This window comes from Paeniglutamicibacter sulfureus (assembly GCF_030512175.1).
Lineage (GTDB): Bacteria > Actinomycetota > Actinomycetes > Actinomycetales > Micrococcaceae > Paeniglutamicibacter > Paeniglutamicibacter sulfureus.
On the sequence record NZ_JAULBL010000002.1, the window covers coordinates 1,721,270 to 1,777,937 of the forward strand.

The window sequence follows — 56,668 nt, forward strand, 5'->3', positions numbered from 1 at the left end:
GCAACGCGGTGGTTCCCACGAAGACGTCCTTCAGTGCATCGGGAAACACGGTGAAGATCCCGTCCAAGACGGGCGTCCTCTACTACGTGAACGGTGTGCGGAAGACTGCAGGTACCCACCGGTATACCGGTACGGGCACCGTCACCACCAAGGCGTCCTCCAGCCACTACAAGCTGGCTGGAACGACGTCGTGGAAGTTCGACAACCGCAACGCCGTGGTGCCAACCAAGCCGGTGTTCAGTGCATCGAAGAACACGGTGAAGATCCCGGCGAAGGTAGGGGTTGTCTACTACGTCAACGGCGTGAAGAAGTCGGCCGGTACCCACCGGTACACCGGATCGGTCTCCGTCACCACCAAGGTGTCCTCCAGCTACTACAAGCTGACCGGAACGCAGAAGTGGAACGCCCGCCTCTAGTGAACATCCGCTAGCAGCGACAAGGCAAAAGAGAGGCAGTCAACTTTCAGTTGACTGCCTCTCTTTTCGACGTCCGCGGCAATTTACCCTCCGCCGGCCGGGCAGAAACCCGCGTTAACGGTGCGCGGTGGGGGATTCGCAGGGCGAACCTGGCACGGATGAGTGAGGAGTCCGGAAAAAACTTGCCCACCGCATTGCGAATGCCGCTTGGCCACCTCAGCAGTAGCCGGAGATGGGGCAGCGCCCCGGGGAAATGACGGGGGAGGGGTGCCGCAGGCGCCTATTGATCCGCGGGATCAGCGGTGTACTCAACGTCCAGGCCGTCGCCGGATCCAGCTGTCGGGTTGGCTTCGCTGTCCCTCCGCTCCTCCAGCAGCACGGGTCGCTCACTATCCAGGCCGGGCTCGGTGTCGGGTTCATCCACGGGCCTGGCCTCGTCGGGAGCGATCATCCCGGCGGCGACGGCCTCGGCGTCCCCGGCGTCCAGTGGTTCAATGACTTCACCCATGACGTACCTCCTGCTCGGTGGGATTCCACCGTAGAACACGAAGGGTATCGGCTCAAGGGGCGGACGCGGATCCGCTGGGCCGGATGGCACGAACGGTCTGTGGCCGCCGCAAGTGCTTGCCCCACTCAAGAGAAAGAACCCTGCCCGAAGGTTGATCCTTCGGGCAGGGTTCCCCGGGTGTTCGATGGCACCAGGCTCCTCGTACACTCGACCTAGACTTGACGGCCGGTTGCAAACGCAACGCCCCGTCGCTTCGGAGGCACTGACCCCGCTAACGCACGTGGCAAAGGAGGAATGTTCTTGATCCGGGATTACAAGGGCTGGATGTTCTCCGCCTGCGGACCCTTGTCTCCACGGACAATATCAAACTGGACCTTCTGGTTCTCTTCCAGGGAGCGGTAGCCGCTGCTGGCGATCGCCGAATAATGGGCGAACACATCATCGGATCCATCATCGGGAGCGATGAAACCAAAGCCCTTTTCGGAATTGAACCACTTGACTACGCCTGTTGCCATTGTTGCATCCTCTTGTTGTGTCGCATCTCCACCGGCCAGAAGCCGACGTTGACAGGGATCTTCCCTGTCGCAATGCTACGGCCGCGCTTCGGCCAAGACAATGTATTGGACCTGCAACCAATGCCGGATGACGGGATCTCGTGTTTGTACCGGCTTCCAGGTGTCCGAGCGTCGGCCTCCGGGACCCTCGAGACGTGCACCCGCGGACGGACATGGCGTGACAACCCGGCGGCGGCGCCCCCAGGGTTCAGCGCAATCGCGGCATTCGCGGCAGTCTTTCCGGCCCCCGACCACCCCGCGGGGCCGGGTGGGGATCCGGTGGTTTCATCCCTTCCCTCATGCGGGGAGGGGTTCATAGACTGGAGATGGACGGCAAGCAGGGTCCGGCCTTAACCTCGGGGCGGCGATGTCCCCGATGGGTACCTCGGAGATCCAGCATGGCCTGTTCACCCACCGTCCCGGGCACCAGGACCCGGCCTTGCCGCACAACATCCGAGATCCCTGTTCATCGGACGGCTCCACCCGCCATCCGTGCCCCCGGAAACCACGGCCGCGTCATGGACCGACGGTTTTCCCCCACAAGGCAGCGGTCAGGGGTGGGACCATGCTCATCCTGGCATTGATGTGCGGCCCGGAGTCGATCCGCTACCAACTGCGCCACTGTGAACACGCGGATGCCCAGGACTCATCGGTTCTGCTCGCCTCGGGCGAGGTCCCCAAGAGTGGCGGGCGACCGGACTTCTCCGGGAGCGGGGATGGAATCCAGGCCCTGGCGCACATCAAGAACCAAGTGCACGAGGTCCTGGGCGAAAGGACGATCGATGCCATCGGACACCGCGTGGTCCACGGCGGAGAGAAATTCACCGAGCCCGTGGCACTGACCGAGGAAACGATCGCCGCGCTGGAGGACCTGACGCGGTTGGCCCCGCGGCACAACCCCGATGGACTTCAGGGGATCCGGGTCGCCGGCGCCTTGTGGCCCGGAATCCCTCAGGTGGCTGTCTTTGACACCGCCTTCCACCAGACGATGCCCGAGACCGCCTGGCGCTATGCCATCCCCGGGGGATACTACAGCCGGCACGGGATCCGGCGCTACGGATTCCACGGGATCTCGGTCGGCCAGGTCACTCGCGCCGCATCGCATTTCCTGGGGCTGGGCGTCGGACAGTTCGACGGCATCATTGCGCACCTGGGCGATGGCTCATCCGTGACAGCCATCAAGGGGGGCCGCAGCATCGACACGTCCATGGGGTACTCGCCGGCGGACGGTTTGATCGGGGGCACCAGGTGCGGGGACATCGATCCCTCGGTCCTGCTGTACCTCCAACGAAAAGGGCTCGATCCCGAGGGTGCGGAGGAAATGCTGGATCGGCACTGCGGGTTCCAGGCCCTCTGCGGCCTTGACGACCTGGCTTTCATGGAGAAAGTGGCAGCGAACGGGGGGAAAGAGGCCGCCCTCGCCCTGGAAATGGCCGCTTACCGGCTGGCAAAATACGCGGGCGGCTACCATGTGGCCGTCGGCGGTGCCAAGGCCCTGGTCTTCACCGGAAGCATCGGGGAAAGCGCGGCCGGTTTCCGGTCACTGGTTGTCGGTAAGCTGGCGGCCCTGGGCTTGGCACTTGACGAGGCGGCGAACCGGGCCCCGGCGCGGGAGCCGCGGTGCATCAGCACCGCCGGCTCCGTGTTCCCGGTGCTGGTGGTGCCCACCGACGAGGAACGGGCCATCGCCGAGGCCACGGCCGCACTCCTGAGCCGGACCGCGTCCGGGCGGATGGCGCAGCGCCCGGCTTACGTGCCGGCCGGCCCTGGCGTCCTCGCGACCCCGCTTCGGCGCCACGGCCGGTAACCAGTGCCGTACCCGCTGTTCCCGGCGAGGTTGGCACGCTCAGGTGAGCGGCACCGCCGCGTGCCGGTCTGCGGACAGGTACTCCCGAACGGCCCGGGCGGGAATCCGGTAGGACTTGCCGAAACTCACCGCAGGCAGCTTGCCCTCCTGCACCAGGTCGTACACGGTCATCCTCGGCACGTCCATCGCTGCGGCGGCCTCGGCCACCCTCAGGTAGTCGGTGTCCCAGGGGTCTTGTGGCTCAACCATTTCATCCCTCAATCAATGTGCCGTCATCCCCCGGTTGAACGACTGGTTCGCAGGATCCCCGTTCCGGGGACCTCATGGGTTCCCATGGTAGGCGCGGGTACGGCGGCCCTTCAAGGATTATGCACACCCGCCCGGCGAAGAGGACTCCCTGGCACCTCCGGCCCGGATTCGACAGCCCAGTCGATGCGCGGCAGTGCGCCGGCCGCAGTGGCGAGGTGGTTCAGGTGAAGCCACACGGCGGTGGAACCCGGGGCGATGGCTTGTGGCTCTGCGTCCACGTCTCCGTGCGGATACACCGTCACCGGAATTGATCCGTGGTTGGTGACGGCGGCCGAGTAGGTGAGCGTGTCCCCGGGGTGGATGCCCGGGACGGGCGGGCCGTAGTTGGCCAGCAGGTCGGCGCGGGAAGCCACCAGCTGCGCGGCGGCCTGGCCGACCTCCTTGCCCGCAGCCCCGTAGCCGGCATCCGCCTGTCCAAGGACCAGATGGGGTTCGGTGAACCTGAAGTGCTGCGGGGCAGCGGGGGTGATCGAGCGGGGCACGACTTCGACCAGGAGTTCCGGGTGGCCGGGCAGCGGGCGGGGCCCGTGCACGGGATCTACGTGCATCGGGCTGGTGGCGATCGGGTTGAGGGCGGCAGGTGCGGTGAGCGCTGCGAGCGGGATGCGGGCGAAGACGATGTCCTCGTAGGCGCCGCGTTCGTACAGCACGCCGATGGAGCCGTCGGGCAGTTGCGCGGCGGTGGAGTAGGCCGAGGCGCCGGGGCAGAGCACCACGGTTCCGGCCCAGCTGGTTCCGGCATCGGGACTGTGCCGCAGCACGGTGTTGCGGCGCAGGTGCCGGTGCGCGTTGTGGGTCGCCACCAGCCCGCCGCCGGCCAGGGCCAGCAGCGAGCCGTTGTCGGATGGATCCGGCAGTTCCGGGACCGGGACGGGGCGGGTGAAGGTGGTGCCGCCGTCCACCGAGCGGGCCGACAGCCGGTGCGGCGTGGCGCGCGAATGCAGCAGCACGGTTCCGTCGGGCAGGGCGGCGAGCGAGGATTCGTTGGTGTGGGTGCCGTCCGCTGCCGGTTCCAGCGCATCTCCCAGGCTCCAACTGTGCCCGTGGTCATCGCTGTGGGCGACCGCGGCGGCGATCCGCCCGCCGTCAGTCAGCAGCACCACGCAGGGCTGGAGCAGCCGGCCGGCGAAGGGTCCGTGCCCGATCCGGGTGCCGGCGCCCGAGGCGGCGAAGATGCCGCGGATCCCGGGCCGTTTCAACTGGCCGGTGATCCGGCGGTGCGTCCAGCTGTGGCCGTCGTCGGTGGAGACGGAGAGGTCAACGTGCTGGGTCTGCGTGGTGCCTTCCAGGGATTCGAAGAAGCCCCATTGGGTGGTCGAGGCATGGAAGCAGAAGATGGTGCCGGTGTCGGGGTCCACCAGCAGGGAGGCGTCCCCGAAGCCGTTGAGCCCGGTGCCGGTGCGCAGGATGCGCTGGGGTTCCCAGGTTTCACCGCCATCGGTGCTGCGGCGCAGCACCAGGTCCGCCGGGGAGGGCAGGTCATCGAGCGTGGGCCGCCCGTCGTAGACCGCCAGCAGGGTCCCTGCCGTGGTGAGGGCCAGGGCGGGGATGCGGTATTGCCGGTAGCCGCCGGCGCCGCGGGTCGCCAGGACGGTTTGGCCGGTGGCCAGGGGGCCGGCGCTCGCAGGGAAGATGTTCGGGGGTTCGGGGCTGGGCGATTCGGTGCTCATGATTCCAGGGCGTCGAGGAACCAGCCGGTCAGGGTCGCCGGGTGGGTGATGGCGGTGCCGACCACCACCGCGTGCGCGCCGGCATCCAGCGCCGCGCGGGCCTGGGCCGGGGTGCGGATCCTGCCCTCGGCGATGACCGACACACCCAGGTCCGCCGCAACGATGGCCTCCAGCAATTCCAGGTCCGGGCCCTGGGTCTTGGGACGCTCCCCGGTGTAGCCCGCCAGCGTGGTGCCGATCAAGTCCGCCCCGGCGGCTGCCGCCGCGATCGCGTCTTCCAGCGAGCCGCAGTCGGCCATCACCGTTGCACCGGATCCCGCGCGGATCCCGGCAATGGTTTCGGTCAGGGTGAGCCCGTCGGGCCGCGGCCGCCGCGTGCCGTCCAGGGCCACCACGTGGGCGCCGGCTGCGGCAACTGCCAGTGCGTGGTGCAGCGTGGGGGTGATGAACACGCCTTCGTGCCCGTCCTTGAACAGGCCGATGACAGGGACCTGTACCGCCGAGCGGGTGGCGGAAATATCCGCCAGACCCTGCACTCGCACCGCCTTGGCCCCGCCGATCACCGCGGAGGCGGCAACCTGGGCCATGGTGCGCGGATCGCGCATGGGTTCGCCTGGGTAGGCCTGGGCGGAAACGATCAGCGCGCACTTCAGCGCGGCAAGATCGGAAGCTGTCAACAGCACGGGGTTGGCTCCTTGGAAGCGGGAAGGTGGGTGGAAGCGGCGGGGGCCAGCAGCAGGGAGGCGGCCCCGGCCAGCGCGGCGTCTGCACCCAGGGCGGCGGGTTGCGGGATGAGGGAGGCCAGCGGTCCGATGAGTTCGGCGGCGAAGGCGGCGCGCAGCGGCGCCCACCAGGAATCCCCCGCGTCGGCCAGGCCGCCGGAGACGATGACCGCTGCGGGGTCCAGCGCGTTGGCCAGCCCGCCCAGGGCGCGCCCGGCGGCGGTGGCCGCGGTGTCGATGGCGGCCAAGGCAAGCAGATGCCCGGCCGCGGCGCGGTCGAACACCGCACGCGCGTCGGGCACTTCCGGGTCTCCGCCGCTGCGCAGGTAGAGCGCGTGCAGCGAAGGGCCGGAGGCGATGGCCTCCAGGTGTCCGGTACCCCCGCAGGGGCAGCGCAGCCCGGTGGCCTCGACGCTGGGCACATGCCCCAGGTGCCCGCCGACCTGCCGGGCGCCAAAGAGCGGAACCCCATCCAGCAGCAGCGAGCCTCCGATGCCGGTGCCGAAGGCGGCCAGCAACACCGAGGAGGCCCCCGCGGCCGCCCCCAGCCAGCCTTCGCCGAGGGCGTGGGCATGCACGTCGTTGACCGCGTGCACTGCAGAGGGGTGGATCTCCAGCCGGGCAGAAAGCCCGGCGCGCAGGTCGGTCCCCGCCCAGCCGGGGAGGTGGTCGGTGGCCGAGAGCACCCGGGCGGTGGCAGGGTCGATGACCCCCGCCGCCCCGATGCCGACCCCGAGGGCCGGGGCACCGGCGGCGGCCGCCGCAGCCAGGAGCGGAGCGGCAAGCTCCGCGATGGCATCCAGCACGGCCTCGGGCCCTGCCGCCGCGGGGGTGGGCAGCGAGGCCCGGGAGGAGTTGATGCCGTCGGCGCCCACCAGGGCGGCGGCGATCTTGGTGCCGCCCAGGTCGATGCCGACGGCGGTGGGAGGGACCGGCGGGGGAAGCGCTGCCATGGACCTAGAGCAGCCCGGCGGTGGACAGGATCTCACCGATGCGCGCTGCCTCGGCGGCGTTCAGCGATTCCATGGGCTGGCTCATGGTGTTGGCGCCGATGACGCCGAGCTGCACCAGGGCGGTCTTGAAGGCGCCCAGGCCGCCGGCGCCGGGGGAGACGCGGGAGGCATCGGGGACCTCGACGATGCGGAAGAGCTCGGCCAGGCGGTCCTGTTCCTTGACGGCGGTTTCCCAGTTCCCGGACACCGCGGCGTCGTAGAGCCTGCGGTAGCCGGCGGGGTCCACGTTGGCCAGGCCCGGGACCAGGCCGTCGGCGCCCGAGAGCATCGCGGCATCGCAGATGACCTCGTGCCCGGAGAACATGGCGAAACCGGGCAGCTCGCGGGTGAGCAGGCGCAGCTGGCGGAAGGCGATGTCGTTGCCGGAGGAGTCCTTGACCCCCGCCAGGGTGCCCTCGTGGGCGAGTTCGGCCAGCAGTTCGGGCGCCAGCTTGAAGTGGGTGCGCACCGGGATGTCGTAGGCGAAGACCGGGAGGTCCACCGCCGCGGCCACGGCGCGGAAGTGCCGCTTGACCTCCGCTGCGTCAAAGATCGCGTAGTACGGGGTGGTGATGACCACGGCGTCGGCGCCGCCGGCGGCAACCTTCCTGGCCTCCTCGATCACCCGGGCGGTGGTCTGTTCGTTGGCGCCCACCAGCAGCGGCACGCGCCCGGCGGTGGCCGAACGAACCGTCGCCAGCACCTGGGTGCGCTCGGCGTTGGTGAGGTACGGGGTTTCCCCGGAGGAACCCAGCGGGAACAGGCCGTGCATGCCGCCGCCCACCAGGTGCTCGACCACAGCCTCCAGTCCCGGCAAATCCAGTGCGCCCTCGGTGGTGCGCGGTGTGACGACGGGCGGGATGACGCCGGTGAATGCGGGGGTGGTGCTCATAGTTCCTCCAGGGGAGTTTGGGTGGTTGCCGGGGCCGCGAGCAGGCTCGGGGCGGCTCCCAGCAGGGTTCGGGTGTAGTCGTTGGTGGGGTTGTCGAAGACCTGGGCGGCGGAGCCCTGCTCCACGATTCTTCCGGCGTTCATCACGCAGATGCGGTCAGCGACGTAGCGGACGGTGGAGATGTCGTGGGAGATGAAGACCAGTCCCAGGTTGAGCTTGGCCTTCAGGTCGGTGAGCAGGTTCAGCACCTGCGCGCGGACCGAGACATCCAGCGCGGAAGTCGGCTCGTCCGCGATCACCAGTTCCGGGTCCAGGGCCAGAGCCCGGGCGATGGCCACGCGCTGGCGCTGCCCGCCGGAGATCTGCGCGGGGGAGACCTCTGCGGCGGAGGCCGGAAGGCCCACCAGTTCCAGCAGCTCATAGACCTTGGCCGAGCGGGAGGCCCGGGTGCCGATGCCGTGCACCAGCAGCGGGTCGGTGAGGATGTCGTGCACCGTCATCCGCGGGTTCAGCGCGGTGGCCGGATCCTGGAAGATGATCGAGACCGCCTTGCCGAATTCCTTGCGGGCGCCCCCGCGGCGGGAGAAGGGTGCGTCGTGGAAGAGCACCGAGCCGCTGGTCGGTTCGCGCAGGCCCACCAGCACCGAGGCGAGGGTGGATTTCCCGCACCCCGATTCCCCGACGATGCCCACGGTTTCCCCGCGGGCGATGCTGAAGTCGACGCCGTTGACCGCTCGCACGATGGTGGGATGGAAGAGCTTGCCGCCGCGGGCGCGGTGGTGGACGTGCACGTCCCGCAGTTCCAAAACCGGGGCGGCTGACACGCCGGCGCCGCGGGCGCCGGCCGGGGCGGTGGTGCTCATGCGTTGGCTCCTTCGGAGGAAGTGGCGGACGCGGTGGCCGCAGGATCGGCGGCGGTGGTGGCCCAGTAGTGGTCGGCGGAACCGACCTGCACCAGCTCCAACGCGCGGTGCGGATCGGCCGCGGGGTCCAGCGAGCGGGCGGCGAACCTGTCCCCGGCAGCGAAGTCGCGGGGACTGGGCACCGATCCGGGGATCTGGTGCAGGCGCTCGGCCCCGGATTCGATGGAGAGCACCGCGCCGAGCAGCCCGCGCGTGTATTCGTGCCTCGGGTCCGCCAGCAGCTGCCCGGTGGCACCGGATTCGACGACCTGCCCGGCGTACATGACGGTGGTGCGGTGCGCCAGGGAGGCCACCAGCGCCAGGTCGTGGCTGACGAACACCATGGCGAAGCCAAGTTGTTCGCGCAGCTCGTTGAGCAGGTCAACGACCTGTGCCTGCACCGTGACATCCAGTGCGGTGGTCGGCTCGTCCGCGACCACCAGCTTGGGGGAGCGGGAGAGCGCCATGGCAATGAGCACGCGCTGGCGCTGCCCGCCAGAGAGCTCGTGCGGGTAGGAGCGCAGGGTCCTGCGCGGATCCAGCTTGACCAGCTTGAGCAATTCCTCCGGGCTCATCCGCCCGTTGCGCCGGGTCAGCTGTTCCATTTGCTCGCGGATCAGCATCGAGGGGTTCAGCGAGGACAGGGCGTCTTGGTAGACCATCGCGATCTGTTCCCCGCGCAGGCCCTTGAAGAGCTTTTCGCGGGTGGTCTCGCGGTTGTCCGGGCCCACAAGTTCGCGGCCCTCGAACTTGATCGATCCGGTGACCGAGGCGTTGGGTGCCAGCAGTCCCATGATTGCCAGGGAGGTGATCGACTTGCCGCAGCCGGACTCGCCGACCAATCCCATGGTCTCGCCCTCGTTGACGGTGAAGGAGACCCGGTCAACGATGGCTGTGTCGCCGTAGCGGTCGGGGAAGCGGATGGAAAGGTCGCGCACCTCGAGGATCGGGCGGGCGGCGGTGTCCGGGTGCAGCCTGTCGGAGCGACCCAGTTCTGTGGAGCGCAGGGCCTCGAGCTGGGCTGCGAGCAGCGGCGGGGTCGCCGCATCAGGGGAGGAGGACAGGTGAGCAGCGTCAACCTCGTGGCCGGACTCGGCGCGCAGCACCGCGGCGGCGGTGTTGTCCTTCTCGGTGATCTTCGCCGGCTTGCGCAGCCGCGGGTTCACCATGGCGTCGGTGAGGCCCTCGGCCAGCACATTCAGGCACAGCACGGTGAGCAGGATCAGCAGGCCGGCGTAGGTGGTGGCCCACCAGGCGCCGTTGAGCACCAGGGTGCGGCCATAGGAGATGACGTTGCCCCAGCTGGGGGCGGGGTCCTGGACGCCGGCGCCCAGGAAGGAGAGGGAAGCCTCGAAGATGATGGCATCCGCCACCATCACGGTGGCGAAGACCAGCACCGGGGCCGCGGTGTTGCGCACCACGTGCCGCACCAGGATGTGCAGGCGGGAGGCACCGAGCACCTGTTCGGCGCGGACGTAGTCCTCGCCCCACTGGGCCATGACGTTGGCGCGGACCACGCGGGCCAGCTGCGGGATGTAGATGACGGCAATGGCCACGATGATCACCGGGACGGAGTTGCCCAGGGTGGCCAGCAGCACGGCGGCCAGCGCGATGCCGGGGAAGGCCATGATGACATCCATGATGCGCATGACCGATTCGCTGACCCACTTGGAGGCGGTCGCTGCGATCGCGCCGAGCACCGCACCGATGGCGATGGCCAGCGCCACGGCGCCCAGGCCGATGAGCAGCGAGGAGCGGGCGCCGTAGAGCAGGCGCGAGTAGATGTCGCGGCCCAGCCGGTCGGTGCCAAAGGGGTTGGTGGTACTGGGTGCCTGGGCGGGGATGCCGGTGGCCAGCGGGTCGTGCGGGGCAAGCCAGGGGGCGAAGAGCGCGGCGAGGGCAACGATTGCCAGGAAGAGCAGGGCGGCCTTGGATCCGAGGGGAAGGGCCTTGAAGGCCAGGCCGGGGCGGCTGAGGCGGTCAGCGAGTCCGTACCGCATGGTCATACCGTCCTAATCCGGGGGTTGATGAGCAGGTAAAGCAGGTCCACGGCGATGTTGACCAGGACGAAGGTGATGGCGATGGTCAGGGTGACGCCCTGGACCAGGGAGACATCGTTGTTGGTGATGCCGTTGAGGATGAGCTGGCCCATGCCGGGAAGCGAGAAGATCATTTCGATGACCACCGCACCTCCCAGCAGGTAGCCGATGCGCAGGCCCAGCACGGTGACCGGGGTGATCAATGCGTTGCGCAGAACGTTGCGGCGGATGACCTCGGGGCGCGGGACGCCGTTGCCGATGGCGGTGCGGACGTAGTCCTTGTCCATTTCTTCCACCATGGAGGTGCGCACCACGCGGATCAGCGAGGCGCAGACCGGGATGGCCAGGGCCAGGGCGGGCAGGGCCAGGGAGCGGAAGTAGCCGGCGGGGTCCTGGCTGAAGGGGACGAAGCCGCCGGAGGGGAAGGTCCCGGTGCCCAGGGCCAGCCACTGGATCAGCAGGATGCCGAGCCAGAAGGAGGGAGTCGCCACCGCGGCGATGGAGAGCACGCGGATGCCCTGGTCCGGCCAGCGGTCGCGGTAGAGCGCGGCGGTGACGCCCAGGAGCAGGGAGAGCACCACGGCGATGGCGACGCCGAAGAAGGTCAGCTGCAGGGTCAGCGGGAAGGCGCCGGCAATGATGTCGGAGATCGGCTGGGCCGGCGGGGTGGTCTTGCCGAAGTCGAGCACCAGCAGGCGGCCCAGGAAGGCGATGTATTGGGCGATGACTGGCTGGTCCAGACCGCGTTCGGCGCGGTAGGCGGCCTTGGCTTCTTCGCTGGCGCCCTCGCCGAGCGCGGTGGTGGCCTGGTCGCCGGGGGAGAACTGCAGGACCAGGAAGACCAGCAGCGTGACGCCCAGGATCATCAGTGGCAGTGCCGCCAGGCGTCGGCCCAGCAGGCGGAGGATATTGCCCACGTCTATGGTGCTCCTCGGTATGGGGGGTGGAAAAAAGAAAGCTTGGGAAAGAAATGGCGCGCCGCCCGCCCGCCATGGGGGAGGGGGAGGGCGGCGCGCCAAGTATTTTTAGGCGTGCGCGACGTCCACGAAGGAAAGTCCGGTGGTCGGCAGCGGGCGGAAGCCGGTGAGCGTGTCCGGGTTCCAGGCGGTCGGGAGCATGCGGTGCAGGATCGGGTAGAGCGGTGCCTGCTCGGCGATCAGGTCAATGACCTGGTTCCAGACCTTCTGGGCTGCGACCGGGTCGGCGGCACGGACCGCGTCATCCAGCTGCTTCTGCACCGTGGCGTATTCCTTGGATTCGTGCCAGCGGAAGCGGTCCTGCGGCCACACGGTGCCGCGGAACCACCAGGAAAGCAGCAGGTCCAGGTCGTTGCCGAAGACCGAGGGATCGCCCGGAGCGGCGACGACGCGGAAGGTGCCCGAGTCGACGTGGTCCGGATACAAGGCACCGGACTGCATGGACTTGAGCGTGACCTTGACCCCGGGAAGCTTGTTCCAGGATTCGATGATCACCGGGGCGGCGTCCTTGACCCAGGAGGTGTCGGTGGTCAGCAGCTCGAAGGAAAGCTCGGTGACCCCTGCCTCCTTGAGCAGGGAAGCTGCCTTGTCCGGGTCGTAGGTGTAGACGGTGGCGGCGCGGTGATAGCCCGGGTGGTTCTCCTGCACGAAGGAGCTGGCGGCGGTCGCGTTGCCCAGCAGGGCGCGGTCGATCACGGTCTGGGTGTCCAGTCCGTAGTGCAGGGCCTGGCGGACCAGCTTGTTGTCGAAGGGCTTTTCTGCGCAGTTGAACATCAAGAAGAGCAGGCCGAAGGACTGCACGGACTCGACGGTTGCATTGGCCTTGAGCCGCTCGATGTCCAGGTAGGGGACGTCCTCGATGGCCTGGACGCGGCCGGACTCCACGGCGGTGACGCGGGCGGCTGCATCCGAGAGCAGGAACCAGGTCATGCCCGGGGCCTTGGCGGCCATGGGGCCGTTGTAGGCCTCGAACTTCTCGAAGACGATCTTGTCGTCCTTGACCGCGGAGATGAGCTTGTAGGGTCCGGTGCCCACCGGGGCGGCGTCGAAGCCGGCCTGGTCGGCGGAGGCCAGCTTCTTGGGGACGATCTTCACGATGGAAATGCGCTCGGCGAAGAGCGGGAAGGGGTACTTCAGGGTGAAGGAGACGGTGTCCTCGCCCTTGGCGGAGACCTTGTCAATGAAGGGAATGAACTGGGCGAAGAGCGAGGCGTTCTTGGCATCCAGCACGCGGTCGAAGGAGTAGACGACGTCCTCGACGGTGACCGGGTCACCGTTGTGGAAGGTGGCGCCGGAGCGGAGCTTGATCTCGTAGCCCAGTTCGCCGACCTTGACGGGTTCGGCGGCGGCCAGGGCCAGGTAGCGTTCGCGGGTGGAGGGGTGCAGCTCGGTCAGGCCCTCGAAGATGTGCAGGTTTGCTGCCATCGGGGTGGCGCCCGAAGAGGTCATCGGATCGAACCCGGTGGACAGGGCGTAGGACATGCCTGCCTCGATCGGCTTGGTCCCTGCGGCACCTGCCGCCCCGGTGGTCGCGGTGCCGGTGGCACCGCTGGGTCCGCAGGCCGAGAGAGTCGCGGCAAAGGCGCCGGCAACGCCCATGGCCCCGGCGATCTTGAGGAAATTGCGGCGGGAGCTGGCCATGTTCATTACTTCGTTGTGTTGCTTCATGGTGGGTCACCTCGAGTGGAATGTGAGTGGAGATCGGATGTAGGATGTCCTATGCCTGAAGTACAATGTATGCGAAGTCACATTGAACGTCAACCATGGCCCCGCACCCGGCGGGACCGGCAGGCACCACGCGGCAGATGAAAGGGAATCCCCGATGAGCGCAGCACAGCCAAGCGGCCGGCAGGCACGGGCCAACGCGGCTAACCGGTTGCAGGCCCTGCAGCAGGAAATCATGGAATTGATCCTTGAACGCGGGCTCGTTCCGGGCGATCCGCTGCCCACCGAGCATGAGCTCGTCGAGGTGCTTGGCGTGGGACGCAACACCGTGCGCGAATCTCTCAAAGTGCTCCAAGCCCTGGGCATCGTGGATGTGCGCCACGGCTACGGAATGTTCGTGGCCACCAAGCAGCTCGGCGCGCTCGCCGCTACCCTCGAGTTCCACTCGCGGCTCTCGCTGCGCAACGGCGGACACGAGGCAATGGAACTTGTCGAGGTCCGCCAAGCCCTCGAGTCCGGGCTGATCGGCGCCGCCATTGACGCGATGACGGCGCCCGCGCTGGAGGTCGTGCGCGCCGCGGTGGAGGACATGGAGGCCAGAGCCGAGGCCGGCCTGCCACTGAGCGAGGCGGACAAGCGTTTCCACCGCGGGCTCTTTGAGCCGCTGGAAAACGGGATGCTCACCAACCTGCTGGGGGTCTTCTGGTCCGCCTATTCCAAGCTGCACGAGCAAATGGACCCGACCGACGACCTGCTCGTCGAGACCGCCCGCAACCACCGGGAAATCTACGAGGCAGTGGCGGCGGGCGACAAGGCGAAAGCGGGGGAACTCATGGCAGGTCACTTTGACGGGATCCGCGGACTGATCCACACTACCGTCGGCGGCGAATGAGCAGTCCCTCGGGAAAGCGACCTTGAGGGTAAACAGCACCAAATTGCTCAAGTGAGATATTGGCGGCAGACAGCCATTGGTCTAAGGGTGTGGTGCGGTGACGGGACGTAAATATTTGTCCGGTATGCAAATCTAACATTAGATACATATGATAGAAGATGTCGTCGAAAATCAATGCAGCTATTTTTTTGGGGGAATCCGCTGTGACTAAAAGTCGATCTTTTTCTGTGTATCTTCTGAAAAAGGGATTTAATGCATCAAGTGCGTTGAAAGATGATCATTCATTGACACCGGTCGGTAAAAGTTCGGGACTCCCTGTCGGCTGGAAGATGTATCTCTTCGATCCGCAGCAGCGTCAACCGTGGTGGCGGGACTATTTCGGCCTAAGTCAAGACCTTAGTCAGAGCGTAAAAGGCGCCCTTGTATTCCTCTCTGCGGAAGGACGTAACTTCGCCATTTCTTTGGGGCCGGCTCACTTTAGCCTCAAGGATGAGAGCTACGAGTACGATTTCGGACTCCTGGTGACGCTAAATTGTGTTGATCCGACGTTGATTAGAAATACCGATGTTCTTGAGCCTGGTTCAGCGAGGCGGCAGAGAACCCAGCTTGCATCACGTTCAGATCTGACCTACTTCGATTTCGACGGTGACAACTCGATCCTCAGGACGCTAACTGGGAATATTCGGACGGAGTATGAACACCTTTTCAAATTTGCCACGGGAGCCAGCAACCTGAGGATCAGTTCCAGCGCGAGCGTTGATGAGCTCGAAGCCCTGTGTGGTCAAATTCTAGATATTTATAAGATGGAAACCTACAAATCTGCTTTCCCTGGGATCCGAAACATCACTCCGGTACGGGATCCCGACGAAATCACCAGACTTGACGTCGCGCTGATCCAAGCCATTCGAATACGCGATGACCATGTTGCTCTCGCGGTCCCCGCGATTGTTGATTATCAAGACAACTTCTGGGTGCGATTTGGTGGCCTCGGCGCGAGCTTGCTGCATCCGGATGTGGATATTAGCGACTATTACAAATACGTCAGCAGCAATGGATTAGAAGTCGAAACGCTCAATGTGGTTGACCTCAAGCATCATGAATTGAGGCTTGCCAATGATGACGGGGCAACTCGCGATAAGTATTCGATTTACAAGTCGCTTGTTTTTGATACCAAGCTCGCTAGTTCGGCAGGCACCTACTATCTGAGCGAGGCAAGCTGGTATCAAGTCGAAGACGACTTTATTGCGGACCTCAGGAACCATCTGGATGCGCGCTATGAGGATCTGTGGTTACCGGATTGTTCGAAAAAACCAGAAGCGGCCTATAACCAGATAGCTGCCGATTCCGCAGCCAGAGCTATTTGCCTGGACAAAACAAACATGAGTCCAAAGGGACAGACGGCTCTCGAACCGTGCGATATTTACTCCGTCAGGGATGGTCGAGCCGTGCTAAGCCATATTAAGATCGGCACCAGTTCTGGTGACTTGAGTCATCTGTTCAATCAAGGTGCGAATGCTGTGCAACTTTTGCGTTCGAGCGAGCCCGCGCGGGAACGTCTGGTGAAACTGATCCAAGAAAATGGCGGTAGCAACGAAGACGCAAAGCCTGTAGAGAATCGAGATTTTTTGGTTGAGTACGGAATTATTAGTCGCAAAAATCCGACGAACAAGTCAGATAATCTGCCGCTGTTCTCTAGGATCAGCCTCAAACGTGCCCTCGAAGATCTAGAGCTGATGGGTGCCCCCGCATCGTTTGGCTTTATTTCTGATAAAACGCCACGGGATCAACCAAAGGTCAAAAAACGACAGCCGAGGCAAAAGACCGGGTGATGCGTACTGATCGGCGAAGGTGGTAAGCATGCACCTTGAATGCGCTATTAGCGTGGCCTCTTAGTCGCTGGCGGAGAACGTTCGTTGTTGGCACTGCTTGAGGAGTCAGGCGGGACCCCGCTCCACGGTGGTTTCGTAGCCATAGCGGTCCCCGCGGTACAAGGTCTCGGTGGCCTCGATGGCCCGGCCTTGGTCGGTGAAGCCCACGCGGTCCACCCGCAGGGCCGCGGCACCCACGGGCTGGTCAAGGAGGTGCGCTTCGGTGACCGAGAGGTTGGTTGCCGTGATGCTCTGGCCGGCCCGCACGATGCGCTGGCCGTGTTCGGCCAGCTGTGCATCCAGCGAACCCTCCGGATCGGGAAGTGCCTCGCCGAACAGGCCGGGCAACAGCCGCGCGGTTTCCAGCGCCATGGGTGCACCGTCGGCCAACCGCAGCCTGCGCAGCAGCAGCACCTCGGAACCCTCCTCCACGCCGAGCGCCCTGGCGGTCTCGGCCGGGCACGGCTCGATCCGGCAGTCCAGGGTGCGGGAGGATGCCTTGAATCCGCGCTCGGCCATGTCCTGGCTGAAGCCGGTCAGTCGCGTGCCCTTGCGGATCTGCGAGGGATCCGCGACATAGGTTCCCGACCCCTGCACGTTGTAGACAAGCCCCGCCGCCGCCAGCCTGGCGATGGCCCGCCGCACGGTGTCGCGGCTGACGCGGTAGCTCACCTGCAGCTCCCGTTCGGTCGGCAACGGCTCGCCGATGGCAAGATCCGTGCGGATCTGCTCGGCCAGGACCTTGGCCAAAACCACGTATTTCGGCGATCCGGTCCGAACCAATTCGAGTGAAGTCTCCATATTCCCGAGTATAGATCGAACCATTTTGATATTGGTACGGACAAATCATTGATTCATGGGTACTCTGGGCAAGGTGGAAATCATCGTGCTCTCAGACCCCGCGGCCGTGGGCCGCCACGCCGCCCGCCTCATCGCCGACACCCTTGCCGGGAAACCCGACCCCGTGCTCGGCGTGGCTACAGGCTCCAGCCCGCTGGCCACCTATGCCGAACTTGCAGCCCTGGTGCACGGCGGACTGGATCTTTCCCGCGCCAGTGCCTTTGCGCTGGATGAATATGTGGGACTGGACGCTGCGCATCCCGAGGCCTACCACTCGGTCATCCACCGGACCGTGACCGTCCCCTTGGGGTTGGATCCCGTCCGGGTCCACGTGCCGAACGGCGCGGCCGCAGACCTGCGGGCAGCCTGCGCGGACTATGAAGCGGCCATCGAGGCTGCCGGTGGGATTGACGTACAGCTGCTGGGTATCGGTGCCAACGGGCATATCGGCTTCAATGAACCCGGCTCCTCGCTGGGCAGCAGAACCCGCGTGAAGACGCTGGCCCCGCGGACCCGGCGCGACAACGCGCGGTTCTTCGGGGGAGAGGCCGAGGCTGTTCCGGTGCATTGCCTGACCCAAGGCATTGGCACCATCCTGCGTGCGCACTCCGTGTTGCTGGTGGCCACCGGAGAATCCAAGGCGGCCGCCGTGGCTGCCATGGCGGAGGGCCCGCTCGGGGCCTTCTGTCCGGCGAGCGCGCTGCAGCTCCATGAGCGGGCGACCGTGGTGGTGGACGAGGCCGCAGCCTCGTTGCTGCGGGACCGCGAGTACTACGATTTTGCCCGCGACAACGCGCCCGAAGGTGCCTTCGACCTCGACTGATCCACTCTCCGACGCTTGACATCTGTGGCACGCATCACGTATCCATAGATCGGATGTCCTACCTCTTAGCTCGACCTCACCGACCCTCCCCACGCCGGAAAGGCACTTCCCAAGAGATGACCGCACACCACAAGCCCCGACTCTCCCGCGCCGCACGCCCCTTGGCGACAGCCGCCATGATCGCAATGCTGGCACCTGTCGCATTGGCCGGATCCGCTTCCGCGGCCCTACCGGTGCCCGGCAACGACCCGTTCGCCGCCCCGGGCAGCTACAGCGAAGAAAACCTCGCCGCCGACCGGACCGGCGAAAACTACTTCTACCGCATCCCCGCCCTTGCCCACCTGGGCAACGGCGTAGTGCTCTCCTCCTGGGACGCCCGTCCTAACTCCGCTGCCGACGCACCCAACGCCAACAGCATTGTGATGCGCCGCAGCACGGACAACGGCAAGACGTTCGGGCCCATGACCACCATCGCTGCAGGACACCTGGGCGATGCCGAAGAACCAAAGTACGGCTATAGCGATCCCAGCTTCGTGGTTGACGAGCAAACCAACACCGTCTTTGCCTTCTTTGTCTATTCCAAGGACCAGGGCTTCCATGGAAGCACCTGGGGCAATGACGATGCCGACCGCAATGTCATCAGCGCCGCCGTGGTTTCCTCCATCGACGGCGGAGTGACCTGGAGCGAACCGCGCCTGATCACCGATGTGGCCAAGCCCGGTGCCGACTCGACCCCGGAGCCCGGGGACGTGAAGACCACGTTCGCCACCTCCGGGGCCGGGATCCAGCTGCGCTACGGGCCCCACGCCGGGAGGTTGATCCAGCAATACGCCGGCCGGGTCCTGCAGGAGGACGGGAGCACGCCGATCCAGGCCTACTCGCTCTACTCCGATGACCACGGACAGACCTGGGAGCGCGGGGAATTCCTTGGCACCGGGATGGATGAAAACAAGGTCGTGGAACTCTCCGACGGACGCGTGATGCTCAACTCCCGCGACTCGAACAACGGCGGCTTCCGCAAGGTGGCCATCTCCACCGACGGCGGACACAGCTACTCACCGGTCGAAGCGGACACCGAGCTCGTGGATCCGACCAACAACGCCCATGTGACCCGGATGTATCCCGAAGCGGCAGAGGGAAGCCAAGATGCGAAGATGCTGCTCTACACCGGGGCCAACCACCCCACCGAGCGCCGCAACGTCTCGGCCCGGGTCTCCTGCGATGACGGGGAGACCTGGCCGGGGCTGCGCACCATCCGCTCCGGCTTCTCCGCCTACTCGGTGGCCACCGCGCTGGATGCCGGTATGTACGGGGTCTTCTATGAGGGCAGCTACACCAACGACCTCCCCCTTGCCACCTTTGACCGCGACTGGCTGAACGTGGCCTGCGCCCCGCTGGCAGCCGAGGCCCTGGCACTGGATGCGGGGGCCAGCGCCGAGGCGAGCCTGGTCATCACCAACCAGGAAGAGGCGGCGCTGTCCGGAACACTGACGCTGACCGGACCGGCGGGGTGGAGCGCCGGCACCGCCGAGGTCTCTGCACTGGCGGCCGGGGTGAAGACAACGCTCAGCCTGCCGGTCACGGCACCCAGCACCGCCAACGGGGCAGTGAAGCTGCAGGCACGGTTCACCGCCGCCGACGGACGCACCTCGCACAGCACCGTGACCGCCCAGGTGAAGGGTCAATCAATCATCTCGCTCGAGGTGTCGGGCAAGCGCTCGGACGCCGGCCGCGACCTCGCCGCGTTGCCCTACACGGCGGGGGAGAAGTTGCCATACACCTTCCACGTGGCAAACACCGGAAACACCAATGCCTGGGTGGTCCCGACAGCGGGCAACTTCGCCCCGCTGGTTGCAGCACCGGTGGGACAGCCGAGCCCGGCGGGCAATTGCCGCTACTCCTCACTTGCGGCAGGTGCATCCTATGACTGCACCACTCCTCGCCACACCGTGACCGAAGCCGAAGTGGCCGACGGCTTCTTCAAGCCCTCCAGCACCTGGACCACCGGCAGGATCCCTTACTACGCCACGGTGGTGAAGGAATATTCCATTGACGGAGGCGAGGTCGACCTGGTCGTTCGCGCGCCGGGCCTCTCGGCCACTGCCGCGGCCGGCACCTTCACCGACGTGGACGGCAACGGACATGCCTCCGCCGGGGACACCGTCAAGCACGCGGTGGCCCTGGGCAACACGGGCAACGTCCGGCTCACCGGGATCCACGCCGGGGACCAAGCGCTCGCCGAGGAACTCACTCCCGGAGCCACCCTGGAAACCGAGATCGTCCACGAACTGACGGCCGAAGAGGCCGCCGCCGGCGAACTGGCCGGGCGCACCATGGAATTCGAAGCAGCCAACGGCTCCAAGCGGGCGGTTGCGCAGCTCGAACTTTCGGCCGTCCCGCTGCCGCGGGACCCCGCGGCCTGGGAGCCAAACGACGCTGAAACGCAGTCCCCGGCAGACAGCCGGCTTTCATTCGTGCCGGAGGCGGGAGCCGCCCGCTGGGACGGAAACTACTCCGTGGCCCTGGACCTTGCCCGGGGGACCAATGCAAGTGTCTTCCGTCTCTTTGAGGATGGGAAGCTGATCCACGGCCAGCAACTCGAGGCCAACAGCCCGCAGTCGCAGCGCGCCGTGGTCCAGCTGCGCGGCCGCGCCGACGGAACCCGCGTCTACACCGCGGAACTGGAAAACGCCGCAGGCATCGCAAAATCCCTTCCGTTGCGGGTCACCGTGGATTCCGTGAGGGCCGAGTAACCCCCGCCCGCAAGGGATTGAACGGCAGGTGACGGGGGTCAGCGGCCACCGGGTCGCGGACCCCCGTCATGCGGTCTTTCGGAGACCGCCAAACGTTTTTTCCCCGCCCGGGTTTCGTGGACATACAAAAGAATGCTGAGTAGTGAAATAACAGGGATTGAACCGGGACAGGGTTATGATGAGTCGCGATGGCAAGGTTATTTGGGACCGATGGTGTCCGCGGAAAAGCAAACGAACTTCTGACCCCAGAACTGGCAATGGCGATTTCACAAGCCGCCGCCATGGTGTTGGGGCACGAACAAATACATGACGGGCGACGTCCCGTGGCGGTGGTGGCCAAGGATCCCCGGATCAGCGGCGACTTCCTCTCGGCTGCGATCGAGGCGGGCCTCGCGGCCACCGGCGTCGACGTGCACGATGCGGGGACCCTGCCCACTCCGGCGGCGGCTTACCTGGTAGCGGACCTTGATGCCGACTTCGGCGTCATGATCTCTGCCTCGCACAACGCTGCCCCGGACAACGGAATCAAGTTCCTGGCCCGCGGCGGCAAGAAGCTCGACGACGCCCTCGAGGACGCCATCGAGGCGGCCATGGAGAAGCCCAAGTACCGCCCGGTCGGTGCCGACGTGGGACGCATTTCGCGCTTCGCCGATGCCGAGGACCGCTACGTCATGCACCTGTTGCAGACGCTGCCCAACCGCCTGGACGGGCTCAAGATCGTCCTTGATTGCGCCCACGGCGCGGCCAGCGGATGCTCGCCTGAGGTCTTCAACGCCGCCGGTGCCGAGGTCCTGGTCATTGGCGCGGAGCCGGACGGCATCAACATCAACGACGGCTACGGCTCCACGCACCTGGAACGCCTGCAGGCGGCAGTGGTGGACAACGGAGCGGATCTGGGCATTGCCCACGACGGCGACGCCGACCGCTGCCTGGCCGTTGACCATGAGGGAACCGTAGTGGACGGGGACCAGATCATGGCGATCATGGCCACCGCATTGAAGGACCGCGGGGAACTGAAGGACAACACCCTGGTCGCCACCGTGATGAGCAACCTCGGGTTGAAGATCGCGATGCGCGAAGCCGGCATCACCGTCAAGGAAACCGGCGTGGGGGACCGCTACGTGCTCGAGGGCATGCGCGAGGGCGGCTACAACCTGGGCGGCGAACAGTCCGGCCACGTGATCTTCGCAGACCACGCCACCACCGGGGACGGGGTGTTGACCGGCCTGCACATCGCAGCGCGCGTCAACTCCACCGGCAAGACCCTGAAGGAACTCTCCGGCGCCATGACGGTACTGCCGCAGGTGCTGATCAACGTCAAGGGCGTGGACAAGCTCGCTGCTCCCGCGAACAAGATGCTGATCGCCGCGATCGTTGCCGCCGAGGCCGAATTGGGCCACAACGGCCGGGTGCTGTTGCGCCCCTCGGGTACCGAGCCGGTGGTTCGCGTGATGGTGGAAGCCACCTCGCAGGACATGGCACATTCCCTGGCCACTTCGCTGGCCGCAGTCGTTTCGCGCGAACTGGCACTATAGATTCTCCTTGCAACATTGAGACCGTGGCCGAGTGTTCCGGCACCTACGGTGTCAGGCGCTCGGCCACACGCATTTGAGGTGTGCAGCACTTCGCTGCAGCCGTGACTGTCGAAAGGGTGTGCCAGAGGCATGAGCATGAAGATATCGGTGATTGGCACAGGATACCTGGGCGCGACACACGCGGCCTGCATGGCCGAGCTTGGCTTTGAGGTGATCGGCGTGGATGTCGATCCGGCCAAGATCGAGGCGTTGTCCGAAGGCAAGCTGCCCTTCCACGAACCGGGCCTGGGAGAGCTGCTGCGCAAGCACGTGGCCTCCGGACGGCTGCGCTTCACCACCGACTACGAGGAAGTGGCCACTTGGGCCGATGTGCATTTCATCGGCGTCGGCACCCCGCAGCGCGCCGACGGCCACGGGGCGGACATGCGGTTCGTCGATGCCTCGGTGGCGGAACTTGCCACGCGCATTCGCGGCACCGCGCTGATCGTGGGCAAGTCCACGGTTCCGGTGGGCACCGCACGCCGGCTGCGCGGGCTCATTGCCGCCAACGCCCATCCGGATGCACAGATCTCCCTGGCCTGGAACCCCGAGTTCCTGCGCGAGGGCTTCGCCGTGGCAGACACCATGTCACCTGACCGGCTGGTGCTGGGAGTCGAGGACGCAACCTCCGAGGAGATCCTGCGCCGGGTCTATGCCCAGGCGCTGGAGGCAAACACCCCGCTGATCGTCACCGACTTCGAGACCGCGGAACTGGTCAAGGTGGCCGCCAACGCGTTCCTGGCCACCAAGATTTCCTTCATCAATTCCTTTGCCGAGGTCACCGAGACCATCGGCGGGGACATCGCGGTGCTGGCCGATGCGCTGGGCCATGATGCAAGGATCGGGCGCAAGTTCCTCAACGCCGGAGTGGGCTTCGGCGGAGGTTGCCTGCCCAAGGACATCCGGGCATTGCAGGCCCGCACGAGCGAGCTGGGACTGACCCACACCATGGGTTTCCTGGCCGAGGTCGACGAGATCAACCTGCGCCGGCGCGAACGCGTGGTCCGACTGGCCCAGACGATGCTCAACGACAAACTGGTGGGCGCCCGCATTGCGGTTCTTGGAGTCACCTTCAAGCCCGACTCCGATGACGTGCGCGATTCCCCGGCGTTGGATATCGCCGTTCGGCTGTTCAACGCAGGTGCTGACGTTTTGGTCTATGACCCCAAGGGGAACAAGAACGCGGCCGATCGTTTCCCGCGGCTGCAGTACGCCAACGACCTGCCCGAGGCCGTGAAGGATGCCGACCTGGTGCTGCTGCTCACCGAGTGGGCCGAATTCAAGGCGCTTGTCCCGACGGACCTCGAGGAATTGGTCGCCACGAAGCGCATCATCGACGGACGCAATGTGCTGGACCGTGCGCCGTGGCGGGACGCCGGATGGGAAATCGTGCGGATGGGCCAGCACTACGCACCGCTGGATGGAGAACTTTAGGTCGCGCTGACGGCTTTCCGAAGTTCACACAAAGAAGCTGAGCTCAGCCGACCCTGAAGCGGACGGCGCCACAGGACGGTGGCCACATACTGGTTTGACCAGCATGTGGCCACCGTCTTGTGCGTAGTCATCGAAGCGTCCCTGCGGACTGCCCATGGCACCTGCCGGCCCCTGCGTTAGGTGAAGACGATGTATGCGCCAACGCCGCACACGATGGCGATAAGCAGACCAAGTCCAATGTTTTGCCAGACATAGGGCACGCGAGGTCCCTGCCGGTAAAAGCGGTCGTGATTGCGACTACGCGTTCTGCGTCCCAAGATTCTCTCCCCAAGTTTCGTGCGCCCCCCCAGGACGCGATTAAGGTCGATCCTAGCAGGCAGAAGCGATTCGACCATTAATGTGACCAATCAGGAACTGCCCGTTCCCAGCCGAACCGCCTTGGGTCTACAGACCGTCAAAGCGATCGATTCTGGACAGTACCGGATAGGGGTCCTGGCCCTCCAATTGCGTTCGAATATCGGACCGGGCTTGGAACCCAAACGGCTAGGCGGAGGCGGGTCTCTAAGTGAGTACTGAGTATCCGACTATGCCCAGGACAACCAAGGTGAGCAGCCCCAATCCGATGTTTTGCCAGATCACCAGAACACGTGACTTCTTGCGGTAGTAGATTCGATTCCAAGACAAAACAGTCGCCCCCAAACTTAAGACTTCCCCCAATTGGAGCCTTGTTGCACCAGCCTAAACCATGGCGCAGCGGAAAGGACCAAGATGACTATGGCTGATTGCGGGATGTTTCTCAGGCAGCTGGAGACTGGCCTTGGAAGCAGGGCGAAACGCTGCTGGGCGATTGGCACGGAACCCCGGCACCAAGTCCTAAGGGTTGTGGGAGAGCGACAAGAGTATGGCCCGGTAACCAAGACCACAACCAGGCCACGTCGTTCAACTACCGCCGGGGCCGGCGAGCAACTCTTTGGGTGATCGCCAAAGGGGTTTGCCCGGACTATGTGCAAGAACGTACATGCTGATGGCGTCCGGGGAGCCGTTGTCACGACGCCGGTATCAAAACCTGTCCGGCTCGGCTCGTGTTAGAGCCCCAGGTCCCGGCCCGCACGTGGAAGTTCCTGCAAGACATCAACGGCGCTGACGGTGCCCTTGTGGGCCGCGAGGGCACCCGCGTGCGCATGGATCAGTGCTCCGGCAGCAGCAAGGTCCGTCAGGCGATGGCCAAGGGCCACGACGTCCTTGTTCGTGGGCGTGGCCGGGAGGTTGGCTGCGGCCAAGACCGTGCCCAGGATGCCGGTCAGCACGTCGCCGCTTCCGGCGGTTGCAAGGTCAGGCGTGGAAGCATGCACGATCAATGTGTAGCCGTCCGGAGCCGTACAGATAGTTGACGGTCCCTTGAGTAGGACGACACTGTCGTAGGCAACGGCGGCCCAGCGGGCCCAGCGGATCGGGTCGGCCGCGATGTCCCGGGAACTGACGCGTACGCCGGCTTTTGCCAATAGGGCGTGGAGTTCCCCGGCATGCGGGGTGAGGATACGCAACTGGTGGTGCTCGCCCGGTTCCAGCATGGAAAAGGCGCCGGCATCAATGACGCAGGGCGTGTTCGCCGCTAATATTTGCGCCAGGTGCTTGCGGGTGTCTTCGGTGTCGTCCAACCCCGGGCCGATGGCCCAGGCGCCAATGCGTGTTGCACCCTCGCGTTCGTTTCGGCGATTGCGTGCAAGCAATGCCGTGAGCTCGGGGGTAGCCAGGGGAACGGACTCCGGTACCTGGGTAGTCAAGGCGGTTGCCACGGCATCCGGGACAAGGGTGCGCAGAAGGCCCAACCCGCTGGCCACTGCGGCACGAGCCGTGAGCACCGCGGCACCCGGGTACTTCGCGGAGCCGGCCAACAGCCCCAGCACTCCGCGCTGGTACTTGTGGCGCCCGGCGGTGCTCCAGTCTCCGTCACGGCCCAGCAACAGCTCGAGATCGTCTCCCTGCACCACCCAGGCCTCGGGCTCCGGCAAGGCCGCGCCGAGTCCCAGATCCGTAACGCGAATGCTTCCCGAGACCAGATGGCCCGAGCCAACCACGAGCCCCGTCTTCAGCGCGCCGAAGCTCACCGTGCGGTCCGCCGGGATGACGCTATCGACCGTAGCCCCGGTGTCGGAATCGACGCCGCTGGGCAAGTCGCACGCCAGGACTGGAATGTCCCGGGGGATGGCTGGCAACTCAAGACCGGGACGTGCGCCGGTGCCGTAGCCGGCATCGATCAACAGGTCGCAATCCTCGAGCAGTTCGTCCAGGTCCGCTACGGCGGCTGTGCGCCCGCCCGCACGCGACAGGGCGGCCAATCCCTCCTGGTGGGGCTGGGAGCCCAAAAGCACCGCGGTGGCGTGAACCCCGCGCTTGGCCAGCGATGCCAAGGCAAAGAGTCCGTCTCCGCCATTGTTCCCCGGTCCTACCAGCGCCACGGCGCGTGATCCGTAAAGACGCCCGGTATCTTCCTTGAGCATCACCACGGCCTGGTGGGCCAACGCGTCGGCGGCACGGCGCATCAAGGTCAGGTCGTTGGCATCGCGTAGCAGCTTAGCTTCGGCATCTCGAACGTGGGTACCTGCGTAGACGGGGATCATTAGTTCAGAATACCCAACTCCGGAGGGGATTTGCCGCAGAATCGATGCGGTGGCGCAATGGCCCGAGCAAACATGTCGTTGGTGTGGACAATTGCCGGGGACCGGGCTAACGTTCGGCGACTACCATGGCCGTGGCAAGGTCGCCGTCGTGGCTCATGGACAGGTGCCAATGCACCACGCCCTTTCGCTCGGCTGCTTCGGCGACGGATCCGTCAAGCACCACATAGGGATCGCCCGCGCTGTCCTTTTCAATCCAGCAATGCTGCCAGTTCATGCCCGCCGGGGCTCCAAGCGCTTTGGCAATGGCTTCCTTCGCGGCAAAGCGTGCGGCCAGCGACCGAACGTGCAGCTCGCGTTCCGCAGGCACGAAGAGGCGCTCGCGCAGGGCGGGGGTCCGCGCCAACTGCGCCTTGAAACGCGAGACCTCAACAACATCAACACCAATTCCCACGATCATGCCTTCGAGTTTATCTGTCGGGGCACCCAGTCAATGCCACGCAACTGCTCCCCGCCGGGGTCATGGAATGTGCACCCCTATTCCGGAGAGAGGGGAAGTCGTAGGCTTCAAGGCACCGTGGGCAAGGAGCAGACGGAACCGAGGAGTCTGGCAATGACGACAAAAGATCGCGCAAGTGAAGTGGAACCGGCCGCAGTAATGCTATTGCGGGACGGCTTCGGTCGGGTTCGGGAAGGCATCCAGCGGCTTCTGGAAGAAGCCGAACCACGGATGCTGCGCTTCAGGGCGAGCAGCCACTCGAATTCGATGGCTTGGCTTCTTTGGCACCTGACCCGGATCCAGGACGACCACTTCACACACCTGGCCAAGGCACTGGATGAGAGATCTGCGCCGGAGCAATGCTGGATTTCCCGGGGGTGGGTGTTGCGTTTCAACTTGCCCTATGGCCAGTTGGATACCGGATTCGGGCACAGCAGTGACCACGTAGCTGACTTTGGGATGTATGACGGCGAGTACCTGCTGGGCTATTACCGGGACGTGCATGAACAAGCCATGGGTATCTTGGCTACTTTGCGCGAGCCTGACCTGTCGGCCGTTATTGACAGGCGCTGGAATCCTCCGGTCACGGCGGGGGTCAGGCTCATCAGCGTCCTCAACGAAACCGCCTCGCATCTGGGGCAGGCTGAATTCCTCAAGGGCATCTACGCCGACCAATCCGACTGAGGCAGCATTCATTGCTTAAAACACCGGCGGTGCCGGTGTTTCCCCTCTCAGGGAAGCTCCGGCACCGCTGGGTGTGTGAAACCTAAATAGGTCTGAGACCTACTCGACCGTGACTGACTTTGCCAGATTGCGCGGCTGGTCCACGTCCAGGCCCTTGGCGGAGGCCAATTCGCAGGCGAAGAGCTGCAGTGGCACGGTGGCCAGCAGCGGCATCAGCAGCACCGGGGTCTCCGGAAGGTAGAACACGAACTCGGCGTAGTCACGAACCGCCTCGTCGCCTTCCTCGGCGATGACCAGGGTCTTGGCGCCCCGGGCGCGCACTTCCTGGATGTTGGAGACGACCTTGGAGTGCAGCGAATCGCGGCCACGTGGGGACGGAACCACAACGAAGACCGGCTTGTCCTGCTCGATCAGCGCGATCGGGCCGTGCTTGAGCTCGCCTGCGGCGAAGCCCTCTGCGTGGATGTAGGCGATTTCCTTGAGCTTCAGGGCGCCTTCCATGGCTACCGGGTAGCCCACGTGGCGGCCCAGGAAGAGCACCGATTCGGTGTCCTGCATAGAGCGGGCCAGCGACTTGATTTCCTCGCTGCGGTCCAGGATGTCCTGGATCTTGGCCGGGATCTTACCCAGGTCGGCAAGGATGTCCTTGATCTGTCCGGAGAACAGGTTGCCGCGCAACTGGGCTAGGTAGAGGCCGAGCAGGTAGGTGGCGGTGATCTGCGCAAGGAAGGCCTTGGTGGAGGCAACGGCGATTTCCGGTCCGGCGTGCGTGTACAGCACTGCATCGGATTCACGCGGGATGGTGGAACCGTTGGTGTTGCAGATGGCCAGGGTCTTGGCGCCCTGTTCCTTGGCGTAGCGCACGGCCATGAGCGTATCCATGGTCTCGCCGGACTGCGAGATGGAAACGACCAGGGTGTTCTCGTTCACGATCGGGTCGCGGTAGCGGAACTCGTGGCTCAGCTCGACCTCGACCGGGATCCGGCACCAGTTTTCGATCGCGTACTTGGCAACGGAACCCGCATAGGCGGAGGTTCCGCAGGCGAGCACGATGATCTTGGAAACGGCCGCAAGTTCCTCGGGGGAAATGCGCAGCTCGTCAAGGGTCAGTCGACCAAAGGCGTCCGAGCGGCCCAGCAGGGTGTCTGCCACCGCTGCGGGCTGGTCGAAGATCTCCTTCTCCATGAAGGAGCCGAAGCCACCCTTTTCGGCGCTGGCGGCATCCCAGTCAACGTGGAATTCCTTGCCCTCGGCGGGGTTGCCCGAAAAATCGGTGATGCTGTGGGAATCGGGGGTGATCGTGACGATCTGGTCCTGGCCCAGCTCCACCGCGCGGCGGGTGAAGTCAATGAAGCCCGAAACGTCCGAGCCCAGGAAGTTCTCGCCGTCGCCCAGGCCAAGGACCAGGGGGGAGTTGCGGCGGGCGGCAACGACAACGCCGGGGTGCTCGGTGTGCACGGCCAGCAGGGTGAACGCACCCTCGAGCTGGCGGGCGGTCAGCTCCATTGAACGGGTGAGGTTTCCTTCGCCGGCGCCGCGGTAGACCGAGCCCAGCAGCGCCGCTGCGACCTCGGTGTCGGTCTCGGAAAGGAACTCGACGCCTTCGGCGACAAGCTTGGCCTTCAACTCGGCGAAGTTCTCGATGATGCCGTTGTGGATCATGGCGAGGTTGCCGTTATCGGCAAGGTGGGGGTGGGCATTTCCGTCAGTGGGTCCGCCGTGGGTCGCCCAGCGGGTGTGGCCGATACCGGTCAGCGAGGCCGGCAGCGGGTCGGCTTCAAGGGAGTCCACGAGGTTGACGAGCTTTCCCGACTTCTTGCGCGAGTCAATGCCCGCGTCGGTGACCACGGCGAGTCCGGCCGAGTCATAACCGCGATACTCAAGGCGCCGAAGACCCTCGAGAATCACATCGAGCGCCCCGTGATTGGCTGCGCGTCCAGCATTACCTACGTATCCAACGATTCCACACATGCAAAAAAGATTACCGTGCCGCGCAGGTCCCTCGGTTCATTTGCGCTGTCGGCTGGTCTTAAAAATATGTGTGCATGCCCACGCGTCCAAACTATGGCCAAAAGGTGAAGTTTGGGAATACGGGAGGATTGTTGGCACAATTCAAGGCGTGAATGGACAGCGTGCGGTCGACTACAGTGCTACACCCTTCGTCGAATTGGACCGCCAAACCTGGGCAAGACTGTCCAATGAACTCAAGCAACCACTGGATGAAGCGGACCTGCGCCGCCTCAGCGGCCTGGGCGAGCAGCTAAACCTCGCCGAGGTGCGTGAGGTCTATCTTCCGCTCTCGCGCCTTCTCAACCTCTACGTCCAGGGCTCGGCCTCGCTGCACCAGGCCACCAACACCTTCCTGGGGGAGAGTACCCGGCGCACTCCCTTTGTTATTGGCGTAGCCGGTTCCGTGGCCGTGGGAAAGTCCACGACTGCCAGAGTTTTGCAGGAATTGTTGCGTCGCTGGCCGGACACCCCCGATGTGCAGCTGATTACGACCGACGGCTTCCTGTATCCAAACGCGGATCTGGAAAATCGCGGCATCATGCATCGCAAGGGATTTCCGGAATCCTATGACCGTCGTCGCCTGTTGCGATTTGTTTCCGAAGTGAAGTCCGGTGCACCGGAGGTGCGCGCCCCGTGGTATTCGCACCTTACCTATGACATCGTGCCGGGCAAGGAAGTCGTGGTGCGCTCTCCCCAGGTGCTGATCGTGGAAGGGCTGAACGTGTTGCAGCCTGCCCGGGCCCGCACTGACGGCACCGCCGGCCTGGCACTGAGTGATTTCTTTGATTTCTCCGTTTACGTTGACGCGAGAACTTCCGATATCGAAGAGTGGTACATCCGTCGCTTCATGAAGCTGCGTTCCGGAGCGTTCTCGGACCCCGCTTCCTACTTCCACCGTTATGCATCGCTGAGCGACGAGGAAGCCAGGGAAACCGCGCACGGAATCTGGAAACGAATCAACGAACCGAACCTGCGGGAAAATGTCATTCCCACGCGTGGCCGCGCACAGCTGGTGTTGAGCAAATCGGCGGACCATTCGATCCGCAGGATGCTGCTTCGCAAAATCTGAGACTCGAATTCTTGGGTGAACGTATCGAGAATTTCCCAAAAAGTTTCCGCGTCGTGCCTTTTGACCACCGTGATTGTGTGTAAAGCTGGGCACATGCTCAAGGGATTCAAAGAATTTATCATGAAGGGCAATGTCGTTGACCTTGCCGTAGCCGTTGTCATCGGTGCTGCTTTTGGCGCCGTAGTCACAGCATTGGTTGAGTTCATTCTCATGCCATTGATCGCAGCATTGGTCGGATCGCCGAACTTCGATGACTTCCTGGTTATCACGCTCGGTGCCGGTGTGGCCATCAAGATCGGTGCGTTCCTGACCGTTCTGGTGAACTTCATCCTCATTGCTGCAGCCATTTACTTCTTCGTCGTGGTGCCGATGAAGCACCTCGAGGAACGGCGCCAGGCTCGCCTTGGCGTTGAAGAACCCGCCGAAGAGCTCGATCCGCAGCTTGCGCTGCTGGCCGAGATCCGCGACGAGCTCCGCACCAACCGAACCCTGTAAATCCACTGCGGACCCTTTCGGTCCGCCCATCACGAAGCACCGGTGGCCCGATCCCATGATCAAGCCACCGGTGCTTCGTCATTTCCGCCAAAGGGCGGCAGGAGTGGTGGCGTAGGGCGTAGGTGGGCGTGGCCTTGAGCGGGCGCCAAGGGGAAAGTGGGATGATGGATGGGTGAGTGCACAATCAACCGAACAGACCGAAAAGCCGACCCACGCCCAGGATGAGACAACGACGTCCACCTGGGAACGGAGAGCCATCATCGATCTGGCCAACATCCGTGAAAACGTCAAGCGAGTCGCCGAGCTCGTGGCCCCTGCCGAGGTCATGGCAGTCGTCAAGGCAGACGGCTACGGACATGGAGCGGTGGCCGTGGGACGCGCGGCTGTGCAGGCCGGAGCCACATGGCTGGGATGCGCTCATGTCACCGAGGCACTGAAATTGCGCGAGGCGGGGCTGGACTCCCAGTTGATGGCTTGGCTGCACACCGAGGGAACACCGTTCGAGGCGGCCATTGCGGCAAATATTGACTTGGCCGTATCCGGTTGGGAATTGGAACATGTGGCCCAGGCAGCACAGGCTGCCGCGCAGCCCGCACGCGTGCACCTCAAAATCGATACCGGCCTTGGCCGCAACGGTTGCACGCCCGACCAATGGGAGCAGCTGTTGGGGCGGGCCGCCAGCTTCCAGGATGAAGGCTTGATGCGCGTTGTGGGTGTCTTCTCCCACCTGGCGGTGGCCGACGAACCCGAACGCCCGGAAACCGACGAACAATTGGAAGCCTTCAACCAGGCGGTGGCCCTGGCCGAGGATGCAGGCTTTGACCTTGAGGTGCGGCACATTGCCAACACACCGGCAATCCTGACGCGTCCCGACGCGCATTACGACATGGTCAGACTTGGACTGGGCCTGTACGGGCTCAGCCCCTTCGCCGGTGAAGAACCTGCGCGGTACGGGCTGCGCCCGGCAATGACCTTGGTCAGCCGGATCGCGAACGTGAAGAAGGTGCCGGCCGGGCAGGGCGTGGGCTATGGATTGCGGTACCACACAGACAGGGAAACCTATCTGGGCCTGGTCCCGATGGGCTACGCAGACGGCATTCCGCGTTCGGCCTCCAACGCACCGGTCAGCATCAACGGCAAGACCTATCTGGTGCGTGGGACCATTGCCATGGACCAATTCGTAGTCGATCTGGGCCCGGATATCGACGTTGCCGAAATCCTTGGTTCCGAGGTCATTCTCTTTGGCGAGGGGGGCCCGAACGCGACAGATTGGGCAGACGCAGCCGGGACCATCAACTATGAAATCGTCACCCGTATCTCGCCCCGCGTTCCGCGCCGGCTGGTGGAGGGAAGCTGGGGGGAATCCGGTGAATGAGGCATCGATTGCCGCAGAGCTTGAGGTCAGCGGCATTGACGAGACCCGCGACTTCGCACATCGCCTCGGAGAGATCATGCACGCCGGGGATCTGGTGATCCTCACCGGAGAGCTGGGTGCAGGTAAGACCACCTTCACCCAGGGACTAGGCCTGGGAATGGGGGTACGTGAGGGAATCATCTCGCCAACCTTCGTGATTTCCCGCATCCACCCCGCTTTGGGCCATGGCCCGGATCTGGTGCATGTTGATGCCTATCGGCTGGACAGTGCCGCCGAACTAGATGACCTGGACCTGGAAGCGAGCATGGGCCAATCCGTCACGGTGGTCGAATGGGGTGCAGGCAAGGTTGAACAGCTCAGCGACTCTCGGCTGGAAATAGTCCTACTGCGTCCGGGATCAGCCGAAATCCACGAAGACCTGGTCTTTGATTTCAACGAGGGCGAGGATGACGAGCCGCGCACCATCCGGATCGCGGCCTTTGGCCCTCGCTGGGAGAACGATCCCGGGCTTGCCGCGCTATTAACCGACTTCGAACGCTAGAACAACAGGGGAACCGCACACATGCTTCTATTGGCCATTGACACTTCGGCGAACGCCTCCGCAGCCTTGCTGGAATCAGAGGGCAACACGGTAAAGGTGTTGGGCTCCTTCACCTCGAACGTGGGCAACGACCACTCCGAGGTATTGGCCCCCGCCATCGAGTCCCTGCTCGGGCAAGCAGATGGCCGGACACCGGAAGCCATCGCCGTCGGTGTTGGACCCGGCCCCTTCACCGGGCTGCGCGTGGGGCTGGCCACCGCACGGACCCTTGGCTTTGTATGGGGGATCCCAGTCCACGGGGTGATGAGCCTGGACGCCATTGCCCTGGACGCCGTGGCACATGAGCCGTCAGGCGATTTCACCATTGCCATCGATGCTCGGCGCAAGGAACTCTACTGGGCGCGCTATGACAAGACCGGGGTTCTGCTTGAAGGACCGCACGTGACCGTAGCCGAGGAACTTCCTGCTGGTCCTGTTTATGGGGCCGGCGGAGGACTTTATGCCGATCGCCTGACAACCGTGGGAGCGGATGTCGTCCCCGGATTCGAGCACGCCCACCCCGGAGCGGTGTCACTGGGAACCCGTGCCGTCCGCGCCCTGGCCGCCGGTGAACCGCTGTTGGGGACCGAACCGCTCTACCTGCGCGAGTCCGATGCCAAGGTCCCCGCGGTCATGAAGGGAAAGCTGCTGTGAACGCGCACGACGCATTTCCTCCTCCCGCGGGTCTGGAGACCAGAGCCATGATCATGGAGGATGTGGCAGAGGTCTGGGAAATGGAGAAGGCACTTTTCCCGACCGACGCCTGGCCGCAGGACATGTTTGTCGGCGAGCTGGAGCAGACAGAAACCCGGAAATATTGGGTGGTGCAGGATGCAGGGAAGGTCGTTGCCTATTGCGGACTGATGTGCGTCCTGCCGCTGGCCGATGTGCAGACCATTGCGGTGGCCCCGGAATATGAGGGTCGGGGGATCGGCACGTACCTCTTGCGCCTGATGATCGACACGGCGATCGAACGCAGTGCCACCGATCTCTTGTTGGAGGTCCGTGCGGACAACCCCCGAGCCCGTGGCCTCTACGAGCGACACGGCTTCGATGCCATCCACCGCAGGCCCCGTTACTACCGCGACGGCGTCGATGCAGTGATCATGCGCAAGGTGCTGATCCTGGCCAATTGAACGGGCCTGAACAGAGCGCTTGCTTGGCCAAACCGACTGCCTGCCACCCATCCCACGGGCCACTTCGTCCAAACCGCGGTGGGCCACCTAAAATTGATTTCATGTCCCTTTCTGCACCGCTTGTTCTTGGCATTGAATCCTCCTGTGATGAAACCGGGGTGGGTATCGTGCGTGGAACCGACCTACTCGTCAACGCCGTGGCTTCCTCCATGGAGGACCACGTGCGCTTCGGTGGTGTTATCCCGGAGATTGCTTCCCGGGCCCACCTTGATGCATTCGTCCCGACGCTTGAATCCGCGCTCAAGGACGCCGGTGTGACGCTGGCTGAGATCGACGCCATTGCGGTGACCAGCGGACCTGGGCTCTCCGGCGCATTGATGGTGGGAGTGTCGGCGGCCAAGGCACTGGCCCTGGCCACAGGCAAGCCCCTCTATGGAATCAACCATCTGGTCGCGCACGTGGGGGTTGGCATTCTTGATGGGGGAAAGCTGCCCGAAAACCTCGGTGCGCTGCTGGTGTCCGGCGGCCATACCGAAATCCTGCAGGTCAATTCACTGACTTCCGACGTGCGCTTGCTGGGTGCAACCATCGACGACGCGGCAGGGGAGGCCTACGACAAGGTAGCCCGGCTGCTGGGTCTGGGATACCCGGGTGGACCCGTTATTGACAGGATTGCCAAGGAAGGCGACCCGAAGGCCATCCGCTTCCCGCGCGGGCTGACGTTGCCCAAGTTCATTGGAACGGAAGAAGAGCCGGGAAAGCATCGCCATGATTTTTCCTTCTCTGGTCTGAAGACAGCTATAGCGCGCTGTGTCGAGCAGTACCAGAAGCGCGGGGAAGAGGTACCGGTCGCCGACATAGCAGCGAGCTTCCAAGAAGCAGTCGTCGACGTGATTACCTCCAAGGCAGTGCGTGCCTGTCGGGAACACGGTTTGACGAACCTTTTGCTGGGGGGCGGGGTGGCTGCCAACTCGCGCCTCCGCGAGCTGTTGGCCGCGCGTTGTGCCTCGGCAGGGATCACACTGCGTGTGCCCCCGCGTAATCTGTGTACCGACAACGGCGCCATGGTTGCAGCTCTCGGTGCACAGCTGGTGGCAGACAACGTCCTGCCCACGGGACTCGGTTTCTCCACAGACTCCGGGCAACCCGTGAGTTTGATTTCATTGGCCGTCTAGAGATCGCCGGTAATGCGAAAGGGTGGATGGGAATGGTCCCATCCACCCTTTCGCTTAGGTGCCGTATTGCTTTTGCCTTAAGCCAAATGCATTCGGCGTACGTTGTCTTTGACGACTTCACGCAGGTTGCCGTTGTGGGCCGATGCAATCTTGTGCTGCCACTGGTAGCCGGCTCCGCCCTTGATGATGCGTTCAACATCCGCGAGCTCGGCACTGCAGCCAAGCTTTTCCGCAACGGGCGCCAGCCGGACGAGCTCCTGGAGTAAATGCTCGGTGACGAGCATTTCATCCCCGGCGGCGTTGAGGATGATGATGGCTTCCATGCCGTAGCGGGCAGCGCGCCACTTGTTTTCAACCCGGTACCAAGGAGGCATGACGGGGATGGTGCCGCCATTGTCCAGAGTCGTGGACATGTCATCCACGAGGCATTGCGTCAGCGCGGCTATGGCACCGATGTCCTGTAGCGAGGAGAGCCCATCGGAGATGCGCATTTCGACGGTCCCGAAGCGGGGGACCGGTCGCACATCCCAGCGGATTTCCGAGATGTCATCAATGACGCCGGTGTGCAGCATGTCGGCAACGTAGGACTCGTATTGGTCCCAGGACGGGAAATGGTAGGGGATGCCGGCGGTGGGAAGCTGCTGGAACATCAGGGCACGGTGCGATGCGTAGCCGGTGTCTTCCCCGCCCCAGAACGGGCTGGAAGCCGATAAGGCTTGGAAATGCGCCTGATAGTTGATTAGCCCGTCAACGATGGGTAAGGCCTTGGCCCGGGAGTCCAGGCCGACATGCACGTGCACCCCGTAGATCACCATCTGCTGGCCCCACCACTGGGTGCGGTCGATCATCTTGGCGTAGCGGTCCTTGTCTGTGACCGGCTGTAGCTTGGGAGGTGCGAACGGGTGGGAACCTGCGCAGTACAGGTCGACATCCATAGGGTCGGTAACCTCGCGAACCGCCACCAGGTTCTCGTGCAGTTGGGCTTTGGCCTCGGCCACGGTTTCGCACACACCGGTGACGATCTCCACGGTGTTCAGCAGCAATTCCTGCTTCACGTGGGGATGTTCCTCGTCGATGGCAAGTGAACCGTGGCGGAGGTTCAATTCGGCCAGCACTTCCTCGGCTACCGACCGCAGATCGGAGGTATGCCGATCCACCAATGCAACTTCCCATTCCACACCGAGTGTGGACTGGCGTGATGATGCGAAATCTATCTGCATCGGGCCTCCATGTCTTATGCGGCGAATCACGCCAATATGTTGTTACTGCTCAGTCTATCGACCGTAATAGCGCGTTTGATGCGACCGTCGGGGTTCGCCGGTGATTTTGTGGATCAACAGGGTGCTCGTGCGCACACACCACCTACACGGGCTCGACCTCAATGGCGTAACGCTGATCGCCGACCCGGGTGAGGATAAGTGTCGCCTTGTTCTTGGCATCGCGCCCCGTACCTGCCAGCAGAATCTTGCGCAGTTCCTCCGGCGTGACATCCATGCCGCGTTTCTTGATGTCCAGCACGCCGATCTTTTCGGCCTTGACCCAGGCACGGAGATTCTTCACATGGTAGGGCCGGACGGCAAGAACCTTGTATGCCTTGGCGAGGGGGGTTTCAACGGACTCTGCGGTGCTGAAATAAGCGATGCGCGGATCGATCAGGTGCCCGCCGGTGGTCTTGAGTAATTCGTCAATAAGTCCGGCGCGGATCACGGCGCCGTCGGGTTCATAGATGTAGGAATCGATTTCGCCCACCGGCACATCGCCGCGCATCGCCGCGTCCGGATCGAAGTCCACGGGGCTGGTCAGCTCGGTGGCGCCGTGCGCGGCAATGACCAGGGCAGCGCGGCGGATACCGGGGCGGGCGAGCGGACCGAACCAGAGCGCTGCCTCCGTGACGTCCCCGTTGATCGAGATCCACTGGACTTCGCAATTGGCCGGCACCGCGTCGTGTGGCAGTCCCGGGCCCATCTTCACGCCCACGGCCAGTCCGCGGCCGGCGAGCGACTCGACGAAGGATAGAGGAGGGCTGAAGGCTTCTGGGTCGAAGATCCGCGATGTGCCGGACGTATCGGTGGTTCGGCGAGCCGGGTCGAGCCACACCCCGTCGAAACCGGCCAGATCGAAGGTGGTCGCGTCGGCGTTGACCACGGTTGCGGTGGGCCACGGCATGAGGTTGAGGGTAGCGGCCGCGGCGGTGGTTTCGTCCATCTCCACGGCGGTCACCTCGAGTTCGGCGCTGGCAAGCGCGAGCGAATCAGCGCCGATCCCGCAACCCAGGTCGGCCACCTTCTTGATCCCGGCGCGGGTGAAGCGTTGGGCGTGGAGTCCTGCGAGCTTGAGCCGCGTTGCCTGTTCCAGGCCTGCAGGGGTGAAAACCATGGTGTCGGCAAATGGGCCGAACTTGGTCCTCGCCTTAAATCGGAGCTGGCTTTGCTGCACCACTGACGTTACCAAAGCAATCGGATGGTTCGCCTTGCGAAGACTCAAATTCAGTTGGAAGGCAGCTTCCTTGGTGCCCGCGGATGAAGGATCTACAGAGTTCAAAAGTGCCCATCCCTCGGGGGAGAGGATCTGGGAAAGATTGAAAGTTGCGGCTGTACTGCCAGAATCGGTTGGGTAAGAAGCCATGGAATCAAGCCTAACGGTAAATGAGTAGTCGTTCTCGTCGAACGTGCTCAGGAAGGCTTGAATCTCGGTTCTAGCGCGAGCAACTTCTGAGGCAGCTCGCCGTGGCACTTCCTAATGTAACCGCCGAGATCCGATTGAGTCTCACCGATATAGATCCCGCCATGGCGCCAAAGTTTGCGAACACCCGGATGGATACTCATGCCGAACAGGTCACGGAGATAGAATGCGGCTGTGCGAAAGGATCAACGATGACCGAATCAATCCTTCAATTTGTTCCAATGTGGATGCCGAAGTTCTTACACTCCCGGTATCAATCAGCACGAAGTTTGGCATTGCGCACGAAGCTGCTCGCCTTGGCACTCGGTATCGGGCATGCCTTGCGTCGCTAGTGGACCCTACGTGTGCTGCTCACCATTTATACGTATGTTGATGTCGACAAGCCTGCGCGGGAAATTCTTGTGACTTCCCCAGTCCCCGACGAAGGTAATTCCTCCGGCGCGGAGAACTTCGCGATCGCCATAGCGTCCACCGAAAGCCCAGTGATTCTTGTTTTGCAGAATTCTCCCGTCCCGTCGTCGCCGACGTCTTTGGGTGTCCCGAGGGGAGCAGGTCTTACGGGTTTATTCAGCCATCATGCAACACGTCAATGACGTCCTACGTCCCTATGAATCTATCCCTACGATGTCGCTTCGAACAGCCGACCGGATTTCACCGAATCCTTCGCCACTCCTGGGAACCGAGGCCATGCTCTCACTGCTTGCAAACAGGAGCCGCGATGCGCACGAAAACTCGACGATAAAAGCCAAGCCGAGCCGCCCTCTGAAGAATGCAGTTCCGGGTGCAGACACCTACTGCGCATTGTAGAACCACAGACCGCGGCTGTTGTCCAAGTGGACGGGAATGCTTTTGGGGCAATTTACATCCCGGCGGATGCTGAATTCGACGATGTGCTTACTACGCGAGCAGGTATGCGGCACATGAGACGCTAATCCTTGCAAACTAAACCGCTCGTATCCGGCTACAACGGCCGGATACGAGCGGTTTCTTGTTTCATCAATAGTTCATTGCGTGATTCCAAGGGTGGGCCGGTTCGAGACCCCTTCGATCGAGCTCCCCATGAAGGGATTCTTGGACTCAGAGTACGCTGGTGCGCGATTGCGCCTCTCAGAGGTGGCGTTTCACTGCCGGGTAGTAGCCCTTGAGATATCCGTCGGTGGTGGGGTGAAGATTGAAGGGATCAGCCAGATCCACCTGGTTGAAGTAGATCCAAGGCTTGTTCGCGCCGAGACCGTGGTTGTTGAATGCCCCAGTGACCGAAACGAACTTGGCACTGGTACGCTTCGTGGCATTCTTGATGGCCAGGTTGAGTGCATCTCCCAAGCGATTAAGTTGTTTGGCGCGCTCGGCGGTGATGAGCTGCTGGTCCCCGTTTGAGGTGGTGAACAGTCGCGGGTAGCCAAGAACCAGGATCTTGCCGCGGGTGGCGGCGTCAAGCGTGCGCAGGGTCTGGTGCGCGGATGCCCCGATCGTTGGGACGGCCAGATTTCCCATGCGCAAGGCACCATCGCAGGCAGTATCGCTTCCCAGAGTGCTGCAGGCCGTGACGAGCCCCCTGATATCGAGGTCGTTGGCGCCCAGGGTGAGGGTCACCAATTCGGCACCGGCCAGGTAGGGCGTCAGCAGCGGCACAGCACCGGCGATTTGGGCCGTGGTGAAGCCGGCGCAGGCGGCATTGGCGGTGAGGTTGACCTTGGGCCGCGCGTCCAACGCCGTGACGTGCGTTGGTCCGCTTCCCTGGAAGCAGCCGGGCGGCATCATCGGGTTTTGGGTCAGGATCCCTGAACCGAAGCCGGCGGAATATGAATCGCCGAGATTGACGTAATCAGTGACCTTGGACTGGGTCTTGGTTGGGGAGGCCGTGGCGGTGGCCGGGGCGATGCCGGTGAACGTGAGGGCAAGCGCTGCGGCACCGATGCCCAACGGGGTGAGGAAACGAAATTGTCTTCTGCGAGCCATGAGGATTGAACCTGTCTCAAGATGGCGGTGCGCGTTGGGGCACACCGGATCAAGCCCGAATGCACGGGCGGCAAGTGACGCACACGTGTGTCCCCGTGCACGTGGGTGGCCCAACCCCAAGGTCTCGCCACAATCCGACCCCCCCAAGCGAGGATTGGTTCAGCTGCCGGCGGCCAGAAAGGACTGATCCGCGCGTATTGCCAATCGTAAGCGCCGTGGTTCACGGAGAACAGGCTTGCGGGGGAGTCAGGTACCCCGGCATTGAGCAATGCCGGCCATTGCCCGCCCCGGGTGAGTCCGCATCAGAGTGAACGGCGTGTGGCGGGAAGCCTGTCCGGAATCGAAACCTTAGAGGGGCAGTGCCGAGCGGATGGGCCAGTCCTGGCCCTCGAGGATGACCTGCGCACAGCTGCCGGTGTCGGCGTTGAACACCAGGGGAGCAAAGAGGTTGACGCTCGCTTGGTGGTCGGAGGTATTCACAATTACCAGGACGCCTCGGGAGCCAGGCTCCGGGTCTCCGACCAGCGCCATTTGTTCGTTGGTGAAGACGGGCTTGTAGTCGGTCAGGTGCAGGGCCGCATCCAACACGAAGAGCCGAAGCCCGGCTGCTTGGGGAGAGGCCAACGCGTACAAGCCAAGTGCTCCCTCCACCGGTTCCAGGGACAACGTGGTGGCTTCGGGGAAGCCGGGCAGGGCCGCTGCAGGAACCAAAACGCGGCTCATCGCAGGAAATCCATCAACGAGGGCTGCAAGGTGCGCGAAGCTGCGGACAGTGCCGCCTGGTAGGCAACCTCTTGGGTCTTGAGTTCCAGAATGACCGAACCCAGATCGATGTCCTCGATGCCGCTGCGCCGTGCTTCCAATGAAACCGAATCCGAGAGCAACGCATCTTCGGCGGCCAGGACTGAAGCGTGGCTTGCGCCAATGGTGGCCTGGGATCCCAGGACCTTTTGCAAGCTCACATCGACCTCGCCGATGCGGGAGGAAATATTAGTTCCGGCGCGCAGATCAGCGACGATGTTCTTGATCAGTTGAAACACGCTCGTGTTGCCCTCTCCAAATACCTGGGCTCCGTCGGCATCCACTCGGACGCTCGAGTTCGTTCCGATGCGGCGTTCCACACCGCTGGTGCCCGAGAATCCATAGGCACTATCCACTGCACTGGCTTGGTCGGATGTCCCGGCAAAGACGTGGCGCCCCATGAACTTGGTGTTTGCCGCGTTCAAGAGCGAGTCATGCAGTTGGTCAAGTTCCAGTGCGATGGCTTCCTTGGCATCCGGAGCCAACGCGCCGTCGTTGGCGCCCTTGACCGTGAGGTCGCGAACCTGCTGGAGGATGTCGGTGGCGGATGTCAGCGCCTGGTCCGTGGTGGAGAGCCAGCCATTGGCATCCTGCACGTTGCGGGAGAACTGCTCGTTCTGGCGTTGCTGCGCACGAAGTGCCATGACGTTGGCGGTGCCGGCGGGATCATCGCTGGGCCGGCCGATTTCCTTGTGGGTGCCGGCCTTGTTCTGGATGGTGGCGAGCCGGTTCATGGCCGCCTGCAGGTTGCGCTCGGTGTTGGTGGTCAGCGATGCGGTGGTGATTCGAGTCATGGGCCTTCTCCTTTATCGTCCAACGAGCCCGGTGCGGTTGATGAGGGTGTCGAGCATTTCATCAATGGCGGTCATGACCCGTGCGGCGCCCTGGAAGGCGTGTTGGTTGGCGATGAGGGCTACGTTTTCCTCATCGATGGAAACAGCGGAGACCGATTGCTGGGCGTTGACGGCACCGGCAGCGGCAACGGCCGTCGAGACTGCCTGCTGGGCTTCGGACTTGGTCGCGGTTCCGATCTTGATGACCATATTGGCCCAGAGTGCGTCGGGACCGTCGGGGGAGCCGCCCAGCTTGGACATTTCCGTTGCGTTGGAGCCGTCGAGCGCGCCACCGTTGGTGCCGGCGGTGGCAAGGTCCTTGGCCCCTGTGGCCAACACCCTCAGCGAGCGTGCCGGATTGTTGGAATCGGTGATTCCAAAGAACGGGGGACCGGGGGTGCCGTCCACCGTCTTGCCGTTCGCTTGCGCCGCGTTGACTGTGGTGGCCAGCTTCTCTGCAATGACGTCCAGCGACTTGGCTGCCTCGGCCAGCGGTCCACCGGTTCCAGCATCATCGGCCGGTGCGAGCAGGGAAACAGTGCCGGCGATGCGGCCTGCCTGCAGAGCCACGGGCTGTCCCGGGCGGTGGGTCCACTGCAGCGCCCGGGCCGTGCCGCCATCGAACGTAGCCGACCCGGTGACCTCCAAAGGACGCACCGTTGAGCCGGTGACCAAGGCGTTGCCATCGATCAACACGTCCACGGTGCCGTCGGGCAGTTCGCGAACCGTCGCGCCGGAGAGTTCCGAGATGGTTTGCGTGAGCACGGCACGCTGGTCCAGCAAGGCGTTTGGCGCCCCACCGGCCGCGACCGCGGAACGAATCTGGGCATTGAGCCCGGCGACGGTGTTTGCCGCGCTGTTGACGTCATTGACCATGGTGTCCAGGGACTGGCGTTGGGCAGACCACTGGTCGGTTACTTCGGTGTGGGACTGGTCGATGCGGTTCACCACCGCCTTGGCCCGTTCCAGCAGGACGGCTGCCGGGGAAGATTCGCCTGGCTGGTTGGCCACATCTTCCCAGCCGGCCCAGAAGTCATTGAGCAATGAGGACAGGCCGTTCTCGCCTGGTTCCCGCAGGATCCCCTCGAGGTTTGTCAGGCCCTCGGCACGGGTGTCTGACTGCGCGGCCAAGGCCACGGTCCCGCGCACGCGGGCATCCAGGTGCGCATCGGCGAGCCGGGCGATTCCGGTGAGAACCACTCCCTGGCCAACGCCGGGGCGCGAAGCGAGCATACCGGTGGAAGCGACGGAACCTGCAGAGACGAAGTCGGCCCGCTGCCGTGTGTAACCCGCGGTGCCCACATTGGCCAGGTTGTTTCCGGCAGTCTCCATGGCGAGGCGCGCCGCGTTGAGGCCGGACATGGCCGTATTCAGTCCGCTGAACGTACTCATGTCAGTTCCCTATAGATTCGTGTCGATGATGTGTGCACCGGAATTGTGTGCCGCCGATGTTCCGGAAGGACCGTATAGCGAGGTGTCCTCACCCAGGTTCGCCAGCGTTTCCTGGGTGGAGCGGTAGGCCGCCCGCAGATACTGTTCATTGGCGTCCCGTAGTCGGGTGATTTCAGCCGTGGTGTTCCGCAGCGCAGTCAGGTGTGCGGTGAGGATTTCATTCCACGGACCAGGAGGCGCCGCCTCAATGATCCGGGTCAAGGGTGAAGCCGCGTCAATTCCCCAAGTGGATGCCAGCTGTGACGCTTCCAAGGCGCGCGCAAGACCGGCGGCGTGGACCTTCTCGAGAATGTTCTCGATTTCCCGCGTCGCCAGCGGAATCCATTGCGACTTCCCGGAGACCAGCAACAAGTGCTCTTCCTCCAACTTGAAGTGAAGCAACTCGAGTAGTTCCCGTTCTTTCCACAACAGGGCCGAAAGCTCATTGGTTCCCATGTATCCATCTCTCCAGACTGTTGTGCCCCCAAATATCCCCAGTTATTTCAGTCTATCGGCCGGTCCAAAGTGAACGTTAGTTGTACAACTTCAAATTGGGGTGCTTTCAAGTCCGCTTTTTGGGGATATTCGGGCTAGTATCTTCGTTGGGGAAATTGTTTTTTTGGGGAAAACAGACGTGGCCACTAGCAATAGCTCTTGGCTTGATCATCACTCAAATTGACAAGGACGATCCGGGTGGAGCGACAGGCACGCAACCAGTTGGTTATAGAGAACCTTCCCTTGGTCGGATATCTTGCGGCAGAATTATGTGCCAAGGCGACCCACCTTTCCCGTGAAGACCTCGCTTCGGTGGGTGCCATAGCACTCATTACTGCCGCGGGTGCCTTTGACGATTCGCTGGGCGTCCCCTTCGGAGCCTACGCGCGCCGGCGCATCCTCGGGGCATTCGCGGACGACATGCGATCCAACGACTGGGCCACCCGGGGTGCGCGGAAGAAGATCACCGAAACCCGTACGGTCCAGGAATCCCTGACCGCAGCATTGGGGCGAACCCCCACCGTTTCCGAGCTCTGCGACGCCCTCGGCATGGACCAGGCGTCAACCCTTGCGATCTTGAGCGATTCTGCCCGCACGGTCGTATCGATCGACGACACCATGAACGACTACCTCGTCTCCGGCACCGAGACCCCTGAAGAGGCGTTGCTCGAGACCGAGCACACCAAGGTGATCCGGGATGCCGTTGCCGCGTTGCCGGAGAACCTGCGTGTCATCATTGAGCGCATCTACTTCCAGGGCTCGACAGTGAAGGAACTTGCTGCCGAAATGGGTGTCACCCATTCGGCGATCTCCCAGCGCCGCACCTCCGCCATGAAGCTGCTTCACGAGGGACTGCAAACGCGCTATGTGCCGGAGCAGCCACCCGCACCGGAAACCGCCATGACCCGGGCCGCGACCCGGCGACGCGAGCTTTACCTGGAGGAATTTGGCCAGCGGGTGTCCGGCGGGATCGTGCGCATCGCCGGCGGCGCGGTGTCGCCAACGGCCTAGCCGGGTCCGAGCGAAATTTTTTCTCCGGTCTGCTAACAAACCCTGGTGGGTGGCCGATAGTCGGTGATTGAGGTCCACGGACGGACCTCGTTACAGACACCCGTCTCACGGAGGAATTCACCATGGGTATGCAGATCAATACCAACATCGCGGCGCTTAACGCTCACCGCAACCTGACCAGCACGCAGAACGACCTTTCCAAGTCGCTGGAGAAGCTCTCCTCCGGCCTGCGCATCAACCGCGCAGCCGACGATGCAGCAGGTCTGGCAATCTCCGAGGGCCTGCGCTCGCAGGTTAACGGCCTCACCGTTGCAGCCCGCAACGCCCAGGACGGCATCTCGGTCATCCAGACCGCTGAAGGCGCCCTGACCGAGGTCCACTCCATCCTGCAGCGCATGCGTGACCTTGCTGTCCAGGGTGGTAACGACTCGAACAACGCCGATTCACGTGCAGCCATCAAGGGGGAAGCGGATGCGCTCGGCTCCGAGCTTTCGCGTATCTCGGAATCCACGAACTTCAATGGCATCAACCTGTTCCAGGGTGGCGCAACCGCCGGACCGGCTTCTCTCGCCTTCCAGGTAGGCGCCGAAGGTGATGCAGCATCGCAGATCTCGGTTTCACTCGACAGCCTGGCAACTTCGCTCTCGGGCGTCGTGACCATGACCGGTGGCACTGTCTCGACCGCGGCCGCCGGATTCCTCGTCACCGATGCCACCGCGGCACAGACGACCATCGAAGCGATCGACGTGGCAATCAAGAACGTATCCACCTCGCGTGCCGATCTTGGTGCCAACCAGAACCGCTTCGAGTCGGCCATCAACACCCTCAATGTTTCCCGCGAGAACCTGCAAGCTGCAGAGTCCCGCATCCGCGACGTTGACATGGCTTCCGAAATGGTTAGCTTCACCCGCTCGAACATCCTGTCCCAGGCCGGAACCGCCATGCTCGCGCAGGCCAACCAGGCCAACCAGGGCGTGCTGCAGCTTCTCGGCTAAGCTTTCAGGGCGTTTTTGGCAACTGGCTTTCCCGGGCAGTGAAGATGTCCGGGAACGCGCCAAGCCGCAAACGATCTCCCGTGGCAGGCATCGGCTCTCCGAGTCAATTGCCTGCCGCGGGAGATTTGCGGTATCCACACCATAGGTAGAAGCGGAGAAAACATGGGCCTGGCACTCGACGGACTCGCCAGCGGGCTGGACACCACGGCATTGATCAAATCCCTCATGCAGGTGGAGGCGATCCCGCAGAACATCCTGAAAAACAAGGTCAGCGCGACCCAGACCATGGTGTCGGCCCTACAGGCGCTCAACACCCGCGTCGCGGACCTCGCAACTCTGACCACGAAACTGGCCAAGCCTGAATCGCTGCAGCTTTTCAGCACCTCGGGAAGCTCCGAGGGACTGACCGTAACGACCACCGCCGGCGCAAGCGCGGGATCCCTGGACCTTACGGTGACCAAGCTGGCCCAAAGTCAGCTCCAGGTCTCCGATCCGGTCACCGAATGGACCGAATCCAGCTTCTCCATCATCGCCGCCGACGGCACCGAAACGCTCATAACGGCACCATCGAATTCACTCGATGACATCGTCACTGCTGTCAATGCCTCCGATAGCGGCGTGCAAGCGGTCAAGGTTTCCGCCGGCAAGGACGCGAACGGTGTGGACCAATACCGGGTCCAATTCTCCTCCGGCGACTCAGGTGCCGCGAACTCCTTTACCATTTCCGGGACCGCGGTTCCGATGACGGAAATCCGCGCGGCACAGGACGCCGAGCTCAAGCTCTGGGCCGGAACCGCCGCAGAGCAATCTGTTAGCTCCACGACCAACACGTTCGCCTCCCTCTTGCCGGGAGTCGATGTCACAGTCTCCAAGGTTTCCACCGAACCAGTCACCGTGTCCGTGGAGCGCGACGGCGAAGCCACCTCCAAGATCGCCTCGAACCTGGTGGATTCCCTCAACGGTCTCTTCAATTTCATTGCCACAAACTCCTCGGTCACTTCCGGAACCGGCGGTGCCACGAAGGGCATGATCTTCACCGGTGACAGCACGGCGCGGATGGTGAAGCAGCGGGTGATGGACGCGGCGATCTCGCCGATTGACGGCAAGTCGCCTTCCGAGATCGGCATCTCCATCACCAAGGACGGCAAGCTCGAATTCGATTCCGAAAAGTTCTCCCAGGCCCTGGCCGAAGATCCAGCCCGGGTCGAAACGGTGCTGCAGACCATCTCTTCCCGGGTCTCCGCGGTGTCGACGGACATGTCCGACAAATACGACGGGGTCATCACCTCCCGGATCAAAGGCCAGGAATCGGTCGTGACCCGTCTTGATGACCAGATCTCGGACTGGGACCGGCGCCTGGACAGTCGGGAAGCCACGCTCAAGCGGATCTACTCGGCTCTCGAAGTTCAAATGAGCAATCTCAATTCACAATCGTCGTATCTTGCCTCTCAATTGGCCTCGCTCCCGACAACGCAGAAGCAGTCATGATGAACCCCGCCCAGAAACTTGCCCAACTCAATCGCGAAGCAATCCTTTCGGCCAGCCCGGCGCGCCTTCTCACCATGCTCTACGACCGCCTGTTGGTGGACCTGAACCGTGCCGAAGCAGCGCAACTCGCAGCGGACTGGGCAGTGTCCTCGGAAAACCTGGTGCATGCCCAGGCCATCATTTCCGAACTGGTCTCAAGCCTGGACTCCGAGGCCTGGTCGGGGGCAACCGCGCTCCACAGCATCTACGCCTTCGCCACCCAGCTGCTCATTGATGCGAACGTCAAGCGCGACCCGGCGTTGACGCGACAGGCCATCGGCATCATGGAGCCACTGCGGCAAACCTGGCACGAGGCAGCTTCCGCCCCGGCTGCCCCCAGCACCGGTGGCGTCCACATTGGCTAATCAGCCCGAATCCGCCGGGCACTCGGTCCCATGGGAACGCTTCCTCGCCGATTTGGAGGACCAGGTGGCCCAACTGCGCGAATCTTGCGCGGATGACACCTCCTTGTTCGAGCTGCCCGACACTTCATGGAGCCCGCCGGCCGGCCTCGGCGAATTGCCACCGGAACTTGCCCCACGGGCGCGAGCGCTACTCGAGGAAATGGATTCGCTCACCCCGGTCCTGGGGGAACGGCGCGACGAAGCCGCACGGCAGCTCCGTGCCGTGTCATCGGTTCCACGGGATTCGTCAGCGACCTCCGTTTACCTGGATTCGGTCGGATAGCCCAAACAGCTAACGGCCAACGCCCGGTAACCGATTGTCTAGTTTGAGCACGGATAGCTCACTTCCTTTTGAGCCCACGGATGGGCCACGAAACGACCTTGGAGCGATTCGTCGTGTTCAATTCCGTCACGTCCATGGCGATCGAAAGTGCCCTGGATGGCCTGGCACTGCGCCAGCGAGCCATCGCCAACAACATCGCCAACGTCAACACCCCCGGCTACCACGCCCGCCGTGTTGAGTTTGAATCGGCCCTGTCAAAGTCGGTGGCCGAAGGCAACGGCCTAGCGGCTGCGACCACTTCGGCCTCCTTGGAGCCCACACGTCTCGACGGATCCAACGTCAATCTGGACACCGAGACGCTCTCGAACATCGATACCGTGTTGCGCTACCAATTCGCCACGCAGGCCGCCTCCGGGCCGTTCAACTCCATCCGCACCGCCCTTCGGAGCAACTAATGCTTGACGCCATCGGAATCGCCGGCAGCGCACTGACCGTGCACCGCAAATGGCTTGACGCCGTCTCCGACAACCTGGCCAATGCGAACACCGCCACTGCCACCGACGGCGAAGCCTTCCGGGCCCGCTACGTCTTGGCCCAGGCCGGTGCCGAGAACACCGGCGTGTATGTCGCGGGTGCGGAGTTCGGGGACGCCGAGGGGCGCATCGTGCACGAACCGGACCACCCCTTGGCGGACGAGGAAGGCAATGTCCGCTACCCGGATATCGACATGTCCGAGCAAATGGGATCCCTGATCATGGCCCAGCGTGGCTACCAGGTCAACGCCGCGGTTGTGGACCGCGCCAAGGAAACATACCAGGCAGCACTGCAGATCGGACGCAACCAGTAATGGCCTTCGAAATCGGCCCCGTCGCGGGCGTCAGCCCCACCCTGCCCACCGGATACCTGAAGCCGGCCGGTGCATCCGCCACCGACGGCTCGGCTTTTGCCAATGCCCTGGGAGGAGCCGTGGACCAGGTCCAGTCCCTGCAGGCCACCTCCAATGATCTTTCCATCAAGGCCGTGACCGGGGACCTGACGGATATCCATGCCGCCACCCTCGCCTCGACTCGTTCTGCAGTAGCCCTGGAGATGGTTTCCACCTTCCGCAACCGTGGAGTTGAGGCCTTCAACGAGATCATGAGGATGCAAGCCTAGTGGCTAACGTTCCAGCCCCGCTGGCGAAGGCCGCGGATGCCGTGCGCGGCTTCAGCCTGGCACAACGCACCATTGCCTTGATCGGCATCGCCGTCCTGGCCTTGGGAACCATTGCCTTGGTTTCCTTCATGAGCCAGCCCAAGCTCACACCGTTGTTCACGGGCCTTGCCCCGGAAGACGCCGCCGGTGTCGTAGAACAATTGAAGGCCGATTCGGTTCCCTATGAACTTACCGGGGGAGGGGGCACCATACTGGTGCCCGAGGCCAATGTCTACGACTCGCGTCTCAAGGCCGCAGCTGCCGGGCTGCCCACAGCCGGCACCAGTGGATACTCCCTGCTCGATGACATGGGCGTGACTTCCAGCGAATTCCAGCAGTCCGTCACCTACAAGCGGGCGCTCGAAGGCGAACTGGCCAGCACCATCCAGGCCATGGACGGGGTCAACCTTGCCTCGGTCAAGCTTGCCATTCCGGAGCAAACCGTTTTCGTGGATTCCAAGACCAACCCCACCGCCTCGATCTTTGTCGAAACCAAGCCCAACGTGACCTTGGGCAACGACCAGGTCCAGGCCATCGTGCACTTGACCTCCGCGGCCGTTGACGGGCTCAAGGCCGAGGACATCTCCGTCGTGGATTCGACGGGCAAATTGCTTTCCGCCGCAGGTGTCGGGTTGACCGGCGGCGCCGAAAAGCAAGCTGCCGACTACGAAACCCGCGTAGCCGGAGTCATCCAGGCCATGCTCGACCGCGTGGTCGGCCCGGGCAACGCCACGGTCGCCGTGGCAGCCGACCTGTCCCTGGAATCGGCGGAACGCACCGAGGAATCCTTCACCAACCCCGAGGGCAACCCTGCGCTGACCGAATCCGTCAAGGAAGAGGAATATGAGGGCAGCGGTGGGGCCGGCGCAGGAGTGCTGGGCCCGGACAACATTGCGGTGCCCGGCGGCGAGAACGGCGAGGGAACCTTTACCTCCACCGACAACCAACGCACCAATGCGGTGAACAAGGTGACCGAGAACCGCTTGATCCCCTCCGGCAACCTGAACCGGCAGAGCGTCTCGGTGGCCCTGAACTCGGCAGCCACCCAGGGCCTGAGCATCCCCGACATCACCCAGATGGTCAGCACTGCGGCAGGTATCGACGAGGCACGCAACGACACCGTCAATGTCTCGGTCGTGCCCTTCAACGCCGACGGCGCCGCAGCCGCGGAGGAAGCGCTCGCCGCCGCAGCCGCCGCGGAGGAGGCAGCCCGCACCGCGGAGCTCCAGCGCACCTTGATCATTGCCGGGGTCATTGGCCTGGCACTGATCCTTGCGGTGGTTTACGCACTCTATGTGAGGCGCAACAAGCAAAACCGCGAACCGGTGGACCTGGGCGAGTTCCGCGAATTCACGTCGCTGCCACCGGCACCGGCAGCAGCCGAGGTCGCGTCCCTTAACACCATGGCCATTAGCCAGGTTCCGACCCCCGAGCCCGTGGCTCCGTTGGTAACCCCACAACACATCAAACGTGAGCAACTGGCGGCACTTGCCGCCAGCGATCCAGCCGCGATGGCTGATTACCTGCGCACCGTGATGGACGATCGGAGCACCGAATGAAGCAGCCCCCAGCAACCGGGAATCTGACAGGCATACAGAAGGTTGCAGTATTGCTGATGCAACTCGAAACGCGCCAAGCGGCGGAAGTCATGCGACAGTTCTCTGAGTTCGAGGCAGATGAGATCGCTGCGGAAATCGTGCGCCTGAGCCGTGTTGAAGCCCAACAAGTCGAACATGCCATCAACGAGCTTCACGACCTGGCTACGGCCGGGAAACCGAATGCTCGTGGGGGTCGTGACACGGCCGCTAGCCTGTTGGAAGCATCTTTCGGGGCCGAGAAGGCCATGACCGTGATGAACCGTCTTTCCTCCACGATGGCGGGGATGACTTTTGAATTCCTTGAATCCACCGAACCAGCGCACATAGCCTCACTTCTCGACGGCGAACTGCCGCAAACCATCGCCTTGGTTTTGGCCCACTTGCGCCCCGAGGTGGCTTCCTCGGTGCTGGCAGGATTCGACTCTTCCCAACGCCCTGCCGTTGTCGTGGCTCTGGCCGCCATGGGTACCGCCGTGCCCGAAGCCGTGCGCGTGGTGGCCGAGGAACTGAAGAAGCGTACCGGATCCGTTATGGCCAGTCACGAACCCCTTCAGGCCGTCGGAGGCATCCAGCCGTTGGTGGACATTTTGAACCGCTCGAACATCGCGGTGGAAAAGGAAGTGCTCTCCTCGCTAGACGAGAGCGATCCCGAATTGGCCGAGGAAGTGCGCTCACGCATGCTGTCCTTCGCTGACCTTGTCAAGTTCGATCGCATCGACGTCCAGCGCGTTCTGCGCGGAGTCGACCCCACAACGTTGGCCCTTGCGCTCAAGGGTGTGTCGACCGACGTCGAAGATACCGTCCGGGGAAATATCTCGGAACGCACCAGAAGCATCCTAGATGCCGAAATATCTTCAATGGGAAAGGTGCGCATTTCGCTGGTGGAAGAGGCCCGCGCCGATATAGTTCAGACCATCCGGGCACTGGAATCCAGCGGGGAAATAACGATCAAGCGTGCCGACAAGGACGACTATGTCCTATGAGCCAGTCACTTTCGAAACAGTGAAGTTCGGTGTACTGAATCCCTTATCTGACACCAGTAGCGACAGACTCAACTCGCAGGCTCACGGATACGCTACTGGTTACGCTCAGGGCATCCGAGCCGCCGAGGCCGTAGCGCGTACCCAGCGCGAAGTCTTGGCTCGCGCTGCCGCTGTAGTCCAATCTGCCCGGGACGAAGAACACGCCGCGGCTATCGCAGCGTTGCATGCCGCGGCCGCCGCCTTACATGCTTGCACGGTCCCTGTGCTGGAGCAGGCTTCCACCGTGATGGTGGAATCGGCGCTGCTGCTGGCCGAAAAAATCGTGGGTGCCGAATTGTCGAATCATCGCTTCGGGGCCAAGGCGGCACTCGATCGCGCCATGGACGGCGTTGATGCCCCCACCGTGCGTCAGGTTCGCATGAACCCGGAAGACTTGGAGCTGCTGGGCTTGGAAACCTTGCCGGGCACCGACATAGCTTTGATTCCCGACCCCTCGTTAATCCGTGGCGACGCGCTGACAGCCTTCGACGAGGGCTTCCTTGATGCACGCATTGCAACCGCGCTTGAGCGGGCCCAAATCGCCCTGCGAAGGGCTGGCACATGAGCCTAGAAACGCAAACCTGGACCGGCCTTGACGCAGCACTCCTCGCGGCCGAGCCTGTGCGAATGGGAGTGGTGAGTTCGGTGGTCGGGTTGGGGCTTGAGGTTGCGGGCCTGAATGCGCCCTTGGGCACGGTGCTGGAGATCGGCGACGACAAGGTTGCCGCCGAAGTGGTTGCCGCGCGCCGGGACACGCTTCACTGCATGCCGCTGGGGCCGATGGATGACATCCGGGTCGGCGATTTCGTGCACAGCAGCGGATCGGCCGCCTACATTCCCGTCGGCACGGGACTGCTCGGCCGGGTGCTGGACGGATTGGGCCAGCCCATTGACGGGCGCGGCCCGCTGGGGGAGCACACCCTGGTTCCCATGGAGCACCATGCGCCTGCGGCACTGGAACGCAGCCGGATCACCACCCCGCTGCAGCTGGGTGTTCGCGCCATGGACACCCTCACCGCGGTGGGTGCCGGCCAGCGCATCGGGCTTTTCGCCGGATCCGGAGTCGGCAAGTCCTCGCTGCTGTCCATGATTGCCCGTGGCACCTCGGCCCAGATCAATGTCATTGCCCTGGTGGGCGAGCGGGGGCGCGAGGTCAGGGAATTCCTTGAAGAGGATTTGGGTGCCGAGGGCCTGGCCCGCTCGATCGTCGTGGTGTCCACCGCCGACGAACCGGCACGCATGCGCCTGCGGGCGGCCTTCGTGGCCACCCGCATTGCCGAGTCCTTCCGTGAATCCGGTGCCCAAGTCTTGCTCATGATGGACTCGCTTACCCGTGTGGCCATGGCCCAACGTGAAATCGGGCTCTCCGCGGGCGAGCCTCCGGCAACCCGCGGCTACCCGCCCTCCACCTTCTCCCTGCTGGCCCGGCTGCTTGAGCGTGCAGGTACGTCCGCGACCGGTTCCATCACCGGGATCTACACCGTGCTGGTGGACGGGGACGACCACAACGAACCCATCGCCGACGCGACCCGTTCGCTGCTGGACGGGCACATCGTCCTGGATCGGAAACTGGCCATCTCCGGCCACTTCCCGTCCATTGACGCACTGGCCTCGGTTTCGCGCGTCGCCTCCCGGGTGACCAGCCGTGAACAGGCCACCGCGGCGGGAGCCCTGCGCAAGGTCATGGCCGCACGCCGTGCCGTGCAGGACCTTCTGGATGTCGGTGCCTACCAGCGCGGAAGCAACGCGCTGGCGGATGCGGCCGTCGATCACGAGGCTGCGATCAATCGATTTCTGCAGCAACGGCTCGAGGAGCCGGTGCCCAGCGGCCAGTCCTGGGCCGAACTTCAATCATTGCTACGAACCATGGGGGTGTCCTGATGTCCAGGGGATTTGCACTTTCGGGCCTGCTGCGCCTGCGCGGACTGCAGGAAACCAAGGCGGCGGGAGACCTCGCGGCGGCCAACCGCAGCCTGCGCCAGCGGACCATGGAGCGGAACGCCATGCGCGATGCCATGGCCGCTCCCGAGCGGGCACCGGTGGACAGCGAGACGCTAATGGCCTTGGTTGCCTCGCGTGCCTCCACGCGCGGCATACTGCTGGAACTGGACACGCTGGTTTCCAGCTTGGACGGGAAAGCTGAAGAAGCCCGGGAAACCCATGACCAGGCCCGCAAGGAGCTCAAGGCCCTGGAAAAGCTGGCCGACCGCCATGAGGTGAGGGTGCGTACCGAAGCCCTCTCCCGTGAACAATTGCTCCTTGACGACCTGGGTGCCACCAGCGCCTTTGAAGGGAAGACACCGTGAGCTTTGATGGCATGGCAACACGTATTGGCGCTATCCAATCAACACTGGCGCGCGTCAGCGGAACCCCGGCACCTGCGAAGGCCGAGGCATCGTCCGCCGGTTCCGCGAGTGCTGCTGCCTTGGCCGGCACCGTCCCGGGGCTCGGTGCAACTCCGGGTGCACTGCCCACGACTCCGGCCGCGTTCACCCAGGCACTGCATCAGGCCATGGCACCGTCAGTGGCCGCAAGCCCCGTCACCGCATCACCGGCACCTACGCCCACCGTGGCGTCGGGGTCCGGTTCAGCAGTCGAAAAATCCAGGTCGGTGGGCAATGAGCCTCCGGCAACGGCCGACGGCGTGGATGGCTCCGACGTGGTGCAGAATGCGAAGAAGTACCTCGGCATTCCATACGTTTGGGGCGGAAACAACCCCAAGATCGGCCTGGACTGCTCGTCCTTCGTGCAGCACACCTTCAGGGACCTGGGCGTGGAACTTCCCCGGGTAGCCCGGCAACAGGCCAAGGAAGGAACCGAGGTTCCCTCACTTGCCCAGGCCAAGCCCGGCGACCTGATCGTCACCCGTGGAGGTGGCCATATTGGCATTTACCTGGGAGACAACAAGATGATCCATGCCCCGCGTCCGGGGGAAAGCGTGAGCATCCGGAAACTCTTTGAAACCGATGCCACGATCATGACCATTCGCCGCATTGTGCCGTCCGCAACCGCCGGGGCGTCCGAGGCCAAGACCCCTGCCGCCGCCACGGCCTCTGCCGCGACCCAGCAGGCCGAGCTCACTGCGGCAGCGCAGCGCGCTCTCTTCTCGACTGCGGTGAGTGGCGCATGATTCACTTCCCGTCCCCCCACTCCACACTGCCGGTTGCCTCGGCGTCCTCGGCTTCCGCGAAATCCGGGGACCTGGGTGCCTCTCCTTCGGATCAGTTCGCCGAGGTCTTTGCCTCCATGATTCCCACCGCACCTGTACCCGGTAACCCGGGTGCACCTGGGACAACCGGCATGGGGGCAACAGATGTCGAACCGGCGAATCCAGCAAATGGAAAACTCGCAATCGACACCCCGGAAGCATCCCTCGTTGGCTCGCAGTCCTTGGAAACCGCCGCACCTGCTGCACGGACATCCAATAACTTAGCAGCGGATGCAGTGGCCGTGATGAACCAGCGGGCGCAGCACCCGGCGCTATCGGCTCCTGCCGCACTGCCCACGGGATCCACAACGGTCACCAAAACCGGCAACGAGCAGGCGGCCGGTTCCACCGAGCCCGTTTCCGCCGAACAGGTCGCTGGTTCGCCGGCAGGCTCGCCATTGCCGGTGGCCGTCGCGCCGTGGCTGGTTGTGCCGAGTCCCAGGGCCGTTGCTCCTCCGGAAGCTGCGCAACTGCCTGTCGCGGAGGCACCCTTGTTGGTTCTCCCGTTGCCCGAAGGCGGGTCGCCCCTGCATGTGGCGCCCATTCCTGGGACCACCGTCGCCGGGTCCATGGTCGCCGATTCCCGCGCTGCCGTGACGCCGCCCCCGCAAGCACTCGCGGTGTCCGCCAATTCCGAACCCACTGGAACCAAGGATGCATTGGCTCCAGTCATGAAAGCGGCTGCAACACCCATCGCGGAATCCGCAGCTGCCGTGTCGAACGCAGAAATCCACGGCCTGGTAACCGCACCGGATGTCAACTCGGTTCACACGCAGCAGGAACCGGACGCAGGCCAAACTCAGGCCGGCAGTGCCGCCACGGCGCCGGCCGGAACGCAAGAGGTACAGGCTGTATCCAACTCCGGCTCCCAGCCGATTCCTGTTGTCGTCGGCCAGGGCGATGTCCGGATGGCCGCTACTGGAGCGACGGCGGCGGCCGGTGTCGTCGGCGATGCAAGCATCTCGGCAGTGGACCCGCTCGAGTCTTCCGCCGCAGAGACCCCGTTGTTGCGGTCCCAGACACCGGCCCCGTTGCACCGGCAATTGCTCGGGCCCATCGCCAGCCTTGCCGCCGGACCGAACGGGGAACGAACACTGAGTGTCAACATCGCCCCCGAGGCGTTGGGCCCCATCACTGTCAAGGCGCTCCTGGGCGGTGAAGGCATCCGAATGGAGCTCTCTGCGCCCACTGACGCCGGGCGCGAGGCGTTGCGAGCCATGCTGCCGGAGCTGCGGCGTGAACTGGCCGCCACGGGCTCAGGAACCATCATGTTGTCCAGCGGAACGGATTCCTCCTCCACTCCTGGCGGCCACACCGGCAGCCAGAACGCGGGCGGCGGGGACGCACGTCCCTTCACCGGTGCCCCTTCTCCGGGATTGCGCACCCGCGGCGAACCGGCACCCCAAACAGCGGGGCGGGAAACCACCCTTGCCCTGCACGATACTTCCCATCTCGACGTGATGGCTTAGGAAGGACAACCCCCCATGACAGTGCCACCCATCGAAGCGACGCAATTCGGGGCAACAGCCGCGCCCGTTCGTGCCCCCAAACAGGCCATGGACGGGGAAGTGTTCCTGCACCTGCTGGTCACCCAGCTGGCAAACCAGGACCCGAGTTCGCCCATGGACACCAACCAGATGATTTCCCAGACCACCCAACTGGCCTCCATGGAACGCATGAACACCCTCAGCGCCACCCAGGAAGCCTCGTTGGACATCCAGCAGCGCCTGGCGGCATCCTCGCTGATCGGTCAGGAAATCACCACCGCCGGGGAGCCGCCGATCACCGGGGTGGTCACCGCGGTGTCCTTTTCACAGGGTGCCCCGGTGGTCACGGTGGGGGAGCAGCAGATCCCTTACGCGCAGATCATCGGCATCGCGGCACCCGCCGCGCCGGTTCCCGATCCGGAGCAGGACACGACCCCGGAAGCCTTGCCTGAGGGCGGGG

The 56,668-nt window shown here is 63.9% G+C and carries 54 protein-coding genes (2 of these 54 cut by a window edge); 32 read left to right on the forward strand and 22 right to left on the reverse strand.

Translation table 11 applies throughout. From position 1 onward, the window contains the following. A protein-coding gene (locus Q2T94_RS14580) for a peroxidase family protein (RefSeq protein ID WP_302265220.1) crosses the window boundary here: on the forward strand, positions 1-416 show its 3' end. Its footprint begins 5,155 nt before the window's first position; only the last 416 of its 5,571 coding nucleotides appear in the window; its start codon lies beyond the left edge, outside the window; it ends in the stop codon at positions 414-416. A gap of 280 nt (positions 417-696) precedes the next feature. Here Q2T94_RS14580 and Q2T94_RS14585 read toward each other — a convergent pair whose 3' ends face one another. Together Q2T94_RS14585 and Q2T94_RS14590 are read right to left on the reverse strand one after the other, a co-directional pair. After that, positions 697-924, reverse strand: coding sequence for a hypothetical protein (locus tag Q2T94_RS14585; protein ID WP_302265222.1), 228 nt, complete (start codon positions 922-924; stop codon positions 697-699). Positions 925-1,235: 311 nt separating this feature from the next. Continuing rightward, positions 1,236-1,439, reverse strand: coding sequence for a cold-shock protein (locus Q2T94_RS14590; protein ID WP_264270861.1), 204 nt, complete (start codon positions 1,437-1,439; stop codon positions 1,236-1,238). A 604-nt stretch (positions 1,440-2,043) separates the two neighbouring features. Here Q2T94_RS14590 and Q2T94_RS14595 point away from each other — a divergent pair. Next, positions 2,044-3,285, forward strand: coding sequence for an acetate/propionate family kinase (locus tag Q2T94_RS14595; protein WP_302265228.1), 1,242 nt, complete (start codon positions 2,044-2,046; stop codon positions 3,283-3,285). Positions 3,286-3,324: 39 nt separating this feature from the next. Here the strand turns inward: Q2T94_RS14595 and Q2T94_RS14600 are convergent, their stop codons facing one another. The 9 genes from Q2T94_RS14600 to Q2T94_RS14640 form a co-directional block, all read right to left on the reverse strand. After that, positions 3,325-3,534 carry a helix-turn-helix domain-containing protein gene (locus Q2T94_RS14600; protein WP_302265231.1) on the reverse strand — a complete coding sequence of 70 codons (210 nt, stop codon included), beginning with the start codon at positions 3,532-3,534 and terminating at the stop codon, positions 3,325-3,327. Between the two features lie 110 nt (positions 3,535-3,644). Continuing rightward, positions 3,645-5,264, reverse strand: coding sequence for a sialidase family protein (locus Q2T94_RS14605; RefSeq protein ID WP_302265234.1), 1,620 nt, complete (start codon positions 5,262-5,264; stop codon positions 3,645-3,647). After that, a complete protein-coding gene (locus tag Q2T94_RS14610; RefSeq protein WP_436836846.1) occupies positions 5,261-5,944 on the reverse strand; it encodes an N-acetylmannosamine-6-phosphate 2-epimerase in 684 nt (227 codons plus the stop codon). The genes Q2T94_RS14605 and Q2T94_RS14610 overlap by 4 nt, the downstream gene beginning before the upstream one ends. Beyond that, positions 5,938-6,939 carry an ROK family protein gene (locus tag Q2T94_RS14615; protein WP_302265238.1) on the reverse strand — a complete coding sequence of 334 codons (1,002 nt, stop codon included), beginning with the start codon at positions 6,937-6,939 and terminating at the stop codon, positions 5,938-5,940. Before Q2T94_RS14615 ends, Q2T94_RS14610 begins: the two co-directional genes overlap by 7 nt. 4 nt (positions 6,940-6,943) lie before the next feature. Further along, the gene (locus Q2T94_RS14620) at positions 6,944-7,870 is read right to left on the reverse strand and encodes a dihydrodipicolinate synthase family protein (protein WP_302265241.1); all 927 of its coding nucleotides are present in this window, start codon (positions 7,868-7,870) and stop codon (positions 6,944-6,946) included. Then, positions 7,867-8,733 carry an ABC transporter ATP-binding protein gene (locus Q2T94_RS14625; protein ID WP_302265244.1) on the reverse strand — a complete coding sequence of 289 codons (867 nt, stop codon included), beginning with the start codon at positions 8,731-8,733 and terminating at the stop codon, positions 7,867-7,869. The genes Q2T94_RS14620 and Q2T94_RS14625 overlap by 4 nt, the downstream gene beginning before the upstream one ends. After that, a complete protein-coding gene (locus tag Q2T94_RS14630) occupies positions 8,730-10,772 on the reverse strand; it encodes a dipeptide/oligopeptide/nickel ABC transporter permease/ATP-binding protein (protein WP_302266432.1) in 2,043 nt (680 codons plus the stop codon). Before Q2T94_RS14630 ends, Q2T94_RS14625 begins: the two co-directional genes overlap by 4 nt. A gap of 2 nt (positions 10,773-10,774) precedes the next feature. After that, entirely contained in the window at positions 10,775-11,728 is a 954-nt protein-coding gene (locus tag Q2T94_RS14635; RefSeq protein WP_264270869.1) for an ABC transporter permease, read from the reverse strand. A gap of 108 nt (positions 11,729-11,836) precedes the next feature. Further along, positions 11,837-13,456, reverse strand: a complete 1,620-nt coding sequence (locus Q2T94_RS14640) for an ABC transporter substrate-binding protein (protein WP_302265246.1) — start codon at positions 13,454-13,456, stop codon at positions 11,837-11,839. A gap of 154 nt (positions 13,457-13,610) precedes the next feature. Between Q2T94_RS14640 and Q2T94_RS14645 the strand changes: the two genes are divergently transcribed. Together Q2T94_RS14645 and Q2T94_RS14650 are read left to right on the forward strand one after the other, a co-directional pair. After that, positions 13,611-14,345, forward strand: a complete 735-nt coding sequence (locus Q2T94_RS14645) for a FadR/GntR family transcriptional regulator (protein WP_302265248.1) — start codon at positions 13,611-13,613, stop codon at positions 14,343-14,345. 158 nt (positions 14,346-14,503) lie between these two features. Next, entirely contained in the window at positions 14,504-16,174 is a 1,671-nt protein-coding gene (locus tag Q2T94_RS14650) for a DUF6119 family protein (RefSeq protein WP_302265250.1), read from the forward strand. 105 nt (positions 16,175-16,279) lie between these two features. Here the strand turns inward: Q2T94_RS14650 and Q2T94_RS14655 are convergent, their stop codons facing one another. Continuing rightward, complete coding sequence (locus Q2T94_RS14655; RefSeq protein WP_302265253.1) at positions 16,280-17,014, reverse strand: GntR family transcriptional regulator; 735 nt, start codon at positions 17,012-17,014, stop codon at positions 16,280-16,282. A gap of 73 nt (positions 17,015-17,087) precedes the next feature. Here Q2T94_RS14655 and nagB point away from each other — a divergent pair, with 73 nt between their 5' ends. From nagB to Q2T94_RS14675, 4 genes are all read left to right on the forward strand, one after another. Next, on the forward strand, positions 17,088-17,876 hold the full coding sequence (gene nagB / locus Q2T94_RS14660; protein WP_436836847.1) for a glucosamine-6-phosphate deaminase: 789 nt from the start codon (positions 17,088-17,090) through the stop codon (positions 17,874-17,876). Positions 17,877-17,992: 116 nt separating this feature from the next. Continuing rightward, on the forward strand, positions 17,993-20,629 hold the full coding sequence (locus Q2T94_RS14665) for a sialidase family protein (RefSeq protein ID WP_302265258.1): 2,637 nt from the start codon (positions 17,993-17,995) through the stop codon (positions 20,627-20,629). A gap of 188 nt (positions 20,630-20,817) precedes the next feature. After that, entirely contained in the window at positions 20,818-22,164 is a 1,347-nt protein-coding gene (gene glmM / locus Q2T94_RS14670) for a phosphoglucosamine mutase (RefSeq protein WP_264270875.1), read from the forward strand. Between the two features lie 135 nt (positions 22,165-22,299). Then, positions 22,300-23,637 carry a UDP-glucose dehydrogenase family protein gene (locus tag Q2T94_RS14675; protein ID WP_302266433.1) on the forward strand — a complete coding sequence of 446 codons (1,338 nt, stop codon included), beginning with the start codon at positions 22,300-22,302 and terminating at the stop codon, positions 23,635-23,637. A 1,085-nt stretch (positions 23,638-24,722) separates the two neighbouring features. On the opposite strand, the gene Q2T94_RS14680 is transcribed toward Q2T94_RS14675, so the two are convergent. Together Q2T94_RS14680 and Q2T94_RS14685 are read right to left on the reverse strand one after the other, a co-directional pair. Then, a complete protein-coding gene (locus tag Q2T94_RS14680) occupies positions 24,723-26,258 on the reverse strand; it encodes an NAD(P)H-hydrate dehydratase (protein WP_302265261.1) in 1,536 nt (511 codons plus the stop codon). Positions 26,259-26,364: 106 nt separating this feature from the next. Then, complete coding sequence (locus tag Q2T94_RS14685; RefSeq protein WP_302265264.1) at positions 26,365-26,715, reverse strand: holo-ACP synthase; 351 nt, start codon at positions 26,713-26,715, stop codon at positions 26,365-26,367. A 153-nt stretch (positions 26,716-26,868) separates the two neighbouring features. Between Q2T94_RS14685 and Q2T94_RS14690 the strand changes: the two genes are divergently transcribed. Further along, on the forward strand, positions 26,869-27,438 hold the full coding sequence (locus Q2T94_RS14690) for a mycothiol transferase (RefSeq protein WP_302265265.1): 570 nt from the start codon (positions 26,869-26,871) through the stop codon (positions 27,436-27,438). Positions 27,439-27,537: 99 nt separating this feature from the next. On the opposite strand, the gene glmS is transcribed toward Q2T94_RS14690, so the two are convergent. Further along, on the reverse strand, positions 27,538-29,409 hold the full coding sequence (glmS, locus tag Q2T94_RS14695; RefSeq protein ID WP_302265267.1) for a glutamine--fructose-6-phosphate transaminase (isomerizing): 1,872 nt from the start codon (positions 29,407-29,409) through the stop codon (positions 27,538-27,540). 148 nt (positions 29,410-29,557) lie between these two features. Between glmS and coaA the strand changes: the two genes are divergently transcribed. The 7 genes from coaA to tsaD all read left to right on the forward strand — a co-directional run bounded on the left by coaA (position 29,558) and on the right by tsaD (position 35,278). Beyond that, a complete protein-coding gene (gene coaA / locus Q2T94_RS14700) occupies positions 29,558-30,517 on the forward strand; it encodes a type I pantothenate kinase (protein ID WP_302266434.1) in 960 nt (319 codons plus the stop codon). A gap of 93 nt (positions 30,518-30,610) precedes the next feature. Then, on the forward strand, positions 30,611-31,012 hold the full coding sequence (gene mscL / locus Q2T94_RS14705) for a large conductance mechanosensitive channel protein MscL (protein WP_302265269.1): 402 nt from the start codon (positions 30,611-30,613) through the stop codon (positions 31,010-31,012). Positions 31,013-31,184: 172 nt separating this feature from the next. After that, positions 31,185-32,387 carry an alanine racemase gene (gene alr, locus Q2T94_RS14710; RefSeq protein WP_302265271.1) on the forward strand — a complete coding sequence of 401 codons (1,203 nt, stop codon included), beginning with the start codon at positions 31,185-31,187 and terminating at the stop codon, positions 32,385-32,387. Next, positions 32,380-32,928, forward strand: a complete 549-nt coding sequence (tsaE, locus tag Q2T94_RS14715; protein WP_302265274.1) for a tRNA (adenosine(37)-N6)-threonylcarbamoyltransferase complex ATPase subunit type 1 TsaE — start codon at positions 32,380-32,382, stop codon at positions 32,926-32,928. The genes alr and tsaE overlap by 8 nt, the downstream gene beginning before the upstream one ends. 21 nt (positions 32,929-32,949) lie before the next feature. After that, complete coding sequence (gene tsaB, locus Q2T94_RS14720) at positions 32,950-33,621, forward strand: tRNA (adenosine(37)-N6)-threonylcarbamoyltransferase complex dimerization subunit type 1 TsaB (protein ID WP_302265276.1); 672 nt, start codon at positions 32,950-32,952, stop codon at positions 33,619-33,621. Between the two features lie 47 nt (positions 33,622-33,668). Then, positions 33,669-34,103 (forward strand): ribosomal protein S18-alanine N-acetyltransferase, encoded by a 435-nt coding sequence (gene rimI, locus Q2T94_RS14725; RefSeq protein WP_302265278.1) that lies wholly within the window; start codon positions 33,669-33,671, stop codon positions 34,101-34,103. Between the two features lie 101 nt (positions 34,104-34,204). Further along, on the forward strand, positions 34,205-35,278 hold the full coding sequence (tsaD, locus tag Q2T94_RS14730; protein WP_302265281.1) for a tRNA (adenosine(37)-N6)-threonylcarbamoyltransferase complex transferase subunit TsaD: 1,074 nt from the start codon (positions 34,205-34,207) through the stop codon (positions 35,276-35,278). Positions 35,279-35,355: 77 nt separating this feature from the next. Here tsaD and Q2T94_RS14735 read toward each other — a convergent pair whose 3' ends face one another. The 7 genes from Q2T94_RS14735 to Q2T94_RS14765 form a co-directional block, all read right to left on the reverse strand. Next, entirely contained in the window at positions 35,356-36,498 is a 1,143-nt protein-coding gene (locus Q2T94_RS14735; protein WP_302265283.1) for a glutamate--cysteine ligase, read from the reverse strand. A 142-nt stretch (positions 36,499-36,640) separates the two neighbouring features. After that, positions 36,641-37,903: a class I SAM-dependent methyltransferase gene (locus Q2T94_RS14740; protein WP_302265285.1), complete on the reverse strand. Its 1,263-nt coding sequence runs from the start codon at positions 37,901-37,903 to the stop codon at positions 36,641-36,643. 1,164 nt (positions 37,904-39,067) lie between these two features. After that, positions 39,068-39,919 carry a GDSL-type esterase/lipase family protein gene (locus tag Q2T94_RS14745; protein ID WP_302265288.1) on the reverse strand — a complete coding sequence of 284 codons (852 nt, stop codon included), beginning with the start codon at positions 39,917-39,919 and terminating at the stop codon, positions 39,068-39,070. Between the two features lie 348 nt (positions 39,920-40,267). Next, positions 40,268-40,642, reverse strand: coding sequence for a flagellar assembly protein FliW (gene fliW / locus Q2T94_RS14750; protein ID WP_217389468.1), 375 nt, complete (start codon positions 40,640-40,642; stop codon positions 40,268-40,270). Further along, the gene (flgL, locus tag Q2T94_RS14755) at positions 40,639-41,514 is read right to left on the reverse strand and encodes a flagellar hook-associated protein FlgL (protein WP_302265290.1); all 876 of its coding nucleotides are present in this window, start codon (positions 41,512-41,514) and stop codon (positions 40,639-40,641) included. The genes fliW and flgL overlap by 4 nt, the downstream gene beginning before the upstream one ends. Positions 41,515-41,526: 12 nt before the next feature. After that, positions 41,527-42,945 (reverse strand): flagellar hook-associated protein FlgK, encoded by a 1,419-nt coding sequence (flgK, locus tag Q2T94_RS14760; protein ID WP_302265293.1) that lies wholly within the window; start codon positions 42,943-42,945, stop codon positions 41,527-41,529. A 9-nt stretch (positions 42,946-42,954) separates the two neighbouring features. Beyond that, positions 42,955-43,440 (reverse strand): flagellar protein FlgN, encoded by a 486-nt coding sequence (locus tag Q2T94_RS14765; RefSeq protein ID WP_264271546.1) that lies wholly within the window; start codon positions 43,438-43,440, stop codon positions 42,955-42,957. A gap of 237 nt (positions 43,441-43,677) precedes the next feature. Here Q2T94_RS14765 and Q2T94_RS14770 point away from each other — a divergent pair, with 237 nt between their 5' ends. The 16 genes from Q2T94_RS14770 to Q2T94_RS14845 all read left to right on the forward strand — a co-directional run. Further along, positions 43,678-44,490, forward strand: coding sequence for a sigma-70 family RNA polymerase sigma factor (locus tag Q2T94_RS14770; RefSeq protein ID WP_302265298.1), 813 nt, complete (start codon positions 43,678-43,680; stop codon positions 44,488-44,490). Positions 44,491-44,612: 122 nt separating this feature from the next. After that, positions 44,613-45,485 (forward strand): flagellin N-terminal helical domain-containing protein, encoded by an 873-nt coding sequence (locus Q2T94_RS14775; RefSeq protein ID WP_217389473.1) that lies wholly within the window; start codon positions 44,613-44,615, stop codon positions 45,483-45,485. Positions 45,486-45,647: 162 nt separating this feature from the next. Continuing rightward, positions 45,648-46,973: a flagellar filament capping protein FliD gene (gene fliD / locus Q2T94_RS14780; protein ID WP_217389474.1), complete on the forward strand. Its 1,326-nt coding sequence runs from the start codon at positions 45,648-45,650 to the stop codon at positions 46,971-46,973. Beyond that, the gene (gene fliS / locus Q2T94_RS14785; RefSeq protein ID WP_336245109.1) at positions 46,970-47,377 is read left to right on the forward strand and encodes a flagellar export chaperone FliS; all 408 of its coding nucleotides are present in this window, start codon (positions 46,970-46,972) and stop codon (positions 47,375-47,377) included. Before fliD ends, fliS begins: the two co-directional genes overlap by 4 nt. Continuing rightward, positions 47,370-47,699, forward strand: coding sequence for a hypothetical protein (locus Q2T94_RS14790; RefSeq protein ID WP_217389475.1), 330 nt, complete (start codon positions 47,370-47,372; stop codon positions 47,697-47,699). Before fliS ends, Q2T94_RS14790 begins: the two co-directional genes overlap by 8 nt. A gap of 113 nt (positions 47,700-47,812) precedes the next feature. Next, on the forward strand, positions 47,813-48,154 hold the full coding sequence (gene flgB / locus Q2T94_RS14795; RefSeq protein WP_217389526.1) for a flagellar basal body rod protein FlgB: 342 nt from the start codon (positions 47,813-47,815) through the stop codon (positions 48,152-48,154). Beyond that, positions 48,154-48,546 (forward strand): flagellar basal body rod protein FlgC, encoded by a 393-nt coding sequence (locus tag Q2T94_RS14800; protein ID WP_217389476.1) that lies wholly within the window; start codon positions 48,154-48,156, stop codon positions 48,544-48,546. The genes flgB and Q2T94_RS14800 overlap by 1 nt, the downstream gene beginning before the upstream one ends. After that, positions 48,546-48,854, forward strand: a complete 309-nt coding sequence (gene fliE / locus Q2T94_RS14805) for a flagellar hook-basal body complex protein FliE (protein ID WP_217389477.1) — start codon at positions 48,546-48,548, stop codon at positions 48,852-48,854. Before Q2T94_RS14800 ends, fliE begins: the two co-directional genes overlap by 1 nt. Continuing rightward, positions 48,854-50,452, forward strand: a complete 1,599-nt coding sequence (gene fliF, locus Q2T94_RS14810; protein ID WP_302265313.1) for a flagellar basal-body MS-ring/collar protein FliF — start codon at positions 48,854-48,856, stop codon at positions 50,450-50,452. The genes fliE and fliF overlap by 1 nt, the downstream gene beginning before the upstream one ends. Then, positions 50,449-51,474: a flagellar motor switch protein FliG gene (gene fliG / locus Q2T94_RS14815; protein WP_302265315.1), complete on the forward strand. Its 1,026-nt coding sequence runs from the start codon at positions 50,449-50,451 to the stop codon at positions 51,472-51,474. Before fliF ends, fliG begins: the two co-directional genes overlap by 4 nt. Beyond that, a complete protein-coding gene (locus Q2T94_RS14820; RefSeq protein WP_217389480.1) occupies positions 51,464-52,078 on the forward strand; it encodes a FliH/SctL family protein in 615 nt (204 codons plus the stop codon). Before fliG ends, Q2T94_RS14820 begins: the two co-directional genes overlap by 11 nt. Continuing rightward, positions 52,075-53,394, forward strand: coding sequence for a FliI/YscN family ATPase (locus Q2T94_RS14825; protein ID WP_217389481.1), 1,320 nt, complete (start codon positions 52,075-52,077; stop codon positions 53,392-53,394). The genes Q2T94_RS14820 and Q2T94_RS14825 overlap by 4 nt, the downstream gene beginning before the upstream one ends. Then, positions 53,394-53,819 (forward strand): flagellar FliJ family protein, encoded by a 426-nt coding sequence (locus Q2T94_RS14830; protein ID WP_302265320.1) that lies wholly within the window; start codon positions 53,394-53,396, stop codon positions 53,817-53,819. The genes Q2T94_RS14825 and Q2T94_RS14830 overlap by 1 nt, the downstream gene beginning before the upstream one ends. Continuing rightward, positions 53,816-54,643, forward strand: coding sequence for a C40 family peptidase (locus Q2T94_RS14835; protein ID WP_302265323.1), 828 nt, complete (start codon positions 53,816-53,818; stop codon positions 54,641-54,643). Before Q2T94_RS14830 ends, Q2T94_RS14835 begins: the two co-directional genes overlap by 4 nt. After that, positions 54,640-56,190 (forward strand): flagellar hook-length control protein FliK, encoded by a 1,551-nt coding sequence (locus Q2T94_RS14840; protein ID WP_302265325.1) that lies wholly within the window; start codon positions 54,640-54,642, stop codon positions 56,188-56,190. Before Q2T94_RS14835 ends, Q2T94_RS14840 begins: the two co-directional genes overlap by 4 nt. A 15-nt stretch (positions 56,191-56,205) precedes the next feature. After that, on the forward strand, positions 56,206-56,668 hold the 5' portion of the coding sequence (locus Q2T94_RS14845; protein WP_217389484.1) for a flagellar hook assembly protein FlgD. It continues 44 nt past the right edge of the window; only the first 463 of its 507 coding nucleotides appear in the window; its start codon is at positions 56,206-56,208; the stop codon falls past the right edge of the window.

Excerpts from the sequence above, each read along its gene's own strand:
- Q2T94_RS14825 (WP_217389481.1), top strand. The coding sequence starts at position 52,075 with ATGAGCCTAGAAACGCAAACCTGGACCGGCCTTGACGCAGCACTCCTC.
- Q2T94_RS14600 (WP_302265231.1), bottom strand. The coding sequence starts at position 3,534 with ATGGTTGAGCCACAAGACCCCTGGGACACCGACTACCTGAGGGTGGCC.
- fliD (WP_217389474.1), top strand. The coding sequence starts at position 45,648 with ATGGGCCTGGCACTCGACGGACTCGCCAGCGGGCTGGACACCACGGCA.
- fliE (WP_217389477.1), top strand. The coding sequence starts at position 48,546 with ATGGCCTTCGAAATCGGCCCCGTCGCGGGCGTCAGCCCCACCCTGCCC.
- fliW (WP_217389468.1), bottom strand. The coding sequence starts at position 40,642 with ATGAGCCGCGTTTTGGTTCCTGCAGCGGCCCTGCCCGGCTTCCCCGAA.
- Q2T94_RS14745 (WP_302265288.1), bottom strand. The coding sequence starts at position 39,919 with ATGGCTCGCAGAAGACAATTTCGTTTCCTCACCCCGTTGGGCATCGGT.
- Q2T94_RS14615 (WP_302265238.1), bottom strand. The coding sequence starts at position 6,939 with ATGGCAGCGCTTCCCCCGCCGGTCCCTCCCACCGCCGTCGGCATCGAC.
- flgL (WP_302265290.1), bottom strand. The coding sequence starts at position 41,514 with ATGACTCGAATCACCACCGCATCGCTGACCACCAACACCGAGCGCAAC.
- Q2T94_RS14595 (WP_302265228.1), top strand. The coding sequence starts at position 2,044 with ATGCTCATCCTGGCATTGATGTGCGGCCCGGAGTCGATCCGCTACCAA.
- tsaB (WP_302265276.1), top strand. The coding sequence starts at position 32,950 with ATGCTTCTATTGGCCATTGACACTTCGGCGAACGCCTCCGCAGCCTTG.
- Q2T94_RS14735 (WP_302265283.1), bottom strand. The coding sequence starts at position 36,498 with ATGCAGATAGATTTCGCATCATCACGCCAGTCCACACTCGGTGTGGAA.
- fliS (WP_336245109.1), top strand. The coding sequence starts at position 46,970 with ATGATGAACCCCGCCCAGAAACTTGCCCAACTCAATCGCGAAGCAATC.
- Q2T94_RS14830 (WP_302265320.1), top strand. The coding sequence starts at position 53,394 with ATGTCCAGGGGATTTGCACTTTCGGGCCTGCTGCGCCTGCGCGGACTG.
- flgK (WP_302265293.1), bottom strand. The coding sequence starts at position 42,945 with ATGAGTACGTTCAGCGGACTGAATACGGCCATGTCCGGCCTCAACGCG.
- Q2T94_RS14650 (WP_302265250.1), top strand. The coding sequence starts at position 14,504 with ATGTCGTCGAAAATCAATGCAGCTATTTTTTTGGGGGAATCCGCTGTG.
- Q2T94_RS14685 (WP_302265264.1), bottom strand. The coding sequence starts at position 26,715 with ATGATCGTGGGAATTGGTGTTGATGTTGTTGAGGTCTCGCGTTTCAAG.
- rimI (WP_302265278.1), top strand. The coding sequence starts at position 33,669 with ATGATCATGGAGGATGTGGCAGAGGTCTGGGAAATGGAGAAGGCACTT.
- Q2T94_RS14655 (WP_302265253.1), bottom strand. The coding sequence starts at position 17,014 with ATGGAGACTTCACTCGAATTGGTTCGGACCGGATCGCCGAAATACGTG.
- Q2T94_RS14630 (WP_302266432.1), bottom strand. The coding sequence starts at position 10,772 with ATGCGGTACGGACTCGCTGACCGCCTCAGCCGCCCCGGCCTGGCCTTC.
- Q2T94_RS14820 (WP_217389480.1), top strand. The coding sequence starts at position 51,464 with ATGTCCTATGAGCCAGTCACTTTCGAAACAGTGAAGTTCGGTGTACTG.
- Q2T94_RS14665 (WP_302265258.1), top strand. The coding sequence starts at position 17,993 with ATGACCGCACACCACAAGCCCCGACTCTCCCGCGCCGCACGCCCCTTG.
- Q2T94_RS14640 (WP_302265246.1), bottom strand. The coding sequence starts at position 13,456 with ATGAAGCAACACAACGAAGTAATGAACATGGCCAGCTCCCGCCGCAAT.
- Q2T94_RS14775 (WP_217389473.1), top strand. The coding sequence starts at position 44,613 with ATGGGTATGCAGATCAATACCAACATCGCGGCGCTTAACGCTCACCGC.
- Q2T94_RS14645 (WP_302265248.1), top strand. The coding sequence starts at position 13,611 with ATGAGCGCAGCACAGCCAAGCGGCCGGCAGGCACGGGCCAACGCGGCT.
- mscL (WP_302265269.1), top strand. The coding sequence starts at position 30,611 with ATGCTCAAGGGATTCAAAGAATTTATCATGAAGGGCAATGTCGTTGAC.
- Q2T94_RS14680 (WP_302265261.1), bottom strand. The coding sequence starts at position 26,258 with ATGATCCCCGTCTACGCAGGTACCCACGTTCGAGATGCCGAAGCTAAG.
- Q2T94_RS14840 (WP_302265325.1), top strand. The coding sequence starts at position 54,640 with ATGATTCACTTCCCGTCCCCCCACTCCACACTGCCGGTTGCCTCGGCG.
- glmS (WP_302265267.1), bottom strand. The coding sequence starts at position 29,409 with ATGTGTGGAATCGTTGGATACGTAGGTAATGCTGGACGCGCAGCCAAT.
- glmM (WP_264270875.1), top strand. The coding sequence starts at position 20,818 with ATGGCAAGGTTATTTGGGACCGATGGTGTCCGCGGAAAAGCAAACGAA.
- Q2T94_RS14590 (WP_264270861.1), bottom strand. The coding sequence starts at position 1,439 with ATGGCAACAGGCGTAGTCAAGTGGTTCAATTCCGAAAAGGGCTTTGGT.
- Q2T94_RS14690 (WP_302265265.1), top strand. The coding sequence starts at position 26,869 with ATGACGACAAAAGATCGCGCAAGTGAAGTGGAACCGGCCGCAGTAATG.
- Q2T94_RS14585 (WP_302265222.1), bottom strand. The coding sequence starts at position 924 with ATGGGTGAAGTCATTGAACCACTGGACGCCGGGGACGCCGAGGCCGTC.
- Q2T94_RS14800 (WP_217389476.1), top strand. The coding sequence starts at position 48,154 with ATGCTTGACGCCATCGGAATCGCCGGCAGCGCACTGACCGTGCACCGC.
- Q2T94_RS14625 (WP_302265244.1), bottom strand. The coding sequence starts at position 8,733 with ATGAGCACCACCGCCCCGGCCGGCGCCCGCGGCGCCGGCGTGTCAGCC.
- fliG (WP_302265315.1), top strand. The coding sequence starts at position 50,449 with ATGAAGCAGCCCCCAGCAACCGGGAATCTGACAGGCATACAGAAGGTT.
- Q2T94_RS14765 (WP_264271546.1), bottom strand. The coding sequence starts at position 43,440 with ATGGGAACCAATGAGCTTTCGGCCCTGTTGTGGAAAGAACGGGAACTA.
- tsaD (WP_302265281.1), top strand. The coding sequence starts at position 34,205 with ATGTCCCTTTCTGCACCGCTTGTTCTTGGCATTGAATCCTCCTGTGAT.
- Q2T94_RS14605 (WP_302265234.1), bottom strand. The coding sequence starts at position 5,264 with ATGAGCACCGAATCGCCCAGCCCCGAACCCCCGAACATCTTCCCTGCG.
- Q2T94_RS14675 (WP_302266433.1), top strand. The coding sequence starts at position 22,300 with ATGAAGATATCGGTGATTGGCACAGGATACCTGGGCGCGACACACGCG.
- Q2T94_RS14740 (WP_302265285.1), bottom strand. The coding sequence starts at position 37,903 with ATGGCTTCTTACCCAACCGATTCTGGCAGTACAGCCGCAACTTTCAAT.
- Q2T94_RS14620 (WP_302265241.1), bottom strand. The coding sequence starts at position 7,870 with ATGAGCACCACCCCCGCATTCACCGGCGTCATCCCGCCCGTCGTCACA.